The following is a 56,525-nucleotide window of genomic DNA, read 5'->3' on the forward strand; positions in this document are numbered from 1 at the left end:
TGGCGTCCGCGGCGGCGTTCCAGCCCTCCCGGGCGCTGCCGGCCTACAGCACGTCCAAGGCGGCGGTGCTGATGCTGAGCGAGTGCCTGCGCGCGGAGCTCACGGGACGCGGGATCGGCGTGACGGCGGTGTGCCCGGGGTTCGTGGACACCGCCATCACCTCCACCGCGCGCTTCGCGGGCGTGGACGCCGGGGAGGAGCGGCGGCTGCGGAAGCGGGCGGCGCGTCTGTACGGGCTGCGCGGCTACCCGCCGGAGAAGGTCGCGGCCGCGATCCTGCGGGCGGTGGTGCGCGACGAGGCGGTGGTGCCGGTCACCCCGGAGGCGCGGACGGCGTACGCGCTGGCACGGTGGATGCCGGGTGCGGTGCGGAGGATCGCGCGGATGAAGCCGCCGGTGTGAGACGCCCGGGAGGGGGCCCGTTGTCCACAACGGACACCAAGTACCCTGTGGATAACCGCACTTGGCTGTGGACCAAACCTTCTCGGCGAAATCGATCGCGTGATGCGCGTCTCTCCCGGCACTCTGGGCGGATGCACTCCGAGCAGATGGACGAAAGACGCACCGTCAAGGTGTCCAAGTACCTCTCCAGACACCTGCGGCACCAGCCGGAGCGGATCGGGCTCTCGCTCGACCAGGGCGGCTGGGTCGAGATCGAGGCGCTGATCGCCGCGGCGTCCGCGCACGGCTTCCGGTTCACCCGGGCGGAACTCGACCACGTCGTCGCCACCAACGACAAGCGGCGCTTCGCTGTGGAGGGCACCCGGATCCGCGCCCGTCAGGGACACACCGTCGAGGTCGATCTGGGACTGCCCGCGGCCACTCCGCCGCCGTACCTGTACCACGGCACGTTCGCCCGGAATCTGGAGGCGATCCGGACCGAGGGACTGCGCCCCATGGACCGGCACGCCGTGCACCTCTCCGCCGACCGGGAGACGGCGACCCGGGTGGGCGCCCGCAGGGGGCGGCCGGTCGTGCTGTCGGTGAACGCGGGCGCGATGCACCGGGACGGCCATGTCTTCCACCTGAGTGAGAACGGCGTGTGGCTGACCGGTGCCGTACCGAGCCGGTACCTGCGTTTCCCCGCCGGCCGCTGAGAGCGCGGCTCCCGCCTGCGGGGACGCGCGTGGGCCGACGTTTCACGTGAAACGTGGGGAGACGCATAGGCTCGGTGGCATGAGTCTGCGCCTGAGCACCGTGATCCTTCCCTACCGCCGCTGGCACGAGGGCAGTCGCGCCGCGTGGGCGCGCGCCGAGGAGCTCGGCTTCCATACGGGCTACACCTATGACCACCTCTCTTGGCGCAGCTTCCGGGACGGTCCGTGGTTCGGCGCCGTTCCCACCCTCACCGCCGCCGCGGCGGTCACCGACCGGATGAGGCTGGGCACCCTGGTGACCTCTCCGAACTTCCGGCACCCGGTCACCCTGGCCAAGGAGCTCGTCACCCTCGACGACATCTCCGGCGGGCGTGTCACGCTCGGCATAGGAGCGGGTGGCACCGGCTTCGACGCCACCGCGTTGGGCCAGGAGCCATGGACCCCGCGTGAGCGCGCCGACCGCTTCGCCGAATTCGTCCCGCTGCTCGACCGGCTCCTCTGCGAGGACTCGGTGTCGTACGAGGGCGATTTCTACGCGGCGCACGAGGCACGCAACATTCCGGGCTGTGTGCAGCGGCCCCGGCTGCCGTTCGCTGTGGCGGCGACCGGCCCGCGCGGGATGCGGCTCGCGGCCCGTCACGGGCAGGCCTGGGTGACCACGGGTGACCCCCGGCTGTTCGAGAACGGCACGCCCGAGCAGTCGGTTCAGGCCATTCGCGGCCAGGCGGAGAAGCTGGCCGACGCCTGCGCCGAGCTCGGCCGGGACGTGACCGAACTGAACAAGATCCTGCTCACCGGATTCACCCCGGACCGGAGCCGACCGCTGGAGTCCCTGAACGCCTTCGTCGACTTCGCGGGACGCCATGCCGAACTGGGATTCACCGAGATCGTGATCCACTGGCCCATCCCCGACTCGGACTTCGCCGTGGACCAGAAGGTGTTCGAACGGATCGCCATGGAGGCGCCGGCCCAACTGCGCTGACCACTCCGACGCCCGCAGTCCGAGGTCGCCCGGTGACGGCGGTAACCACTCAGATGTGCACGGTCCCGCACGGTCGTGCGGGCATATGCGCGACAATGGCCGGGTGATCTCAGCGACCCGACAGCCCGAGCCCCCGGCAGCCGCCGCTCCACCGCGGCTCATCGCCACCGACCTCGACGGCACCCTGCTGCGTGACGACAAGTCGGTGTCCCACCGCACCGTCGCCGCGCTGGCCGCCGCCGAGGAGGCCGGCATCGAGGTCTTCTTCGTCACCGGCCGGCCGGCCCGCTGGATGGACGTGGTCAGCGACCACGTCCACGGCCACGGCCTCGCCATCTGCGGAAACGGCGCCGCCGTCGTCGACCTGCACGGCGGCCCCGGCGCGCACCGCTTCGTGAAGGTACGGGAGCTGCCCCGCAAGAACGCGCTGGACGCGGTGCAGCTGCTGCGCGACGCCGCCCCCGGCACCGTGTACGCCGTCGAGCAGACCTACGGCTTCCACCAGGAGCCCGCCTACCCCAAGCTGCACATGGAGATCCCGGACGCCCTCGCGCCCGCCGAGGACCTGCTGCATCCCGAGTCCCACACCGCCGGCGAACCGGTGCTCAAGATCCTCGCCCACCACCCCACGCTCGATCCCGACGCCTTCCTCACCCTCGCCCGACTCGCCATCGGCGACCGCGCCAACGTCACCCGCTCCAGCCCCAGCGCCCTGCTGGAGATCAGCGGGCCCGAGGTGTCCAAGGCGAGCACGCTCGCCCTGTGCTGCGCCGAGCGGGGCATCTCGCACGAGGAGGTCGTCGCCTTCGGGGACATGCCGAACGACGTCGAGATGCTGAGCTGGGCGGGCCGTTCCTACGCGATGGGCAACGCGCACCCCGACGTCATCGCCGCCGCCTCGGGTCACACCGTCGCCAACAACGACGACGGGGTGGCCGTGGTGATCGAGCGGCTGCTGGACGGGCGGCTGTAGCCGCTCACAGCGGCACCCCGTGCCGGGCCAGCCACGACACGGGGTTCACCGCCGACCCCATCTCGGGCGTGACCCGCACCTCGAAGTGCAGGTGCGGTCCCGTGGAGTTGCCGCTGGTGCCGGACTGACCGATCCACTGACCGGGCGTGACCCGCTCGCCCTGGTCGACGGCGACGGCGGCGAGATGGGCGTACTGGGTGTAGTACCCGCCCGCGTGCTGGACCACGATCTCGACTCCGAAGGCCCCTCCGCAGGACACCTTCACCACTCTGCCCGCCCCCACGGCCCGCACCGGTGTGCCGATCGGCACCGCGAAGTCCTGCCCCGTGTGCCGGTTCGCCCACCGCGCCCCTCCGCTGCCGTAGGACGCGGACAGCTCGTACGTCTCCACCGGCGCCACCCAGCGGGTGGTGAAGCGCGTCTCAGGCTGCTCCAGCCGGACCGCGCCGCGGCAGGCACCGGCCGCGACCGAGGCATCGGCCTGCCCCTGCAGCTTCCACCGCGCGGATTCGAGCTTCGCCTCGATGGCCTTCTTCAGAGCGGCGAGTTCGGTGTTCCGCTTCTTCAGCTTCCGCCACGCCGTCGCGGCCCCGGCCTCGTCGCGGGCGAGCCGGGCCTCGGCCCGCTCGCTCCTGTCGATCGCCTGGTCCAGCGCCGTCTCCGCTTTCCGCACCACGCGCTGACCACGCATCAGCTCCTCCGGATCGTCCGCGAGCAGCATGTGCGCGGTGAGCGGCAGCCCGCCGCCGTCCCGGTACTGGGAGCTGGCGATCCGGCCCAGCTCCTCCCGCAGCACGGCCGCCTCCCGCCGCTCCCGGTCGAGCCGCCGCTCGAGTTCGTGCGCCCTGGCCCGCTGCCGGTCCGCCTCTCGGAGACCGGCCTCGTACCGCTCGGTCGCCGTGGCCGCTTCCTCGTACAGCCGCGCCACCTCCGCGCTGACCCCGGAGGCCGAGCCGTGCCCGGGGGTGGGGGAGCCGCCGCCGTCGGCGGGCCGGGCGGCGAGCACGGCGAGCGCGCACAGCGGCACGGCGACGAGCAGCGGATGACGGCGGGTGAGACGCATGACTGCGATCCTGGCCCCGCCCGCACGCCCGGGCCCGCTCACGTCGTGCACTTGGGGGAGCACTGCCCCCGGACGGACCACCGATACCGCCGAACAGGGGTATATGGGGACAGGTATGACGCGCTGTCATGTCCGGCGGCGACCACGCGTCGGGACCACTGACCTAACGCGTCGCCACCAGGAGCTCCGCCTCCTCCTCCCGCCGGGCCATCATCCGCAACGGCCCCTCGGCGGAGACGAGTTCGGTGTACGGACCACGCTGCACCACACGTCCCGCTTCCAGCACGACGACCTCGTCCACCGCGTCGAGACCGGCCAGCCGGTGGGTGATGAGCAGTGTGGTGCGCCCTTCCGTGGCGGCCAGCAGATCGGCGGTGAGCCGGTCGGCGGTCGCCAGATCGAGGTGCTCCGCCGGTTCGTCCAGCACCAGGACGGGGAAGTCCGCGAGCAGCGCCCGGGCGAGCGCCAGCCGCTGCCGCTGCCCGCCGGACAGCCGCGCCCCGTGCTCACCGACGAGCGTGTCCAGCCCGTCGGGCAGGCCGTCGACCCAGTCCAGCAGCCGGGCCCGGCCGAGCGCGTCGCGCAGTTCGTCCTCGGTGGCGTCCTTCCTGGCCAGGAGCAGGTTCTCCCGTATCGAGCTGTTGAAGAGGTGCGCGTCCTGCGCGCACAGTCCGACCAGCCGCCGCACGTCGTCGCCGTCCAGGGCGCGGGCGTCCACTCCGGCCAGCGTGTACGAGCCCGCGGCCGGGTCCAGGAATCGCAACAGCGTCTGGGCGAGTGTCGTCTTGCCCGATCCGGAAGGACCGACCACCGCGATGCGACGGCCCCGTTCCAGGGTCAGGTCCAGTCCCGCGAGCGCGTCCCGGTCCTGCCCGGCGTGCCGCGCGGTCAGCCCCTTGATCACGAGGGGGAACGGCGAGAGGGGTGCCTGGCGGGGCGTCTCGGGCTCCCGCACGGGCGCCGGGGCGTCCAGCACCTCGTACACGCGTTCCGCGCTGCGGCGGACCCTCTGCCGGTACCGCACGGCGAGCGGCATCCCCGCGACAGCCTCGAAGGCGGCGAGCGGGGTGAGGATCACGACGGCCAGCGCGACACCGTCCAGCCGGCCGGTGGCCACCGCCCCCGCACCGACGAGCGCGGCTGCCGCCACGGTCAGACCGGAGGTCAGCGCGGTCAGCCCGTCGCCGAGCGCGGTGGCGGTGGCGGCGCGCGCGTCGATCCGGGTGAGCGTGGCGTCGGCCCGCCGTGCCTCGGCGATCCGGGAGGGCAGGGCCCCGGCGACGGTCAGCTCGGCGGTGCCGGTGAGCAGGTCGGTCACCCGGGTCGCCAGCACGCCCCGGGCCGGCGCCAGCCTGCGCTCCGCCCTGCGGGCCACCGCACCGGTCAGCAGGGGCACACCCGCGCCGGCCGCCAGCAGCCCCGCGGCGAGGACGGCACCGGCCTCGGGCAGCAGCCATGCGGTGAAGCCGACGGACAGGGCGGAGACCGCGACGGCCGCGCCGGCCGGCAGCAGCCAGCGCAGCCAGTAGTCCTGGAGTGCGTCCACGTCGGAGACCAGCCGGGAGAGCAGGTCGCCCCGGCGGGCACCGCGCAGTCCGGCGGGCGCCAGCCGCTCGAGGCGGCGGTACACCGCGACCCGGGTGTCGGCCAGCATGCGCAGGACGGCGTCGTGCGAGACGAGCCGTTCGGCGTACCGGAACACGGCCCGGCCGATACCGAAGGCCCGGGTCGCCGTCACGGCCACCATCAGATACAGCACGGGAGGCTGCTGGGAGGCCCGGGAGATGAGCCACCCGGACGTCGCCATGAGCCCGACCGCGCTCCCCAGGGCGAGGGTCCCCAGCAGCAGCGCGAGGGTGATCCGCCCGCGGCGTGCGCCGGACAGGGCACGGACCCGGGTGAGTACGCCGCCCCGGACGGGTTCCGCGTCGTCGGGCCCGGAGGATCCGCCCTCCGGTACGAGGCCGGCGTCGACGGCCGGTACGGGACCGGCCGCCCGCTCCGCGGACTCCTCGGGACCGCCGGTGGGGGCCGGTTCCGCGATCCGGACCACCCGGTCCGCGACGGCCAGCAGAGCCGGCCGGTGCACCACGAGCAGCACGGTCCGGCCGTCCGCCAGCCGTCGCACCGTCTCCACGATCTCGGCCTCGGTGGCGCCGTCCAGCGCGGCCGTCGGTTCGTCGAGCAGGAGAACGGGCCGGTCGGCGAGGAACGCCCGGGCCAGCGCGAGCCGCTGTCGCTGCCCGGCCGACAGACCCGCTCCGTCCTCGCCCAGTACGGTGTCGGCGCCCTCCGGCAGCGCGTCCACGAACTCCAGCGCACCCGCGTCCCGCAGGGCGCGCCGCACGGCGTCGTCGTCCGCGCCGGGCCGGGCGAGCCGTACGTTCTCCGCGATCGTCCCGGCGTACAGGTGCGGGCGCTGGGGCACCCAGGCGACGTGGTCGTGCCACTCGGCGAGGTCGAGTCCGCCGAGGTCGGCTCCGCCGATCCGCACGGCGCCCGCCGTGGGGCGGACGAAGCCCAGCAGCACGTTCAGCAGGGTCGACTTTCCCGCCCCGCTCGGACCGACGAGCGCGACCGTCTCACCCGGGGCGATGGTGAGGGACACGTCCGCCACGGCATCCGTGGACCGGCCCGGATAGCGGACCGTCACGTCCTCGAGGGAGACGGCGCCCTTCGAAACGGTGCCCGTTCCGGGCGCGGGTACGGGCGTCTCCAGCACGGAGAAGATCTCCTCGGCCGCCCCGAGGCCCTCCGCGGCCGCGTGGTACTGGGCGCCGACCTGTCGCAGCGGCAGATAGGCCTCCGGCGCCAGGATCAGGATGAGCAGGCCGGTGTAGAGGTCCATGTGGCCGTACACGAGCCGCATGCCGATGGTCACGGCGACCAGCGCCACGGAAAGCGTGGCGAGCAGTTCCAGCGCGAAGGAGGAGATGAAGGCGATCCGCAGCGTCCGCATGGTCGCCCGCCGGTAGTCGGCGGTGATCCTCCGGATCGACTCCGCCTGCGCCTTGGCCCGCCCGAACACCTTGAGCGTGGGCAGCCCGGCGACGACGTCCAGGAAGTGTCCGGACAGCCGGGACAGCATCAGCCACTGGCGGTCCATCCGGGACTGGGTGACCCAGCCGATCAGCACCATGAAGACCGGGATGAGCGGCAGGGTGCCGACGATGATCGCCGCCGACACCCACTCCTCGGTGACGATCCTCGCCAGCACCGCCACCGGGACGACCACCGCGAGTCCCAGCTGGGGCAGGTAACGCGAGAAGTAGCCGTCGAGCGCGTCGACTCCTCGGGTGGCCAGGGCGACCAGGGATCCGGTGCGCTGTCCGCCCAGCCAGTCCGGGCCCAGCGCCGTCGCCCGCTCCAGGAGCCGGCCCCGCAGTTCCGACTTCACCGCGGCACTGGCCCGGTGTGCGGCCAGTTCCGTCAGCCAGCCCACCAGCCCGCGGCCCGCCGCCACGGCGGCGAGCAGCAGCAGGGGGGTGCCGAGTTCAGCGGCGGACAGGCCGTCCTCGAACGCACCCACCACGATCTCGGCGATGAGCATGGCCTGGGCGATGACCAGCACCGCGCCGACGACACCCAGGCCGACGACCGCCACCAGGAAGCCCCGGGTGGCACGGGCGTACCGGAGCAGTCGCGGATCGATTGGTTTCACGTGAAACACACCTCAGTGCACGGGGTCGGCGATGTGCTGGGTGCCGATGCGCTTGCGGAACACCCAGTAGGTCCAGCCCTGGTAGGCCAGCACCATCGGCGTGGCGATCACCGCGAGCCAGGTCATGATCTTCAGCGTGTAAGGGCTGGAGGAGGCGTTGGTGACGGTCAGGCTCCAGTCCGCGTCGAGCGTGGACGGCATGACGTTCGGGAACAGCGTCAGGAAGAGCATCGCCACGGCGGCCACGATGGTGACGCCGGACAGGGCGAACGACCATCCCTCACGCCCCACCCGGTTCGTCAGCAGCGCGGCGACCAGGGCGCCGACCGCCACGGCCAGCGCGACGAGGCTGGCGGCGTCCCCGTTGTCGGCCTGCGTCCAGAGCAGGAAGACCAGCGCCAGTACGGCGGTGACCAGACCCACGCGCTGGGCGAGCACCCGGGCGCGTTCCCGGATCTCACCGACCGTCTTGAGGGCGGTGAACACCGCGCCGTGGAAGGTGAACAGTGTCAGGGTGACCAGGCCGCCCAGTACGGCGTACGGGTTGAGCAGGTCCCAGACCGTGCCCACGTACTCGAAGTCGGCGTCGATCTTCACGCCGCGCACGATGTTCCCGAAGGCCACGCCCCACAGGAACGCCGGGAGCAGCGAGGTCCAGAAGATCGCCGTTTCCCAGTTGCGCTGCCAGGTCTCCTCCGGCCGCTTCGCCCGGTACTCGAAGGCGACGCCGCGGATGATCAGACAGACCAGGATGAGCAGCAGGGGCAGGTAGAAGCCGGAGAAGAGGGTGGCGTACCACTCCGGGAAGGCGGCGAAGGTCGCGCCGCCGGCCGTGAGCAGCCACACCTCGTTGCCGTCCCAGACGGGGCCGATGGTGTTGATCAGCACCCGCTTCTCGGCACGGTCGCGGGCGAGCAGCCGGGTGAGGATGCCGACCCCGAAATCGAAGCCCTCCAGGAAGAAGTAGCCGATCCACAGGACGGCGATCAGAACGAACCAGACGTTGTGCAGTTCCATGACAGTGGGGCTCCCTCGGCCTAGTACGAGAAGGCCATCGGCTTGTCGGCGTCACGGAGGTCGCCGCCGAGCTTCGTGGGCGGATTGAGGTCGGACTCGCTGAGCTCCGGCGGGCCGGCCTTGACGTACTTGGCGAGCAGCCTGACCTCGATGACGGCCAGGACGGCGTAGAGCAGGGTGAAAACGGACATCGAGGTGATGACCTCGGCCGTGGACACGCCGGGGGAGACGGCGTCCTCGGTCCGCATCACGCCGTAGACCACCCAGGGCTGCCGCCCCATCTCGGTGAAGATCCAGCCCCAGGCGTTGGCGATCAGCGGGAAGGCCATGGTCCACAGCGCCAGGAGCCAGTAGAGCCGGCTGAGCCGGGAGCCGAGCGGCTTCTTCAGCAGCACCAGGCGCGGGACCTCGTCCTCCCCGGTGCGGTGGGCGGCCGGCAGCAGGAACCTCTTGCGGGTGAGCCACAGGCCGAGCAGGCCGAGCGAGAAGGAGGCCATGCCGAAGCCGATCATCCAGCGGAAGCCCCAGTAGGCGACGGGCACGATGGGCTTGTAGTCACCGGGCCCGTACTTCTCCTGCAGGGCCTCGTTGGTGTCGTTGATGCCGGGCACGTACGACTCGAAGTCGCTGTGGGCGAGGAAGGAGAGCAGTCCGGGAATCTCCAGGGCGACCTTGTTGTGCCCCTCGTCGACGTCCCCGTAGGCGAACACGGAGAAGGGTGCGGGCTCCTCGCCGTCCCACAGGGCCTCGGCGGCGGCCATCTTCATCGGCTGCTGCTCGTACATGACCTTGCCGAGGGTGTCGCCGCTGACCGCGGTGAACAGGCCGCCGACCGCGAGGGTGACCAGGCCGAGGCGGAGGGAGGTCCGCATCACGGGGATGTGCTTCTTGCGCATGAGGTGGAAGGCGGCGATGCCCACCATGAAGGCGCCACCGGTCAGGAAGGCCGCGGAGAAGCTGTGGAAGACCTGGTTGAGCGTGGTGTTCTGGGTGAGCACCAGCCAGAAGTCGGTGAGCTCGGCGCGGCCCTTCTCCTCGTTGATCCGGTAGCCGACCGGGTGCTGCATCCAGGAGTTGGCGGCGAGGATGAAGTACGCCGACAGCAGGGTGCCGATCGAGACCATCCATATGCAGGCCAGGTGGACCTTCTGGGGCAGCTTGTCCCAGCCGAAGATCCACAGGCCGATGAAGGTGGACTCGAAGAAGAAGGCGATCAGAGCCTCGAAGGCGAGCGGAGCGCCGAAGACGTCACCGACGAACCGTGAGTAGTCGGACCAGTTCATGCCGAACTGGAACTCCTGCACGATGCCGGTGACCACGCCCATCGCGATGTTGATCAGGAAGAGCTTGCCCCAGAACTTCGTCGCCCCGAGGTACTTCTCCTTACCGGTGCGCACCCAGGCGGTCTGCAGCCCGGCAACGAGGGCGGCCAGCGAGATCGTCAGGGGAACGAAGAGGAAGTGGTAGACGGTGGTGATGCCGAACTGCCATCGCGCCAGGGTCTCCGGCGCCAGAGCCAGATCCACGTCGTCGCTCCTTACTCAGCGGTGGTCACAGCGACCGCTTGATCCCGTTCGTCCCGCCACATCTCGGTACAACGGGTCGCGCTTGTGAACGCGTTCACATTCACAAGCAATTATGACCTACTGCTTTTCAGACTCGGAAGGGGGGTCCCCTGTGACGTCAACCCCTTCGCACACCCTTCCGGGCACACGGGGAGGCGGCCGGCGGATGCCCGCCGGCCGCCCGGAAGCGCGCGCTGTTCGAAACTCCTGCTCGCCGATCACGGTGTTCTTCCCGATCACAACGTCCGTGCCGGTCAGGCCTCCTTGCGGAAGCCCTCTGTCACCTTGAGGAAGATGTCGTTCGCCTCGGTCTCCCCGATCGTGACCCGTACGCCCTCCCCCGGGAACGGCCGGACGACCACGCCTGCCTGCTCGCACGCCTGCGCGAAGGCAACCGTGCTCTCCCCCAGCCGCAGCCACACGAAGTTGGCCTGCGTCTCGGGTACCGTCCAGCCCTGGGCCCGCAGCGCGTCCATCACCCGGTTGCGCTCGCACACCAGCGAACCGACCCGGCCGATCAGCTCGTCCTCGGCCCGCAGCGAGGCGATCGCCGCGTCCTGGGCGATCTGGCTCACCCCGAACGGCACCGCCGTCTTGCGCAGCGCCGCGGCCACCGGCTCGTGCGCGATGGCGAAGCCGACCCGCAGCCCCGCCAGGCCGTACGCCTTGGAGAAGGTCCGCAGGACGCAGACGTTGGGCCGCTCCCGGTAGATCTCGACCCCGTCCGGCACCTCGGTGTCCCGGATGAACTCGCGGTAGGCCTCGTCGAGGACCACCAGGACGTCGCCGGGCACCCGGTCGAGGAAGCGCTCCAGCTCGGCCCGTCGCACCACCGTGCCGGTGGGGTTGTTCGGGTTGCAGACGAAGATCAGCCGGGTCCGGTCGGTGATCGCGTCGGCCATCGCGTCCAGGTCGTGCACATCACCCGGGGTCAGCGGCACCTGGACCGACGTGGCACCGCTGATCTGGGTGATGATCGGGTACGCCTCGAAGGACCGCCAGGCGTAGATCACCTCGTCGCCGGGCCCGGCGGTCGCCTGCAGCAGCTGCTGGGCCACTCCGACCGAGCCGGTACCGGTGGCCACGTGGGAGGCGGGAACGCCGAACCGGTCGGACAGCTCGGCCATCAGGGCCGTACAGGCCATGTCCGGGTACCGGTTGAAGGTGGCGGCGGAAGCCGCCACGGTCTCCATCACGCCCGGCAGCGGCGGATACGGGTTCTCGTTGGAGGACAGTTTGTACGCCACCGGGCCGCCGGCCGCCGCCGGCTTGCCCGGCTTGTACGTGGGGATCCCCTCCAGCTCGGCGCGCAGCTTGGGGCTCGTCTCGCTCACCGCAGTCCTCCTCGCGAAGACCGGCGGCCCATGACCGCCGCCGACATCCAATACTGCTCACCTTATGAGGATTCGGCGCCGCTGCGTATAGGGGCGGTGGAGGCACACACACGACGGACCCGGACCCCCATCCGCACCGCCGGACACAGCGGTAACGGGGGCAACATCACTCGAAGGGGTACGAACGGCGCGAGGTAGAGGGGCGCGCCGCACATATATCTACGCGCCGGTGGTTCGCGCCGTGGCGCGCATCCCTCGTGCAGGTGAGTTGAGACCTCTTCGCAACATCGGACCCTCGACAGGCCCGCATGCGTCGACACGTCAGGTCCTGTCATTGGAACGTTCAACACCCTTTACTTCCAAGGGATTTATCCGCTAATGATCTTGCAGAAACGTGCCTGTCAACGCGTGCATATGCGTCCGCCCTACCCCACCGCAAGAGCCCTACTATCGGCTCGCCATGACAGCAGCAGGGAAGCACCAGGTGAGCCGCGCGGAAACCTCACGCCGAGGCAGCCGGCCGGGTCGGGCGGGCATCAGGGACGTGGCCGCCGCCGCCGGAGTCTCCATCACGACCGTCTCCGACGCCCTCAACGGCAAGGGCCGGCTCCCGGACGCCACCCGGCGCCACGTCCGCGAGGTGGCCGACAGACTGGGGTACCGCCCCTCGGCCGCCGCCCGTACGCTCCGCACCGGGAAGTCCGGACTCATCGGCCTGACCGTGACGACCTACGGGGATGAACCTTTCACCTTCACCGAGTTCGCGTACTTCGCCGAGATGGCGCGCGCCGCCACCTCCGCCGCGCTCGCCCGCGGCTACGCCCTCGTCATCCTCCCCGCGACCTCCCGCCACGACGTGTGGTCCAACGTCGCCCTGGACGGCACGGTCGTCATCGACCCCTCCGACCAGGACCCGGTGGTCAGCGAACTGGTCCGCCAGGGCTTACCGGTCGTCTCCGACGGCCGTCCGGCAGGATCACTGCCGGTCACGGCGTGGGTCGACAACGACCACGAGGCCGCCGTCCTCGGCATCCTGGACCACCTCGCCGACGCGGGCGCCCGCCGGATCGGCCTGCTCACCGGCACGACCACCGACACCTACACCCATCTGTCGACCACCGCCTACCTGCGCTGGTGCGAGCGCGTGGGCCAGGATCCGGTCTACGAGGCCTACCCGGCGCACGATCCGTGCGCGGGCGCCGTCGCCGCCGACCGGCTGCTCGCCCGCCCCGACCGCCCCGACGCCGTCTACGGCCTGTTCGACCCCAACGGAACGGACCTGCTCGCCGCCGCCCGCCGCTACGGCCTGCGCGTCCCGGACGACCTGCTGCTCGTGTGCTGCAGCGAGTCGACCGTCTACGCCGGCACCGAACCGCCCGTCACGACGCTCTCCCTGAAACCGCGCCGCATCGGCACAGCGGTGGTCCAGCTGTTGATCGACGCCATCGAAGGGGTCGACTCCGACCGCCCGGTCGAGCAGGTCATACCGACCGAGCTGATCGTGCGCACCTCCTCGCAGCGCCGCCCGCCCCGCACCACGGTCAGCCCTCCGAGATCACCGAAGGGGTCGTGAGGCACGAGGGCCCGAGGAGGGCCCGGGGCACGGTCCCCCCGCTTCCAAAGGGGGGAAGCGGGAACGGCCCCACCCCGGCCCTCCGCCGCTGCGGACGGCCCCCGGAAGGGGCGGGCAGGGCGCCGGCGGCGGGAAGGGCCACGCGGGAAGATCTCCGCAGGAAGACACGCGGCAGGAACGGTCACGGCGGGGAACGCACGGCGAGGTCGATCACGGAGCGACCGCGAAACGATGCAAAAAGGGCGAAATGCACGGCGAACCGGGAGTCTCGCTCCGATTCACCACCCCTGGGTCATCACACAGAGCGATCCGCATTCCTATGATGGGCCCACGACACCGCGGGCCGCTGCGACCAGGCAGTCCGACGCGGTGCAGAAGCGGCGCGATGGTGGAGGGGTCGATGACTCAGGGGGCCGGTCAGGGACCCGAGGTGGAGCGGACGGCGACGTTGCGCGACTTCCGGGTACCCGCTTACGTCCACGAGACCGGCCCGTACGCCCAGAGCACGCACCCCGGTGACATCGCGCCACCCTCCGAGGAGACCCTCCCGGAGGGGTACACCCCCACCCAGCGGGACCTCCCCGTCATCAATCGGGGTGACACCGTCCAGGTGACCGTCGATCCCGCGCCCGCCCCGCAGTCCGCCACCGGCCAAGGACCGCTCTACGTGGTCGGCGACGTCCACGGCTACCTCGACGAGCTGCTGTCCGCCCTCCGGGAGCAGGGCCTCGTCGACTCGGCGGGCCAGTGGTGCGCCGGGACCGCTCGGCTGTGGTTCCTCGGCGACTTCACCGACCGCGGCCCGGACGGCATCGGCGTCATCGACCTCGTGATGCGCCTGTCCGCCGAGGCCGCCGCGGCCGGCGGCTACTGCAAGGCCCTCATGGGCAACCACGAGCTGCTGCTGCTCGGCGCCAAGCGGTTCGGCGACACCCCGGTCAACTCCGGGGCCGGCACCGCCACCTTCCAGGCCGCCTGGCTCCTCAACGGCGGCCAGAAGACCGACATGGACCGCCTCCAGGACCACCACCTGCAGTGGATGGCCCGCCTCGACGCCGTCGAGGAGGTCGACGGCCACCTGCTGCTCCACTCCGACACCACCGCCTACCTCGACTACGGCCGCTCCATCGAAGAGGTCAACGACACCGTCCGCGAGACGCTCACCCGCAACGACGCCGACGAGGTCTGGGACCTGTTCCGCAAGCTGACCAAGCGGTTCTCCTTCCGCGACGAGGGCGGCGCCGACGCGGTGCGCTCCCTGCTGGACACGTACGGCGGCACCCGGGTCGTCCACGGCCACAGCCCCATTCCGTATCTGCTGGGCGAAGTCGGCTCCGAGGACGGCGAGGACGACAGCGGTCCGGTGATCGCCGCACCTCACGTCTACGCCGACGGACTCGCCATCGCGATGGACGGCGGGGTCACCATGGCCGGAAAACTGCTGGTCCAGCAACTGCCCCTGGACGTCTGAGCGTTCCGCGGGCCGTGTCCGGGGCGGCCCGCCGACGCACCGCGCGGACGCCAATTTCGGTAAACCCCCTGTCACCACGCACCGTCGCCGCTCTACCATCGGCTTATCCGTAGCAGGCTCCCCTCCGTTTCTGCCCGACGGCTCGTCAGCATGCCGAGCCCCAAGCCCTACGGAGCATCGGGGGATGCACATGAACAGCGTTCCGCAGCACCTGCTGAACGAGGACCGCCAGGAATACGAGCGGATCCTCGATGAGGCGCTGCGCTCCGCACCACACAATCCGGAACTGGCCGCCGTCGGACAGCGGCTCAACCCGGAACAACTGCGCACGATGGCACTCGGCGCCACCGCGCTCATCACCGCGGCCGCGGCAACCGAGTACCAGCACTACGTGAAGGTCCGCGAGGAACTGCGCCGGCCACCGGCGCCGCCCTCCCCGGCCGCCCACGACTCCGGCTCCACCGAGCCGGGCACGGGCGCGTCGGGTCTCGCCGCCACCATGGGCGAGGTCGCCGAGACGGCCGGGGCCGGTGCCGTGGCCGTGGTCGCCGTCCTGGCCCCCGTCCTGGCCGGCACGGCCGCCGCGATCTTCCTGCTCGTCGGCTACATCCTGCGGATGCTCGACCCCGAGGCAGCGTTCACCCGGACCATGCTCACCACGGGGTGGGTGTTCGGCGCGGTGACGGCCGTCGCCATCCTCGTGGCCGCCGTGGGACTGCTGCTCACCGCGCTGCGCAACAAGCCCTCGGCGCCGGGCGGCGCGTACCGCGAACTCGACGAGGAGGTGACCCGGGCCAGGGACGTCTGGCGGGACGCCCTGCTGGAGCGGGGGATCGTCCCGTTCCTGCGAGACGCCCTCACCGACCCGGCGACGGCCGCCACGCTCCAGCACACGGCACCGTCGGCGCGGGCCGGCCGTATGCCGCACCTCGGATACGACCGTCCGGGCTTCTCCAGTCCCGACAAGGGCTCGACCCGCGGTACGCGGCCGAGCTACTCCAGTCCGGACTACTCGAGCCCGGACTTCGGGGGCCCGGAGCACCAGCCGGAGTGACCCGGACGGCCGGTGACCCGTCCCGGCTCGCGCTCCCCGCTCCGGGAGCGCGAGCCGGGACGGGCCGGACACCGGTGGGCCCCGGTCGCGTCCGCCTTCCGACGAACCGGCTCTCAGAGGATGCCCGCACGCCCCGCGGCAGTGATCCACAGCGGGAACTCGGACAGGAGACGGTCGTACAGCTCCGGGTCCGGCACGGTGCTGATGTCGTCGACGGCGAAGAAGCCGACATTGTCGACACGGCGTCCGGGCAGCGTGTCGAACCGCTCCAGCACGCCGTAGTCGGACTTGCCCAGGCCCACGAACTGCCAGAAGACGGGCTCCTCCACCGCCTCACGCAGCTCCCGCTCGATCTCCTTGTTCCGGTAGACCCCACCGTCCGAGAAGAACAGCACGAGCGTCGGAGCGGACGCCGGATGGTCGCGCACGAACGCGCGCACCTCGGCGATGACCTTCTGCTCCTCGTTCTGGATTCCGACGTCCCGCATGTCGACCTGGCTGGGCTCCAGCCCCTTCTTCCGCCCGCGGCGGAAGAGGCCCACCTCCCCCACCCGCACATGCAGCCGCAGCCACTCGGGAAGCTCACCGAGCCGCAGATCCGGCAGCCGGGCCGGATGCGAGGCGAACGTCCAGGCCTGCATCTCCCCGTCGTCGTCCAGTTGCGCCGCGACCGCGGCCATCCGCTCGACGACGTCGGACACGACGCCCTTGGAGTACAGGAAGGACATGGACCCGGAGGCGTCCAGCACGAGGACGACGCGAGCGGTGACATGGGCGGCACCGTGCTTGCGCAGACTGACCGCCACCTGTTCCTTGCGCAGCGACAACCGCTTGCGCATGTCGACGGGCAGACGCTCCTCGCCCTTGGACAGCCGGGCGCCGGCTGCCGGGGCGAGGGGCGTCGGCGCCGGGGCGACGGGTGGGGGAGGCGGGGCCGCGGTCACGGCAGGCGCCGGGGCGGCCGTCGGGGCGGGCTCGTCGACGGTGATGCCGAAGTCCGTGGCCAGCCCGGCCAGCCCGGCGGCGTACCCCTGCCCCACCGCACGGAACTTCCACTTCCCCTGCCGGCGGTACAACTCGCCGCCGATGAAGGCGGTCTCGGTCCCCGCGGCCATGTCGAACCGCGCGATCTCGCTCCCCGCCCCCGCCTCGAGCAGCCTGAGCACGAGCCCCGGCACCTGGCCGAACGTCCCGCCGTCGGCCGAGGCGCACAGTGCGATCCGTTCGACGGCCGGATCGACCGTGCCCAGGTTCACCTCCAGGGTGTCCGTCGAGGCACCGGCCGCACTCCGCTTGCCCAGGTGCGTCACGGCACCGGACGTGTGCCGCGGCTGGTTGTAGAAGACGAAGTCGCCGTCGTCCCGCACCCGCCCCGTCTCGGTGAGCAGCACCGCCGAGGCGTCGATGTCCGGCACGCCGGCCCCGGCCCTCCAGGCGAGCTCGGCCCGCACCACGGAGGCGTCGACGGGAAGATTGGACCCCTTGCTCATCGGACTCGCTGTCATGAGCTCAGTCTGCCCACCCGTCCCGCCGAACACGAGAAGGCCCTCCACGGGAGCGGCATCCACCACGAACACCGCTCCCGCGACGGACGCCCTCAGTCCGCGATCGGCAGGTACACCCTGTTCCCGCTCGCCGCGAACTCCTTCGACTTCTGGAGCATCCCCTCGGCGATCTCCTCGGGAGACGCCCCGTCGGCCGCCGCACCGCCGAACCGCTCGCTGATGTCGTGGCTGATCTTCATCGAGCAGAACTTCGGGCCGCACATCGAGCAGAAGTGGGCGGTCTTGGCAGGCTCCGCCGGGAGGGTCTCGTCGTGGAACTCCCGGGCCGTGTCCGGGTCGAGGGCGAGGTTGAACTGGTCCTCCCACCGGAACTCGAAGCGGGCGTCGGACAGTGCGTCGTCCCACTCCTGCGCGCCGGGGTGCCCCTTGGCGAGGTCCGCCGCGTGCGCGGCGATCTTGTACGTGATCACGCCGGTCTTGACGTCGTCCCGGTCGGGCAGGCCCAGGTGCTCCTTGGGCGTGACGTAGCAGAGCATGGCGGTGCCCCACCAGGCGATCATCGCGGCGCCGATGCCGGAGGTGATGTGGTCGTACGCGGGCGCGACGTCGGTGGTCAGCGGGCCGAGCGTGTAGAACGGGGCTTCGTCGCAGATCTCCTGCTGGAGGTCGATGTTCTCCTTGATCTTGTGCATCGGGACATGGCCCGGGCCCTCGATCATGGTCTGGACGTGGAAGCGCTTCGCGACCCTGTTGAGTTCCCCGAGCGTGCGCAACTCCGCGAACTGAGCCGCGTCGTTGGCGTCCGCGATGGAACCGGGCCGCAGGCCGTCGCCCAGCGAGTAGGTGACGTCGTACGCGGCGAGGATCTCGCAGAGCTCCTCGAAGTGCTCGTACAGGAACGACTCCTTGTGGTGCGCCAGGCACCACGCGGCCATGATCGAACCGCCGCGGGAGACGATGCCGGTCTTGCGGTTCGCGGTGAGCGGTACGTGGGCGAGGCGCACACCCGCGTGGACCGTCATGTAGTCCACGCCCTGCTCGGCCTGTTCGATGACGGTGTCCTTGTAGATCTCCCAGGTCAGCTCCTCGGCCCGGCCGTCGACCTTCTCCAGGGCCTGGTAGAGCGGCACGGTGCCGATGGGGACGGGGGAGTTGCGCAGCACCCACTCGCGGGTGGTGTGGATATTGCGGCCCGTGGAGAGGTCCATGACGGTGTCGGCGCCCCAGCGGGTCGCCCAGGTCATCTTCTCCACTTCCTCCTCGATGGAGGACGTCACGGCCGAGTTGCCGATGTTGGCGTTGACCTTCACCAGGAACCGCTTGCCGATGATCATCGGCTCGATCTCCGGGTGGTTGACGTTGGCCGGCAACACCGCCCGGCCCGCCGCGATCTCCTCGCGGACCACCTCGGGAGAGACGTTCTCCCGGATCGCCACGAACTCCATCTCGGGCGTGACCTCACCACGGCGCGCGTACGCCAGCTGGGTGACCGCCCCGCCCGCACGACCCCGCCGTGGCATGCGCGGCCGGCCGGGGAAGACGGCGTCCAGGTTGCGCAGGCCGCCGCGCGGAGCCGTGTGCTTGATCCCGTCGTCCTCGGGACGGACGGGACGGCCGGCGTACTCCTCGGTGTCACCACGGGCGACGATCCAGTTCTCCCGCAGCGGGGCGAGCCCCCGGCGGACATCCGTCTCGACGAGCGGATCGGTGTACGGGCCCGATGTGTCGTACAGCGTGACCGACCGCCCGTTGGTGAGGTGCACCTGGCGGACCGGCACCCGCAGGTCGGGGCGGGTGCCACCGCCGACGTACGCCTTGTGCCAGCCGATGGACTTCCCGGCCTCCCCGTCGGCCGACGTCTCCGTCGGGTCCTGTGTGGAGGCAGGCGTGCGTGCGTCCTTGTTGGTCATGAGACCTACTCCCTACGCCGGCATTACCCGGTAACAGGTTCGGCGGTCGACGCAGCGGCTTCCGTCTGGCGACGTTCCGTGGGAAACATCACTGGACTTGGGTGATGTTTCATGTGAAACGTCGCTGGGACGGAGGTCAGCGCCCTCTCAGCCCGGTGCTCCGAGCTCCCGCGTGTACAAAAGGTGCCACCACGCTAGCGTCCTTTCTGGCGCGGTGAACAGAGGGCCCCCGGCGTTCTTGCGATGATCGAGCCGTGACCCCGACTCAGCCTCCTCCCTATCCACCACCCGAACCACCGCACGGCGCCGGCGCCGGACACGGGCACGGTCCCGGACAGGGGCACGCGCACGGCCATGGGCACAGCCACAGCCACGGCCCGGCGGCGCCCGTCTCCCGGCATCTGCGCAAGATCATCGCGGCGATCCTCATCCCGTTCGCCGCGGCGGTACTGATCGCCCTCGCCGTGCTGTGGCCGGGCGGTGCACCGGCTCACGAACGCACCGGCGTCGGCTTCGACCGGCAGACGGAGCACGCCACGGTCACCAAGGTGGTCGAGGTGAGCTGTCAGTCCGTGAACGCCTCCGGAGGCGTCCCGACCGGTGACACCTCCACCGCCGAGGGCTCCTCCGCCCAGCAGCAGGCCGAGGGCACCTGCAAGAAGGCGACCATCCGGGTCGACACCGGCAACGACAAGGGCCGTACGTTCAACGAGATCGTGCAGCCGGACCAGTCCCGCCAGCTGGAACAGGGTCAGGAGGTCGTGGTCGCCTACGAGCCCTCGGCACCCGCGGACCTGCAGTACTCGGTCACCGACGTGAACCGGCGCTTCCCGCTGGCGCTGCTCGCCGGCGTCTTCGCGCTCGCCGTCGTGGCCGTGGGACGGATGCGCGGTGTCATGGCCCTCGTCGCCCTCGCGGTCAGCTTCCTGGTGCTGAACTTCTTCATCCTGCCGGCCATCCTTCAGGGCTCGAACCCCCTGGTCGTGGCGGTGGTGGGAGCGAGCGTGATCATGCTGCTCGCCCTGTATCTCTGTCACGGGTTCTCGGCACGCACCTCGGTGGCGGTGCTCGGCACGCTCATCTCGTTGCTGCTGATCGGCATCCTGGGGTCGGTGTTCATCGACTGGGCCGCGCTCACCGGCAACACCGACGACAACACCGGCCTGATCCACGGCCTGTTCCCGGGGATCGACATGAGCGGTCTGCTGCTGGCCGGCGTCATCATCGGGTCTCTCGGCGTCCTCGACGACGTGACGGTCACGCAGACGTCCGCGGTCTGGGAACTGCACGAAGCCAATCCCTCGCTGGGGCGGCGCGGGCTGTACCGCGCGGGCATCCGTATCGGCCGCGATCACATCGCATCCGTGGTCAACACCCTGGTCCTCGCCTACGCGGGTGCCGCCCTGCCCCTGCTGTTGCTGTTCTCGATCGCGCAGAGCAGCGTGGGGACGGTCGCCAACAGCGAACTGGTGGCGGAGGAGATCGTGCGCACCCTGATCGGCTCGATCGGTCTGGTCGCCTCGGTGCCGGTCACCACGGCACTGGCCGCGCTGGTGGTCGCGGCCGACCGCCCGGCGGCACGGACACCCGCGCAGCCGCAGGGTCAGGAGCCCGCGCAGGTCAGCGGTCCGGTTCCGGATGCCCGGTCGGCCGCGGGACGCGGTGGCAGGGGCAGGCGCCGTAAGCGCTGAGACCCACGAGCCGGGGGCGGAACGGCGCTGAAGCGTTCCGCCCCCGGCTCACCGGTGGAACGCTTCAGCCGGCGCTCTGCTCCGCCAGGATCCGGTCCAGCGCGTCGTCGAGATGGGCGTCGAAGTCGGCGAGCGCCCCTTCCTGGCCCAGCGGTACCAGCTTGTCGGTGCGGTCGAGGAAGGCCACGAGCGGCGCGGTCGACGAGCGGAACAGTGCCTGGTCGCTGCCGACCTGAAGCCGGATCAGCACCTCGCCCAGCATGTCGGGATCGACCGGCGAGACCCGCACATCCCCCTCACCGCACGGTCGGCCCACGCCGTCGATGAGCAGCTCGCGGCCGAAGGCCCAGGTCACCGGCGCGTCCCCGGGCAGGTGGAAGGTCAGACGCACGGCGTAGGGATCACAGGTGTCATAACGCAGCTCCACCGGGATGCGGAAGGACAGCTCCTCCGACACGAGAAAGCTCATCATGACCTCTGCCTGTACGGATTCGCGCATCGCCTACCCCGTCATTCGCCGCGGACTGGCCGGGCATGGACTCTGACACCACATGAAATCTTGCTGAACGTACACGTGAGATCACAAGGAGTGAGTTTTCAGATACTGATAGACAGCGCGAACGATCCCAGCATGCGGCCCAGTTCGGCCTGCAGACGCTGGGCCGCCGGGAGGAGCCGGTCGGCCTGGTGTGCGGGCAGGGAGATGGCCAGCGACGCCGCCGTGGCGCCGACGGTGATCGGGATGGCCGCGCACACCGTCCCCGGCGCGTACTCCTGGCGTTCCGTCACCAGGTCCATGCGCCGGGTCCGGTCCAGACGTCTGAGCAGGTCGTGGTCATCACGCACGGTGTACGGCGTGACGGGCCGCACGGGATAGCGGCTCAGGTGGTCACGGCGGGCCGCCCCGTCGAGCTGGGCGAGCAGGCACTGCCCGATGGCGTGGGCGTGGCCCGTCTCGCGGAAGTCGGCCCACTCCTCGACCGCGGGGTTGCCCGGGGTGTCGGAGACGCAGAGGACCTCGATCTCACCCTCGCGGTACACCGCGTAGTACACGGGAACGCCGATGGCGTCCCGCCAGCGGGCGAGGGTGTCGACGACCTTGCTGCGACGTTTCTGCCGGTCTCCGCTGCCGCTCAGCCGCTCGGCCGCCTCCCCCAGGAAGAACAGCCCTTTGTCGCGGCGCAGATAGCCCTCGTGAACGAGGGTGCGCAGCAGGTGGTACGTGGTGGGGAGGGCGAGCCCTGTCTCCCGGGCCAGCTGTTTGGCGGGGGCCCCGTACGTGTGGCCGGCGACGGTCTCCAGCAGGCGCACGGCGCGCTGCACGGAGCCGATGAGGGTCGCGGTGGGCGGGGGCGGCGGTGGCGCCGGGGAGCGGGGCTGCGGGGGGACCGCGGTCAGATGGGCGGAGGTGCCAGTCGTGGCCAAGGTCACTCCCGAAACGCGAGGGGGCACCCCGTGGGGGAACACGGGGTGGGGGTCGCCGCTCGCGGGGACCGTCCCCGCGTCGAGTTCCGGACTCTAACGGGCTGTCACCTTCCGCATACGTCCCGTAGGGGAAACTTCCCCCGCCCGAGGGAACCGGCGATTCCCGTTACCGCCCCACCGGTCGCCCTCGGCTCACCAGTCGCTGCGCGACGAGGCACTCGACATGAACTTGCGCACGACATAGATCAGTCCGCCGACCAGCGCCACGAACACCAGCAGCTTGAAGAGCAGACCGATCACGAAACCGACCACGCTCGCTATCAGTCCGCCGAACACCACCAGGGCGATGACCGGCACCGCGATCCACTTCACCCACCACGGCAGTCCCGTGAAGATCTCTCGCATCGCCATCGTCCTCGTCTCTCCGCCGGTCGGGTGCCGGATCGCGTCCATGATGTCCTGCACTCGATGCTAGGGCGGCGCGTGGTCCTGCGGGGGCTCCGGACCCCTTGTCCTCCCCTGACCGATCCCCTAGGGAACCCGCGGTGCCTGCTCAGCTCTCGGGGGGAGAGAACACCACCAGAACCCGCAGGTCCTCACTGATGTGGTGGAACTTGTGGGCCACCCCCGCCGGTACGTAGACCACGCTGCCGCGTGCCACCTGCGTGGTCTCCATGCCCACGGTGATCGACGCCCGGCCGCTGACGACGAAGTACACCTCGTCCTGGTTGTGCGGCTGCTGCGGATCCGGGACACCGGCGTCCAGGGCGTAGAGGCCGACCGACATGTTCCGCTCCCGAAGGAACTGCAGGTACGCCCCGTCGTTGGCGGCGCGTTCCGCCTCCAGTTCGTCCAGCCGGAATGCCTTCATCTCCTGGTCCCCGCCCCTGCCTCGAGCCCGATCGTGTCTGTCACGATCAGACACATGATGAATTTCCTAGTCAAGACGATCGCCAACGCGGGTGCGCTGGCCGTAGCGGTGTGGCTGCTCGACAAGATCACCCTCACCGGCGACAGCACGGGCAAGGAGATCGGCACCCTGCTCCTGGTCGCTCTGCTCTTCGGCCTGGTGAACGTCCTGGTCAAGCCGGTCGTGCAGCTGCTGAGCCTCCCTCTTCTCGTACTGACGCTCGGACTGTTCACCCTGGTGGTGAACGCCCTGATGCTGCTGCTCACCTCCTGGCTCGCCGACCTGCTCGACCTGAGTTTCCACGTGGAGGGATTCTGGACGGCCGTGCTGGGCGGTCTGATCATCTCCGTCGTCTCCTGGGCGCTCAACGTCGTGCTGCCCGACGGGGACCGAGGGCGATGACCTACCGCGTCTGTTTCGTCTGCACCGGCAACATCTGCCGCTCCCCGATGGCCGAGTCCGTCTTCCGCGCGCGTGTGGCGGAGGCGGGGCTCGACAAGGTGGTCGAGGTGGACAGCGCCGGCACGGGCGGCTGGCACGAGGGCGAGGGCGCCGACCCCCGCACGGAGACCGTGCTGCTCGAGCACGGCTACGGCGCCGACCACACGGCCCGGACATTCGATCCCGTCTGGTTCGCCCGCCTGGACCTCGTCGTCGCTCTCGACGAGAGCCACCGCGCGGCGCTGCGGCGCCTGGCCCCCACGGAACGGGACGCGGACAAGGTGCGTCTGCTGCGTTCGTACGATCCCGCCTCCGGTGATGACCTCGACGTACCGGATCCCTACTACGGCGGTCCGGACGGTTTCGACGCATGTCTTGAGATGGTGGAGGCGGCGAGCACCGGGCTGCTCGCCGCGGTACGCAAGCACGTGGAAGGACAAGCTCCATGAACGATTCGACGTCGACGGGCGAGGGTCACGGCCCCGTCGTGCCCGGAGGGGCCGGTGACGGCACCCGCGCGGTGCGGGCCGGGCTGCCCGAGCCGGTCAAGCACGAGCCCACCCTGCCCGGGCCCGTGTTCGCGGCCCACTTCCACCTGCCGGGCGACCCCACCGGCCCGTACACGTACGGCAGGGACGAGAATCCGACCTGGACGCTGCTCGAGCGGGCCATCACCGAGCTGGAGGCGCCCGGGCGGGACGACGTCGAGACGCTGGTGTTCGCCTCGGGCATGGCCGCGATCTCCTCGGTGCTCTTCTCCCAGCTGCGCGCCGGAGACGCGGTGGTCCTGCCGGACGATGGCTACCAGGCACTGCCCCTGGTGCGCGCCCAGCTGGAGGCGTACGGCATCGAGGTACGCACCGCGCCCACGGGCGGTGACGCCCAGCTCGAGGTCCTCGACGGCGCGAAACTGCTGTGGATCGAGACACCCTCCAATCCGGGGCTGGACGTGTGCGACATCCGGCGGCTCGCCGAGGCGGCGCACGACCAGGGCGCCCTGGTCGCCGTGGACAACACCCTCGCCACACCGCTCGGCCAGCTCCCGCTGGGGCTCGGCGCCGACTTCGCGGTGGCCAGCGGTACCAAGCAGCTCACCGGCCACGGCGATGTGCTCCTGGGGTACGTCACGGGCCGCGAGGGTGAGGCCATGGACGCCGTCCGCCGCTGGCGCAAGATCGCCGGGGCGATCCCCGGGCCGATGGAGGCCTGGCTGGCGCACCGCTCGATCGCCACGCTGCAGCTGCGGGTCGAGCGCCAGAACGCCACCGCTCTGACGCTCGCCCGGGCGCTGCGGGAGCGGCCGGAGGTGACGGACCTGCGCTACCCGGGGCTGCCCGAGGATCCCTCGCACAAGACCGCCTCGCTGCAGATGCGGCGCTACGGGTGCGTGGTGTCCTTCACACTGCCCACGCGCGCGCGAGCGGACCGCTTCCTCGACGCGCTACGGCTGGTGGACGACGCGACGAGTTTCGGCGGCGTACGGTCCACGGCCGAGCGGCGCGGACGCTGGGGCGGGGACGCGGTGCCGGAGGGTTTCGTCCGCTTCTCGGTGGGCGCCGAGGATCCGGCGGACCTGGTGGCGGACGTGCTGCGCGCCCTGGACGCGTCAGCCGCCTGACGGCCCCGGCGGTCGGGCGCCGGTCATCCGGCGCGCCGCGGCGGACGGTCCGAGCCTCCCCCCTCGTGGCTCGGACCGTCCTCGGTTCTGCGCGCGAAGAACCGCGCGGTCTAGGCTAGTTGACTCAGTGTCAGTGTCCAATCACAGTAACGACAGCGACCTATCGACTTATTTATCGTTGGCCTGGACCGGGCCTGCGGCGAGGGCTGAACCGAGGAGAGGGTTTTTCGTGGATCTGGCCTTGCTGCGGACCTTCGTGACCGTGCACCGGGCCGGTTCCTTCACCCGTGCAGCCGCCCTGCTCGGTCTTTCCCAGCCGGCCGTCACCTCCCAGATACGGACGCTGGAGCGCCAGCTGGGACGGCCCTTGTTCCTGCGCCAGGCGCGCGGTGTGACACCGACGACCATCGGGGACGAACTCGCCCACAAGGCGGCTCCCCATCTGGACGCCCTCGTGGAGATAGCCGAGTCCGGGGTGGAGGAGGACTCCTCTTTACGGACGCTGCATCTGGCCGGCCCTCCGGAGTTCACCGCCGAGCGGGCGCTGCCCGCGCTGATGGAGCTGAGCGGGCAGGACGGCCGGGGTTTCGCCCTGCGTGCCTCTTTCGGAACCGCGGAGGAAACACTGGAAGGGCTTGCCGCCGGACATCACGATCTGGCCATCAGCACGGCGCGTCCACGCGGGGCCCTGCTCTCGGCGACCGCGCTCTGCGACGAGGAACACGTTCTGATCGCCGCTCCGCGCTGGGCCGCACGGATCGGCTCGGGCACACTCCGCGAGACCGGCCCGGGGGCCCTGGAACGGGTCCCGGTGGTCGAGGTCCACGAGTCACTGCCGTTCGTCTCCCGCTACTGGGCATCCGTCTTCGACTCCCGCCCGGCCGCCCCCGGCACCGTCGTCGTCCCGGATCTACGCGCGGTGCTGGCCTGCGCCACCGCGGGAGCGGGCCTCGCGGTGCTGCCCCGCTACCTGTGCACCGCCGCGCTCGCGCGGGGGGAGGTGGTCGCCCTGCACGAACCAGCGGTCCCCCCGCTGCGCACCTATTTCCTCGTGGTCCGCACCGGCACGCTGGCGATGCCGCACATCGCGCGGGCTCGCGCATGGCTGGAGCAGGCGGCCGGCGACTGGTCCTGAGCCGTCGGGACAGACTCCCCTCACGGGAAACCGGACCCGGGCCACCACGGGATGTTTCACGTGGAACAAGCCGGGCCACATTCTCCCCATGACCGTCCGACCCGTGGTCAAGCGCACCGCCCGAGCTGTTCTGCTGGACGGCGAGTACCTGATCCTGATCAAGCGCACCAAACCCGGCATGGACCCGTACTGGGTCACCCCGGGCGGCGGGGTGGAACCCGGGGACTCGACCGTGGTGGACGCCCTGCACCGCGAGGTGTACGAGGAACTCGGCGCGAAGATCGCCGACGTGGTGCCCTGTTTCGTCGACACCGTGGAGCACATCGGCGAGGACGGCGGTGCCGCCGGCGTCAAGGTGCAGCACTTCTTCGTGTGCCGCCTGGAATCCATGGACCCGTCGCTGCGGCACGGTCCGGAGATCGACGAACCCATTGGGGAGTACGAGATCGTCCACGTGCCGTTCACCCGTGTCGGCATCGCCTCCGTCCATCTCGTACCGCTGTCGCTGCGGCACTACCTGGACGGCAACATCGAGGGCGTGCGCGCCATGCACGCACCCGATCTGGGCTGACCCGCTTGGCCGAAAGCCCGCCCGAGTCTGCCCAATCGGGTGGACGCCGGAGCCTCCCGTCGGACAGCCTGACCTGCGTGTCGACACCTTCCCTTGACTCCTTGCCCATCCGCCGTCTGACGCTCCGCGATGTCGCCGTCTGCGCCGACTTGTCCGAGGACCGGGGGTGGCCACGGGAGGAACACAAGTGGGGTCTGCTCCTCGCGGCCGGGAAGGGCTACGGCATCGACGACCCCGGCGGTGGTCTGGTGGCCGCCTGTGTCGTCACCGAATACGGACCGCACGGGCACCCCTCTCTCGCGGCCATCGGCATGGTGCTGGTCGCCGGGCGCCACGCACGCCGGGGCGTGGGACGCCGGTTGATGCGCCACGTCGTCGCGGCGGCGGGCACCACTCCTCTCACCCTGCACGCCACCGAGTCCGGCCGGCCGCTCTACGAGGAGCTCGGGTTCAAGACCATCGGCCGCGCCGAGATGCTGCGCGGCCACTTCGTCCCCTCGGACGGCCCGCCGGGGGCCGCCACCCGTGCCGCCACCGCGGAGGACCTCCCGGCGATCCTCCGGCTCGACGAAGAGGTGTTCGGAGCGGATCGGACGCACATCGTCACCCGGTTGCCCGCCTTCGCCGATCACCTGCGCGTCGCCGAGGCGGGCGGGCGGCTCATCGGTTACGCGGCCGCCTGGCCCAACATGGACACCCACGTGGTGGGACCGCTGATCGCCCCTGACACCGAGACGGCCAAGGCCCTCGTCGCGTCCCTCGCCGCGCACACCGAGCGGCCGCTGCGCACCGACATCGACGTGCGGCACGAGGAGCTGCTGAGCTGGGCGAGGAAGCACGGCCTGGCGTCCGTGGCGTCCAACGCCGTGATGGCGTACGGGATCACGAAGCTGCCCGGAGACGGCAGCCGGCGGTTCGCCCCGGTGACGGTCGCCGCGGGCTGACCCCCGCGGACTGACGCCGGCTCCGCTGTCCGGGGCCGGCGTCGCCGCGCGAGTTCCTCGTCGGACGAGCCCCTCCGCCGCGGCCGTGGCGAAGGCGTGGTCCTGCTCCGGGGCACCGCCGCCGACACCGATCGCGCCGATCGGCCGGCCGTCGTGCCGGACCGGCACGCCACCGGCGATGAACAGGCGGTGCGGATGACGTCGGTCGTGCCGGAGGCAACCGGAAGTGCGGGGACTGCCCTGGCTTCGCGCGTGCCGGTGCCGGGGTTCAGTGCGCGATCGCGGTCGGCCGTTCGGTGGACACGGGATCGCCGGGCGGCGTTCCGGGCCCTCCCGCGCGGCGTTCGAGAGCGGCCGAGACGACGGCGAGCACCAGGGCGGCCGCGGCGAGGACGGCACCGACCCAGTTGGGTGCCGTGTAGCCGAGTCCGGCCGCGATCACGAGCCCGCCGAGCCAGGCGGACAGCGCGTTGCCGAGGTTGAAGGCGCCGATGTTGAGGGCCGAGGCGAGGGTGGGGGCACCGTGCGCCTGGTCCAGGACCCGCTTCTGCAGCGGCGGCACCGTGGCGAACCCCAGGGCGCCGACGAGGGTGATGGTGACGGCGGCGGCGAGCTTGTCGTGGGCGCTCACGGTGAACAGCGCGAGGACGACCGCGAGAGCGCCCAGGGACACGTACAGCAGGGGCATCAGGGCGCGGTCGGCGTACCGGCCGCCGACGATGTTGCCGCCGACCATGCCGAGGCCGAAGAGGACGAGCAGCCAGGTGACGGAACCGTCGGCGAAGCCGGCGACCCGCGTCATCATCGGCGCGATGTACGTGATGGTCGCGAAGACGCCGCCGAAACCGAGGACCGTCATCGCCATGGCGAGCAGCACCTGCACGTTCTTCAGGGCGGCCAGCTCATGGCGCAGCCGTACGCCCTCGGGTTTCGGCATGTCGGGGACGAGCTGGGCGACACCGGCCAGACCGACGACGCCGAGGGCGGCGACGATGCCGAAGGTGACGCGCCAGCCGGCGGACTGGCCGACGAGCGTGCCCATCGGGACACCGACGACGTTGGCGACGGTCAGTCCGGTGAACATCGACGCGATGGCTCCGGCCCGTTTGTCCGGGGCGACCAGATCGGCCGCGACGACCGAGCCGATGCCGAAGAAGGCGCCGTGCGCCAGGGAGGCGACCACCCGTCCGGTCAGCATGAGGCCGAAGGAGGGGGCCAGCGCCGAGAGGAGGTTCCCGACGACGAACAGTCCCATCAGCAGCATCAGCATCCGCCTGCGGGAGACACGGGTGCCGAGCGCGGTCATCACCGGCGCGCCGAGCACGACGCCCAGCGCGTAGCCGGTGACCAGATGGCCGGCCGTGGGGATGGAGACACCGAAGTCGGCCGCGACCTCGGGCAGCAAGCCCATGATCACGAACTCCGTGGTTCCGATGCCGAAGGCCCCGATCGCGAGGGCCATGAGCGCGAGAGGCATGGGGAGAACAGACCTTCCGAGACAATTGCGTGAGCGTTTTACCTGACTCGACAATAGTTGCATACGCGGGCTACTGGCAAACGACGACTATTGCGAAGGTGTTCTACCCTGGTCCTCAGGAGCCCCTGGACGGAGGAAACGCCCATGACAGCCACGGACCCCGCGCTCACCGCCCTCGCTCAGGGGTGGTGCGCGCTCTCCCTGCTGCACGGGAGGATCGAGGCGCACATCGAACGCGCTCTACAGGCCCGGCACGACCTGAGCGTGCGGGAGTACTCCCTGCTCGACGTGCTGAGCCGCCAGCACGACGACGAGGGCGGCCATCTGCAGATGAAGCAGGTCGCGGACGCAGTCGTGCTCAGCCAGAGCGCCACCACTCGCCTGGTCACCCGGCTCGAGGACCGCGGGCTCCTCGAGCGCTATCTGTGCCCCACCGACCGGCGGGGCATCTACACCAACGTCACCGAGGCCGGTCTCGAGCTGCTGGAGCAGGCCCGGCCGACCAATGACACCGCCCTGCGCGAGGCCCTCGACGAGGCCGCGAAGAACCCGGAACTGGCCCCTCTGGTCCGGACGGTGGAAACCCTGAAGGTTCCCGTGTCCGCCTAGAGTTCACCCATGGGAGATCTTGAGATACGAGCCGCCGTCGCAGGCGACCTTCCCGCGATCGTCGGCATGCTCGCGGACGACCCCCTGGGCGCGCGGCGCGAGTCGCCGGACGACCTCGACCCCTATGTGACCGCTCTGGAGCGGCTCAGCACCGATCCGAACCAGCACCTGGTCGTCGCGGTCCGCGAGGGACGCGTCGTCGGCACGCTGCAACTCACGGTCGTTCCGGGACTGTCCCGCCGCGGCTCCACGAGGTCGATCATCGAAGGGGTCCGCGTCCACACGGACGAGCGCGGCAGCGGTCTGGGCACCCGGCTCATCGAGTGGGCGATCGACACGTCCCGTCAGGAGGGATGCCACCTCGTCCAGTTGACGTCCGACACCACCCGCACCGACGCCCACCGCTTCTACGAGCGGCTCGGCTTCACGGCTTCACACGTGGGTTTCAAGCTGCCGCTGTGACGCGGCGAGGGAGCCGTGTTCCACGTGAAACACGGCTCTCGGATGTGCGGTGACGGAGTACTAGCCGATACCCCGCCACCCATCGGAGTCCACTCCGCCCGGCACCGGCGCCCCCTCCTCGTACGGCTGACGCGTGAACACGAACGAGCCGAGGTCGAGATGGCTCACCGCCCCGTCCGCCCGTCGTACGGGCTCCAGGAGCTCGCCGGCGTAGTACCCCTCCAGGCCCGTCCACGTCCCGTCTCCGTTCGCACGGAAACGCGAGCGCCGGCCCCTCCCCGACAGCGGCTCCAGGGAGACGAGACCGTCGGCGGTGAGCCGCAGAGCGAAGGCGTACGTGCCCCAGTACCACTGGCCCACCAGCTCCAGCGACGCGGGATCCGCCTCCCGCACCGGCTTCCAGGGGGCAGGAATGCGCGGTTCCGCCTCGGCGACGATCCCGACCAGGTCGGCGGCGACCGTGAACGGTGCGGGACCGGACGTGCAGTTGGCGAGCACGACCGCGCTCACATCGTCCGCCAGGCTGATCGTGAGGCAGGCGAGGAAGCCCGGGAGTGATCCGGTGTGCCCGACCAGAGCCCGTCCGTTCTGGTGACGGAGCTCCAGGCCCAGGCAGTACGCGTAGCCGTCAGCCACGTCCGCCGCCTCCGCCGGAGCCGTCGGCGTCCTCATCTCCCGCAGCGACTCCGCGCTCAGCACCTTCTCGTCCCCCCGGATCAGGAAGGCCGCGAAGCGCGCCAAGTCTCCTGTTGTGGACCACAGTTGACCGGCCGGGGCCATCAGCCCGAGGTCCTCCAGAGGCTCGGGCAGCATCACATCCGCCCAGGGATGCACCGCCCAGCCACCCGCGTGCGGCGCCACCGGACCCGTGCTCGTACGGTCCAGGCCCAGCGGTTCGAGCACCTCCCGCCGCAGAACGTCCTCCCAGCGGGCGCCCCGGAGCTTCTCGACCAGGGCGCCGAGCAACGCGTAGCCGGGGTTCGAGTAGTGGAAGCGCCGGCCCTTGGGGTGCACCAGCGGCCGCGACCCCAGCACCTCGTCGAGGCCAGCCCGCAGCGACCCGGGGGTCCGCTCCCACCAAGGACCCGGCGTTTCCGCGGCCAGCCCGCCGCTGTGCGAAAGCAGCTCGGCGACGGTCGCCTCGCCCACACCCGTCCCCGGCAGGTGCTTCTCCAACGGGTCGGCCAGATCCAGCACGCCCTCGTCGCGCAGCCGCAGCACCAGAACGGCCGTGAACGTCTTGGTGATCGATCCGATCCGGTACTGCACGTCGTCCGGGGCATGCCCCTCCACCGAGGTCCGTGCCCCGGTCCACACCGTCCTCCCGCCCCGCACCACGGCCGCGACCAGCGAAGGCGTCCGCCCTTCACTCTGCGCCACGGCGATCCGGTGCAGCAGCGCACGCCGTGTTCCGGGCAGCAGTTCTTCGTCAGAGATCGTCATGCCTCCAGTCCAGCACGGCCGGTGGTCGGGACACGGTGACATCGGGGGGTCTCACCGCTCGTGACCTGTCGATCCCGGGTGACTCCAGCGAGGGCACGGCCGCTAGCCCGTGTCGGCCGCATACACCGCGCTGAGTCTGAGCGCACGAGAACCACCGGCGGGCCGAGACCGCGCACCGATGAGTTTCCCGCACCACGCTGGTCTACACGCCGGACACCTACGGACAGAAGGCTGACCATGCGGAAACTGATCTACGGCATGAACCTGAGTCTGGACGGCTACATCGCCGCGGCCGGCGACGACATCGGCTGGAGCGGACCCCCGAGCGACGAGCTGTTCCAGTGGTGGCTCGACCACGAGCGGGCGTGTGGCCTGTCGCTGTACGGGCGCAAGCTGTGGGAGACGATGAGCTCCTACTGGCCGACCGGCGACCAGCAGCCCGACGCCACCCCGGCGCAGATCGAGTACGCGCGGAACTGGCGGGACACGCCGAAGGTGGTGTTCTCCTCGACGATCGACACGGTCGACTGGAACACCCGCCTGGTCACCGGCGACGCGATCGCCGAGATCACCCGGCTCAAGGCCGAGGACGGCGGCCCCCTGCACATCGGCGGCGCGACGCTCGCCGGGGCAGCCATGCGCGCCGGACTGATCGACGAGTACGTCATCGCCACCCATCCGGTCCTGGTGGGCGGCGGCACGCCGTTCTTCACCGCGGTGGACAGCTGGGTGAACCTGCACCTGGTGGAGACGCGGACGTTTCCCGGCGACGTGGCCCTGACCAGGTACGAGACGAGGCGCTGAGCGGCTTCCCGAGCCCTGACGACGGCCGGTCAGGTCTGCGCCATGTCCACGAAGCGTGAGTAGTGCCCCTGGAAGGCGACCGTGATCGTCGCCGTCGGACCGTTTCGGTGCTTCGCCACGATCAGGTCCGCCTCGCCGGCGCGCGGGGACTCCTTCTCATAGGCGTCCTCACGGTGCAGCAGGATGACCATGTCGGCGTCCTGCTCGATGGAACCGGACTCACGCAGGTCGGAGACCATCGGCTTCTTGTCGGTGCGCTGCTCCGGACCACGGTTGAGCTGGGAGAGCGCGATCACCGGGATCTCCAGCTCCTTGGCGAGCAGCTTGAGGTTACGGGACATGTCCGAGACCTCCTGCTGACGGCTCTCGGACCGCTTGGAACCGCCGGCCTGCATCAGCTGGAGGTAGTCGATGACGACGAGCTTCAGGTCGTTGCGCTGCTTCAGGCGACGGCACTTGGCACGGATCTCCATCATCGACAGGTTCGGCGAGTCGTCGATGTAGAGCGGCGCCGCGGACACATCCGGCATGCGGCGCGCCAGGCGCGTCCAGTCCTCGTCGGTCATCGTGCCGGAACGCATGTGGTGCAGCGCGACGCGTGCCTCGGCCGAGAGCAGGCGCATCGCGATCTCGTTGCGCCCCATCTCCAGCGAGAAGATGACGCTGGGCAGGTTGTTCTTGATGGACGCGGCCCGGGCGAAGTCCAGGGCGAGGGTCGACTTGCCCATCGCGGGACGCGCGGCGATGACGATCATCTGCCCGGGGTGCAGGCCGTTGGTGAGCGAGTCGAAGTCGGTGAACCCGGTGGGTACCCCGGTCATCTCACCGCTGCGCGAGCCGATCGCCTCGATCTCGTCGAGTGCGCCCTCCATGATGTCACCGAGCGGCAGGTAGTCCTCGCTGGTGCGCTGCTCGGTGACGGCGTAGATCTCCGCCTGGGCACGGTTGACGATCTCGTCCACGTCGTCGTCGGCGGCGTATCCCATCTGGGTGATGCGCGTCCCCGCCTCGACCAGACGGCGCAGTACAGCGCGCTCGTGCACGATCTCCGCGTAGTACGCCGCGTTCGCCGCCGTGGGGACGGTCTGGACGAGGGTGTGCAGGTACGACGCCCCGCCGACCTTGTTGATCTCGCCGCGCTTGGTCAGCTCCGCGGCGATGGTGATGGGGTCGGCCGGCTCGCCCTTGGCGTAGACGTCCAGGATGGCCGAGTAGACGGTCTCGTGAGCCGGCTTGTAGAAGTCGTGGCCCTTGAGGATCTCGACCACGTCGGCGATGGCGTCCTTGGACAGCAGCATGCCGCCGAGAACGGACTGCTCGGCCACGAGGTCCTGTGGCGGCACCCTCTCGAACGCGGAGCCACCGCCGTCCCATTCACCGGTGTCCCGGCCCCGCTCATGCTGTTCGTTGCGGCCCCTGCCGCGGTCGTCCCGACGGCGGGAGGCGGGCAGACGATCACTGGGACCAGTGTCGGCCCACGGGTCGTCCAAGGGCTCGGAAATGCTCACCGAGCCACCTCCTCCCGTCCGCCGAGCGGACCTCGCCGTGCCTCTCAGTTCTACGGCACGGCACTGACAAATAAGAGGCCCAACTCCGGTTGACGCGCGCCGGTTTTGTGGCGTTTGTGAAACCGGCGGACGGAGCGGGCGCCGGATAACCGTAGGCCCGTCGGCACCGTCAGCCAATCTGGTTATCCACAGGCCATGTGGACGACCGGCCCAGAGCTGTGGAGAACTCCTCGAAACCTGTGCACGAGCCGGTGGACAGCCCTGTGAACAAGCTCGGCGCCGACCTCCACACACGCCTGTGACCTGCTCTTCTGCCGTCCACGGGCTGTGCAGAAGAAAAACTTCCCCGGTCGGATCAAGATCGGTCCCCGGGGTGTACGCAAGCCCACACCCTGAGCCACGAGGTAAGGGTCTGACAAGCTTTGCATCTCTTACCTGTGGACGATTAGATTGGTGCACATGACACAGGCCCCCGCGCGCCCGAAAGCCGTACGCCGTCAGCACGACCGAGAGATCGTCATGCTGGCCGTCCCGGCCTTCGGCGCCCTCGTCGCCGAGCCTCTGTTCGTCATGGCCGACAGCGCGATCGTCGGCCATCTCGGCGCCGCGCAGCTCGCCGGTCTCGGCATCGCCTCGGCCCTCCTCATGACTGCCGTCAGCGTCTTCGTCTTCCTGGCCTACGCCACCACGGCCGCCGTCGCCCGGCGCGTCGGAGCCGGCGACCTGCCCTCGGCCATCCGCCAAGGCATGGACGGCATCTGGCTGGCACTGCTGCTCGGCGCCGCCGTCGTGGCCGTCGTCCTGCCCACGGCGCCTGCCATCGTGGACCTCTTCGGCGCCTCCGAGACAGCGGCACCCTACGCGATCACGTATCTGCGGATCTCCACCCTCGGCATACCGGCGATGCTCGTCGTCCTCGCCGCGACCGGCGTCCTGCGTGGGCTGCAGGACACCAAGACTCCCCTCTACGTCGCCATCGGCGGCTTTGTGGCCAACGGCGTCCTCAATGTCGTACTCGTCTACGGAGCCGGACTCGGCATCGCGGGATCCGCCTGGGGCACGGTCATCGCACAGTGCGGCATGGCCGCGGTCTACCTTGTCGTGGTGGTCCGTGGAGCACGCAGACATGGGGCCTCGCTGCGCCCCGACGCCGCCGGGATCCGTGCCTCCGCCCAGGCGGGCGTCCCGCTGCTGGTACGCACTCTTTCCCTCCGGGCCATCCTGATGATCGCGACAGCCGTCGCCGCCCGTCTGGGCGACTCGGACATCGCGGCTCACCAGATCATCCTCTCCCTGTGGAGTTTGCTCGCCTTCGCCCTGGACGCCATCGCCATCGCCGGACAGGCCATCATCGGCCGCTACCTGGGGGCCGGTGACGCCCAGGGCGCCCGTGATGTGTGCCGACGCATGGTCCAGTGGGGCATCGCCGCCGGTGTCGTTCTCGGCGTACTGGTGATACTCGCCCGGCCGGTGTTCCTGCCCCTGTTCACCAGCGACGCCACGGTCAAGGACGCGGCACTGCCCGCCCTGGTACTGGTGGCTCTGTCCCAGCCGGTCTGCGGCATCGTCTTCGTCCTGGACGGGGTGCTGATGGGTGCGGGCGACGGGCCGTATCTCGCCTGGGCCATGCTGGTGACCCTCGCCGTGTTCACTCCGGCGGCGCTTCTGGTCCCCGCACTCGGGGGCGGGCTCACCGCTCTGTGGGCCACGATGACCCTCATGATGACCGTGCGCTTGCTGACCCTGTGGTTCCGCACCCGTTCGGGCCGCTGGATCGTCACGGGCGCGGCCCGCTGACCGTTTCACGTGAAACACAGCCATGGGGGCCGCACCCCGAAGGGTGCGGCCCCCATGGGCTCACTGTGTCAGCGAGCTCGGCACTCAGCCGGCGACGACCTCGATGTTGACCTTGGCGTCAACCTCGGGGTGCAGACGCACGGACGTCTCGTGGGCGCCCAGCGTCTTGATCGGCGCGCCCAGCTCGATGCGGCGCTTGTCGACCTCGGGACCACCGGCAGCCTTGATCGCCGAAGCGACGTCGGCCGGCGTGACGGAACCGAAGAGACGACCGGCGTCGCCGGAGCGGACGGCCAGGCGGACCTTGACGCCCTCGAGCTGGGCCTTCACCTGGTTGGCCTGCTCGATGGTCTGGATCTCGTGGATCTTGCGAGCACGACGGATCTGCTCGACGTCCTTCTCGCCACCCTTGGTCCAGCGGATCGCGAGCTTCCGCGGAACCAGGTAGTTGCGAGCGTAGCCGTCCTTGACGTCGACGACGTCGCCCGCGGCACCGAGGCCGGAGACCTCGTGGGTGAGGATGATCTTCATGAGTCGGTCACCCTTCCCTTATCGCGCGGTGGAGGTGTAGGGCAGCAGCGCCATCTCACGGCTGTTCTTGACGGCCGTGGCGACGTCACGCTGGTGCTGCGTGCAGTTGCCGGTCACGCGGCGGGCACGGATCTTGCCGCGGTCGGAAATGAACTTCCGCAGCATGTTCGTGTCCTTGTAGTCCACGTACGTGACCTTGTCCTTGCAGAATGCGCAGACCTTCTTCTTAGGCTTGCGCACAGGCGGCTTCGCCATGGTGTTTCTCCTGTGTGATCAAGAAGTGTGGGTACGGCCCGCCTAGAAGGGGGGCTCGTCCGAGTAGCCGCCGCCCTGCTGGCCGCCGCCGGAGCCACCGCCCCAGCCGCCGCCACCGCCCTGCTGGCCACCGGCGGGAGCGCCGGTCGCCCACGGGTCGTCGGCCGGAGCGCCGCCGCCCTGCTGGCCGCCGCCGGGGCCGCTGCCCCAGCCGCCGCCACCCTGGCCGCCACCGCCGCCCTGGCCACCGCCGTACCCGCCCTGGCCACCGCGGCCGGTGGTCTTGGTGACCTTGGCCGTGGCGTTGCGCAGGCTGGCGCCGACTTCCTCGACGTCCAGCTCGTAGACCGTGCGCTTGACGCCCTCACGGTCCTCGTAGGACCGCTGCTTCAGCCGGCCCTGCACGATGACGCGCATGCCTCGCTGGAGCGACTCGGCGACGTTCTCCGCCGCCTGACGCCAGACCGAGCAGGTCAGGAACAGGCTCTCGCCGTCCTTCCACTCGTTCGTCTGGCGGTCGAAGGTGCGGGGGGTCGACGCGACACGGAACTTCGCGACGGCCGCACCGGAAGGGGTGAAGCGCAGCTCGGGGTCGTCGACAAGATTGCCGACGACCGTGATGACGGTCTCGCCTGCCATGGGGGAACCTCTCGGCGGGTTTGCTGCTTGGCTGCTTGTGCTGCTACTCGGATCCCGGGATCAGCTGAGCGGAAGGCTCAGTGGGTCTCGGGACGGAGGACCTTGGTCCGGAGGACCGACTCGTTCAGGTTCATCTGGCGGTCGAGCTCCTTGACGACCGCAGGCTCGGCCTGCAGGTCGATGACCGAGTAGATGCCCTCGGGCTTCTTCTTGATCTCGTACGAGAGACGACGACGGCCCCAGGTGTCGACCTTCTCGACCTTTCCGCCGCCGTCACGGACGACAGAGAGGAAGTTCTCGATCAGCGGGGAGACAGAACGCTCCTCGAGATCGGGGTCGAGGATGACCATCACCTCGTAGTGACGCATGTGGAACCCACCTCCTTTGGACTCAGCGGCCACGGTCGTTCCGTGGCAGGAGGGTCGTGATGCGTTGCGCAACGATGCCTGTCAGTAGAACAGTCGCCACTGACAATCGAGCCGGGCGGCGGTTTCCGGACCGGCCGGGAGGAGCGTGGCCCTTCCCAGCCGCCGTCCGGACCTGTCCGGACAGACACCGGTGCAGACGCTACAGAGTACCCGCACAGCGCCTTCCGGTTGAAATCCGGGCGCGAGGACCGTCAATCTGTACACATCGGGTGTGTACGGCGCTACGATCCGCCGCCTTTCGCAGGAGGTGCCCCATGGCACAGGTATTGCGACCCAACACCGCCGGAGGCCTTTTCGCCACCGACGGCAAGCCCCACCCCCTCCAGGACACCCTGCTCGCGGTGACCCTGGTGCTGGGGATCACGTCCTTCATCACGGCGATGTTCCACCACCTGCACCTGGTCAGTTCCTGGACCGGCCTGGTGGGCATCCTCACCGGCGCGTACGGCCAGTGGATCTCGGTGACGACGCGAGGGCGCTTCGGCCTCATCCTGGGCCTGGGTGCCTCGGCTGTCGGGTTCTTCCTGGGCATGGCACACGGTGGTCTCTTCGGCGGCGTCGTCGACTGACACCGGGCACCACCCCTCGTGAACACCGCCGACCGCCCCGGCCGGCCACGGGCCGGGGCGAAGGTGCCGTGCGCCCAACCGGGGCCCCGAGGCGCAGTAGGCTTCGCGCGAGAGCCGGAGCCCCTGAACCCATGGGGACACACCAGCCCGAGGAGCGCCCCGAATGAGCCTGACCCTGAGGACCATCAGCCGAGAGCAGCATCTGGCGTACATCCAGAGCCTGCCGTCGGCGAGTCACATGCAGGTCCCGGCCTGGGCCGATGTCAAGGCGGAGTGGCGCTCGGAGAACCTCGGCTGGTTCGACGACCGGACCGGTGAGATGGTCGGCGCCGGCCTCGTCCTCTACCGCCAGCTCCCCAAGATCAAGCGCTACCTCGCCTACCTGCCCGAGGGCCCGGTCATCAACTGGTTCGCGCCGAACCTCCAGGAGTGGATGGAGCCGATGCTCGCGCACCTGAAGCAGCAGGGCGCGTTCTCGGTGAAGATGGGTCCGCCGGTGATCATTCGCCGCTGGGAGGCCCCGACGATCAAGAAGGGCATCCAGGACCAGGACGTGAAGCGTCTGCGCGACCTGGAGGCCGACTTCATCGAGCCGCGTGCTTTCGAGGTCGCCGACAAGCTGCGCCGCATGGGCTGGCAGCAGGGCGAGGACGGCGGTGCCGGCTTCGGTGACGTCCAGCCCCGCTACGTCTACCAGGTACCGCTGGCCAACCGGTCCCTGGAAGAGGTCCACAAGAACTTCAACCAGCTGTGGCGCCGCAACATCAAGAAGGCGGAGAAGGCCGGCGTCGAGGTCGTCCAGGGCGGCTACGACGACCTGCCCGAGTGGCAACGGCTGTACGAGATCACGGCGGTGCGCGATCACTTCCGGCCCCGCCCGCTGTCGTACTTCCAGCGCATGTGGACGGCCCTCAACACCGAGGACCCCAACCGCATGCGGCTGTACTTCGCCCGCCACAACGGCGTGAACCTCTCCGCGGCGACGATGCTGATCGTCGGCGGGCACGTCTGGTACTCCTACGGTGCCTCCGACAACATCGGCCGTGAGGTCCGGCCTTCGAACGCGATGCAGTGGCGGATGCTGCGCGACGCCTACGCGCTCGGCGCCACCGTCTACGACCTGCGCGGCATCTCCGACTCGCTGGACGAGACCGACCACCTCTTCGGGCTGATCCAGTTCAAGGTGGGCACCGGCGGCCAGGCCGCCGAGTACCTCGGCGAGTGGGACTTCCCCCTGAACAAGCTGCTCCACAAGGCGCTCGACATCTACATGTCGCGCCGCTGACCGGCTCTTCGTCACGGTCTTCGTCTTCGTGGCCCCGACGGCTGCGTTGGCTCCCCTACTTTTGATACACCGCAGCCACGAGAAAGGTTCCAGGTCCGGCCATGGCGCTCACGCTCTACGTCGACACCGCGCGCTGGCGGGCGCATCACAAGCACGTGCAGGAGCAGTTCCCGGGACTGGTCCCGGTCTGCAAGGGCAACGGCTACGGCTTCGGCCACGAGCGCCTCGCCGAGGAGGCCACCCGGCTGGGCTCGGACGTCCTCGCCGTCGGCACGACGTACGAGGCGGCCCGGATCAAGGACTGGTTCGGCGGTGACCTGCTGGTGCTGACGCCGTACCGGCGGGGTGAGGAGCCGGTGCCGCTGCCGGACCGGGTCATCCGCTCGGTGTCCTCGGTCGACGGCGTGTACGGCCTGGTCGGTGCCCGTGTCGTCATCGAGGTGATGTCCTCGATGAAGCGGCACGGCATCAGCGAGCAGGACCTGCCCCAGCTGCACTCCGCGATAGAGAACGTGCGGCTGGAGGGCTTCGCCATCCACCTGCCGCTGGACCGCACGGACGGTTCGGACGCCGTCGAGGAGGTCATCGGCTGGATGGACCGCCTGCGGGCGGCCCGCCTCCCCCTGCACACGATGTTCGTGAGCCACCTCAAGGCCGACGAACTCGCCCGGTTGCAGCAGCAGTTCCCGCAGACCCGCTTCCGCGCCCGGATCGGTACCCGGCTGTGGCTGGGCGACCACGAGGCGACCGAGTACCGGGGTGCGGTCCTGGACGTCACGCGCGTCGCCAAGGGGGACCGGTTCGGGTACCGGCAGCAGAAGGCCGCCTCCGACGGCTACCTGGTGGTCGTGGCGGGTGGTACGTCGCACGGCGTGGGCCTGGAGGCCCCCAAGGCACTGCACGGCGTCATGCCGCGCGCCAAGGGCGTCGCCCGGGCCGGCCTCGCCACGGTCAACCGGAACCTCTCGCCGTTCGTCTGGGGCGGCAAGCAGCGTTGGTTCGCCGAGCCGCCGCACATGCAGGTGTCGATCCTGTTCGTGCCGTCCGACGCACCGGAACCGACGGTGGGTGAGGAGCTGGTGGCTCATCTCCGGCACACCACCACGCAGTTCGACCGGCTCGTCGACCGCTGACTGCGAGAAGGCCGGGCACGGATCCTCCGTGCCCGGCCTTCGTCGTGCTCTGCCCGGACACACCCTCGAGCTGTTCGCTCAGAGCGAACCTCCGGTGGCTCCCGTCCTGCCCCATTCCACCCGGGGCCCTTCGAAGTGGGCCGCGTGCCGCGCGGGACGGTGCGCTGGGCCGAACACGAAGACGTCCTCGGCACCGTCGAGCACACCGCCCGAAGGATCGTCGTCACCGGACCGGCGCACCGGATCCTTCTCCGGCATCAGGATGTCGCGCACGACCATGACACACAGGTAGAGCGTCCCGAGCAGGTGGATACCGATGGCCCAGTGGTAGCCGTCGGCGGGCAGGCCCTTGTGGCTGTCGCCGCTGGTCGTGTACGCGAGGTACATCCAGATGCCCAGGAAGTACGCCACCTCGCAGGCCTGCCAGACGAGGAAGTCACGCCACTTCGGCCGGGCGAGAGCCGCCAGCGGCACCAGCCACAGGACGTACTGCGGCGAGTACACCTTGTTGGTGAGGATGAACGCCGCGACGATCAGGAAAGCCAGCTGCGCGAAGCGTGGCCGGCGGGGTGCCATGAGGGCGAGGGCCGCGACACCTCCGCAGCACAGCAGCATCAGCAGTGTGGCCAGCGTGTTGACCGTCTCCGTGCTCAGTGGATCGTCCGAGTTCTGCGCCATGATCAGCCAGAAGGACCCGAAGTCGACACCTCGTTCCTGGCTGAAGGTGTAGAACTTCGACCACCCGTCGAAGGCGAAGAGCATCACGGGCCCGTTCACGACGAGCCAGGCGACCGCAGCGCCGGCGAGGGCCGTGCCGTACTGCCGCCATCGGCCCGCGCGCCAGCACAGCACCAGCAGCGGCCCGAGCAACAGCACGGGGTAGAGCTTGGCGGCCGTGGCGAGCCCCAGGAGGAGGCCGAACGCGAGGGACCGCCCTCGCGACCACATCAGCATCGCGGCGGCGGTCAGCGCGACCGCCAGGAGGTCCCAGTTGATGGTCGCGGTCAGCGCGAAGGCAGGAGCCAGTGCGACCAGCAGACCGTCCCACGGGCGCCGGGCGTGCGTGCGGGTGACGCAGACGGCGATGACGGCCGCGCAGGCCATGAGCATTCCGGCATTGACCATCCAGTACCACTGCTCCTGGACCTGGATACTGCCGCTGCCGGGGGTGAGCCAGGCTGCGACCTCCATGAACACGCCGGTCAGCACCGGGTACTCGAGGTACTGCATGTCGCCCGGGAGCCGGTCGAAGTACGGCACCAGTCCGTCGGCGAAGCCGCGCCCCTGGTAGAGGTGGGGGATGTCCGAGTAGCAGGCATGCGTGTACTGGGAGCTGGCACCGAAGAACCAACCGCCGTTGTAGCAGGGCGCTTTCTGCACGAGGCCGAGGGCGAACATGCCGATCGCCACGAGCGCGATCACCCGTACCGGGGTCCACCAGGACCCGCCGGGCAGGACGCGTCGGCCGAGCGGCCCGCCGATCAGCTCACTGCCTGCCGCGGCGACCCGGTCCTCCTCGGTCGGCCGCACGGGCTCCGGCTCGTGGACGCTCGCTCGCGTCGATTCTCCACTGGGCATGCCGCACATCCTGCCGTACCCGGAGGGGGATACGCCGAGGGCCGCCGTACCCGGTGGGTCCGGCGGCCCGTGTTTCACGTGAAACACCCAAGCCGGGCGATAGCGGAACTAGCCGAAGAGACCGCCGCCTCCGTTGCCGCCTCCTCTGCTGCTACCGGGCTCACCACTCTCCGTGGGCTCCGGTGAGGAGGAGGCCCCTCCGTCCGTGCCACCGGTGTCCGTGCCGCCCGGGCCGGTTCCGCCGGTCTCCTCTTCGTCGTCCCTGCAACGGAAGTCGAAGGGGCCGCACGTCTCCGTCTGCGTGGGCTGCGGCGGAGCGGTGGTCTCGGACTTCGTGGGCGACGGAGACGCCGAAGGAGACGCCTCCTCGGTCTGCGTGGCGCTCGGGGTCGGAGTCGGCGCGCCGAGCCCGTCCGCGATCTCCCCGATCTTCTCCGCCGCGGGGAAGCCGGGGTCGGGTTCGCCCTTCAGCGCGACCTTCATGAACTCGGTCCACACCTCCGTGGGGATGTCACCACCGTGGATCGAGTCCTTGCCCGCCGTGCCGTTCATGGAGAGGAGCTTGTGGCTCTTGGGATCCTCACGGAACATCGCCACGGAGGTCGAGAGCTGCTTGGTGTACCCCACGAACCAGGCCGACTTGTTCTCGTCGGTCGTACCGGTCTTGCCCGCTGCCGCCCGGCCCAGCTCCTTGGCGTGCTGCGCGGTGCCGTTCTCGATCACGTTCTCGAGCATGTCGGTGATGTTGTTCGCCACGTTCTCGGGCATGGCCTGCTTGATCCGCGGCTTCTCGAAGCCGGGCAGTTCCGTCCCCTTGTGTTTGACGGCGGTCACCGAGTACGGATCGGCCTGCTTCCCCGACGCCGCGAAGGTCGCGTAGGAATCGGCCATGCGGATCGCGCTGGGAGTCGAGGTACCGAGCGCGAACGACGCGTTCAGCCCGGCGAAGCTGTCCTTGAGGATGCCGGACCTCTCGGCGACGTCCGCCACGTTCTTCATCCCCACGTCCATGCCGAGCTGCACGAACGGGGTGTTGACGGACTGCTCCATCGCCTTGCGCAAGGTGATGTAGCCCCACGGGTAAGGGCCCTCGTTCTTCTGGCGGAAGGGCGTGTTGTCCTTCTTGAGAACGAGCGAGCCGTCGTTGTTGCGGACCTCCAGGTTGTCGTCGCCGTTGTACTTGCTCAGCGGCGAGACACCCTCCCCGTCGGTCTTGTAGGTGCCGTGCTGCATCGCGGCGGCCATCACGTACGGCTTCCACGTCGAACCGACGGGGACGCCGGAGGTGTCCGCGTTGTTGTTGAAGTGGCCGTTCTCGAAGCCGGCGCCACCGTAGAGAGCGACGATCGCACCGTCGTTGGGCTTTACGGTCGCCGCACCGAACTGGACGTGCTGGTCCAGTTCGCGCTTCGGGTCGATGTTCTCCTTCTCGACCTTCTTGACGGCCGCGGCCAGCGCTTCGACCTTGTCCCTCTCGAACGTGGTCGAGATCTGGTAGCCGCCCTGGTCGAACTGCGCCTCCGTGATGTCGGAGTTCTTCAGGACGTACCGCTTCGCCGTGTCGACGAGGTAACTGATCTGGCCGGTCATGCCCTTGATCGCCTTGCGGTCCTGAGGCACGGGGTACTTCTTGGTCGCCTCCTGGTACTCGGCGTCCGTGAGGCGCTTGTCGTTGTGCATCTGCTCGAGGATCCAGCTCCAGCGCTCCTCGGAGCGCTTGCGGTTGGCCTCGGCGGTGGCGGACGAGTCGAGGTTCTGGTTGCCGGCGGGGTCGTAGTACGTCGGGCCCTTGAGCAGAGCGGCGAGGAAGGCGCACTCGCTCGGGGTGAGCTCGACGGCGTCCTTGCCGTAGTAGGTCTGGGCGGCTGCCTGGATGCCGTAGGCGCCGCGGCCGTAGTACGAGGTGTTGAGGTACCCCTGGAGGATCTCGCTCTTGGAGAGCTTGGTGCCCACCTTGATCGAGATGAACATCTCCTTGAACTTCCGGGAGACCGTCTGCTCCTGGCTCAGATAGGTGTTCTTCACGAACTGCTGGGTGATCGTCGAACCACCCTGCGTGTCACCGCCCCGCACCATGTTGCCCAGGGCGCGGGCGATGCCCATCGGGTCGACGCCCGAGTCGTCGTAGAAGGTCTTGTTCTCGGCCGAGATCACCGCCCACTGCATGGCCTCGGGGATGCGGTCGATCGTGACGTTCTGCCGGTTCTGGCCGCTGCCCGTGGCCACCATCTGGGTACCGTCGGCCCAGTAGTAGACGTTGTTCTCGGACGTCGCCGCGGCGTGTCCCTCGTCCGGCACGCTCACCATCGCGTACCCGATGCCCGCGACGGCCACCAGGCTTCCGAGGAACGCGATGCACAGGCCGGACACGAGCCTCCAGGACGGCGTCCAGCGGCGCCAGCCGTCCTTGTCGTGGCGCGGATAGTCGATGATCCGCTTCTTGGCGGGAGGGGCCGCACGGCCTCTGCCACGACCGGGGCCGGCGGGGGCCGCTCTCCGGGCCCCGCCACGCTGTGCCGCGCGTCGTGCCTCGACGCGGCTGCCGTGCGTGCGGTCCTCTCCCCCCGAGCCACGGGAACCCGGCCCATAGGAATCGGACGGAGATCCGGTGGCGCCTCGCGGTGCCGCGCGGCGGCCGGAGGACGAGCCGGACTGGCCGCGTCGGGCCGCGGCACGTCCGCCTCCCTGCGGCTGCGGCGGTTTGCGACGGTGCTCGCTCATCGAACGACTACTCCTCGGGCAGGCGCACCTCTGCGCGCCTGGCAACAGCGGCTGGTTTCCGGTCCCCCCGAAGTACGGATGCGGTGCTGTGCGCATTCACCCGTACCGCACCGGGGACCAAGACGCCCCCAGGCGTCACTCGGTTCCCGGCGGTATGCATGGCGCACAGACTACGCACCGCCAAAACCCGCCGAGCACAGAAGTTCACCTCAAATCAGGCAACTTGCTCGCAATGATTCGGTGATGTGATCCCGTTCACCCTCCCTCCTCTTGTCGCATACCGAAGGCCGTTCTATCGTCGTGATGTATCGAGTCGATACATCAGCTCGGCATAAGGACGGTGACGAACCGTCCTCGAGGCCGTCACGGCACGACCGCGGGAGTAGGGAGGCGACGATGAGCCGGCGTTCCGGCATCCTCGAGTTCGCCGTACTCGGCCTGCTCCGCGAATCCCCCATGCACGGCTACGAGCTGCGCAAACGACTCAATACGTCACTGGGTGTGTTCCGTGCGTTCAGCTACGGGACGCTCTACCCCTGCCTCAAGACGCTGGTCGCCAACGGCTGGTTGATCGAGGAACCGGGGCACACCACCGAGGACGCCCTCGCCGCCCCGCTCGCGGGGCGCCGCGCCAAGATCGTCTACCGGTTGACGGCGGAGGGTAAGGAGCACTTCGAGCAGCTGCTCTCCCAGACGGGACCGGACGCGTACGAGGACGAGACCTTCGCCGCGCGGTTCGCCTTCTTCGGGCAGACGTCGCGCGACGTCCGGATGCGCGTGCTCGAGGGCCGCCGCAGCCGGCTGGAGGAACGCCTCGAGAAGATGCGCGCCTCCCTGTCGCGGACCCGGGAGCGCCTCGACGACTACACGCTCGAGCTCCAGCGCCACGGAATGGAGTCCGTGGAGCGCGAAGTGCGCTGGCTGAACGAGCTCATCGAGAGCGAGCGGGCGGGACGGGACCTGAAGGGTTCCGCCACCGGGGGGCCCGCTCAGCAGGACACCACATCTGGAGCGACGGGCGGCCTGCCCCGGCCGGGGGACGACCCCCGGCCGGATCCGCCCGCCGACACCGCCACGTGAGACCCGTTCAGGGCCTCACTCGTACACACAGGGAGCAACCGGAATGGGTTCGGTTCGCGTAGCCATCGTCGGCGTGGGCAACTGCGCCGCATCGCTGGTGCAGGGAGTCGAGTACTACAAGGACGCCGACCCGGCGTCCAAGGTGCCGGGCCTGATGCACGTCCAGTTCGGCGAGTACCACGTCCGCGACGTCGAGTTCGTCGCCGCGTTCGACGTGGACGCCAAGAAGGTCGGCCTCGACCTCGCGGACGCCATCGGCGCCTCCGAGAACAACACCATCAAGATCTGCGACGTCCCCCACACCGGCGTGACGGTGCAGCGCGGCCACACCCTCGACGGTCTCGGTAAGTACTACCGCGAGACCATCGAGGAGTCCGCCGAGGAGCCGGCCGAAGTCGTGCAGGTCCTCAGGGACAAGCAGGTCGATGTCCTCGTCTGCTACCTGCCCGTCGGCTCCGAGGACGCGGCGAAGTTCTACGCCCAGTGCGCCATCGACGCCAAGGTCGCCTTCGTCAACGCCCTTCCCGTCTTCATCGCCGGGACCAAGGAGTGGGCGGACAAGTTCACCGAGGCGGGCGTCCCGATCGTCGGTGACGACATCAAGTCCCAGGTCGGCGCCACCATCACGCACCGCGTCATGGCGAAGCTGTTCGAGGACCGCGGAGTCGTCCTGGACCGCACGATGCAGCTGAACGTCGGCGGCAACATGGACTTCAAGAACATGCTCGAGCGCGACCGCCTCGAGTCCAAGAAGATCTCCAAGACGCAGGCCGTCACCTCGCAGATTCCCGACCGGGAGCTCGGCGAGAAGAACGTCCACATCGGCCCGTCCGACTACGTCGCCTGGCTGGACGACCGCAAGTGGGCCTACGTCCGCCTCGAGGGCCGCGCCTTCGGCGATGTCCCGCTGAACCTGGAGTACAAGCTCGAGGTCTGGGACTCCCCGAACTCCGCCGGTGTCATCATCGACGCCCTGCGCGCCGCGAAGATCGCCAAGGACCGGGGCGTGGGCGGCCCGATCCTGTCGGCGTCCTCGTACTTCATGAAGTCCCCGCCGGTGCAGTACTTCGACGACCAGGCCCGCGAGAACGTCGAGAAGTTCATCAAGGGCGAGGTCGAGCGCTAGGACCTCCCCACTGTGGGCAGTTGAGGGTCTCCGGGTCGTATGGCCCGGAGACCCTCTTCATATGTGAGGCTGTGCCCCATGGCCGTCGTCCGTGACCTGCGCGTTCTGCTGCGTTTCCAGGGCTTCAGGCGCCTGCTCACCGTCCGGCTGCTCTCCCAGGGCGCCGACGGCGTCTTCCAGGTCGCGCTCGCCGCCTATGTGGTCTTCTCGCCGGAGAGACAGACGTCCGCCGCGTCTATCGCCTCGGCGATGGCCGTCCTGCTCCTCCCGTACTCCGTGGTCGGTCCCTTCGCCGGGGTCCTCCTGGACCGCTGGCGTCGCCGCCAGGTGCTTCTGCACGGCAACCTGCTGCGCGCCCTGATGGCGTCGGTGACCGCCCTTCTGGTTCTCGGCGGGGTGCCCGACTGGCTCCTCTTCGCCTCCGCCCTGTGCGTCACCGCCGTCAACCGCTTCGTCCTCGCGGGACTGTCGGCGGCGCTGCCGCGCGTCGTGGACGCCGACCGGCTGGTCGTCGCCAACTCCCTGTCCCCGACCGCCGGCACGCTGGCCGCCACCGCGGGCGGCGGCCTGGCCTTCGTCGTCCGCCTCGTCGTCGCCGACTCCGACGCGGTGGTGGTGCTCGTGGGTGCCGCGCTGTACCTGTGCGCGGCCGGGGCCACCCTGCGCATGGCAAAGGAACTGCTCGGCCCCGAGCGGGCGTGGGCACACCCCCGGCTGACCGCGGCTCTCAGCGGCACCGCCCGTGGGCTGAAGGAGGGCGTCCTCCACCTCACCGCGCCTCCGCGCAGGGAGGCCGCCTGGGCACTCGCGGCGATGTCCCTGATGCGGTTCTGCTACGGCGCCATGCTCGTCCTGCTGCTCATGCTCTGCCGGTACGCCCTGAGCTCGACCACCGACGAGGGACTCGCCCTGCTGGGCCTGGCGTTGGGGGCTTCGGGTGCCGGTTTCTTCGCGGCGGCCGTCATGACACCCTGGGCCGCCGGGCGGCTGGGTCCGGGCCGCTGGATCGTGGTGTGCGCCGCTTCGGCGGCGGTGCTGGTACCCGCGCTGGGGCTGCCGTTCGCCACCGGTCCGCTACTCGCCGGGGCGTTCGTGCTGGGGCTGACCACGCAGGGCGCGAAGATCGCCACTGACACCGTCGTCCAGTCCACGGTCGAGGACGACTACCGCGGCCGGATCTTCTCCCTGTACGACGTCCTGTTCAACGTGGCCTTCGTAGGCGCCGCCGGCGTGGCTGCTCTGATGCTGCCGCCGGACGGCCGATCGGTTCCGCTGGTGGTAACGATCGCCGTGATATACGGAGCAGTAGCTGGCGCTATGGCCCGTTTTGAGCGCCAGTAAGTGTCACATCAGTGCCACATTGCCGTATCCGACTGCCGTGTTGTCAGTGTGGGCCGGTAGCTTACGTGCGTCTTATCAACGCATCTTTTGCGTCACGCACCTATGTTCCAGGGGGACCCCAGTGACTACTCCGCCGCCTCAGGGCAACCCGTTCGCGCAGGGCCAGCAGCAGCCCTACGGCCAGCCCCAGGGGCAGGCTCCCGACCCTGCCCAGGGCGGCTTCCCTCAGCAGGCCGGCCAGCCCGGTTTCCCCCCGCCGGGCGCTCCCGTGCCGCCGGCGCAGCAGGGCCGGAAACTCAGCTTCAAGATGATCAAAAACATCGTCATCGTCCTGGCCATCGCTGGTGCGGCCATCGGCGCCTACATCACCAGCCAGGACGACGCCAACACCGCCGCGGTTGGCGACTGCATGCACCGGGGCAACACCGACGACAACAACCCGGACCTCGAGGTCGTCGACTGCGGTGACGCCAAGGCCCAGTACGAGGTGCTCGCCAAGGTCGAGGGCAACTTCTCCGGCATCATGGCGCAGACCAAGTGCGAGGCAGAGGCCAAGGACTTCCAGTATTCCTACACGGAGACCAATGGCAGCAAGAGCTTCCTCCTTTGCCTGAAGGACAAGTAGGACAGACGACCAAGGGCGGTGTTTCACGTGAAACACCGCCCTTGGTCGTAGAGGAGGGGTCCTGTTTCACGTGAAACAGGACCCCTTTCCCCGTCCTCAGCCCTGCTGCTCGGCCCACCACTCCCTGAGCGCCTCGACCGCGGCGTCACGCTCCATCGGACCGTTCTCCAGGCGGAGCTCCAGCAGATGCTTGTACGCCTGCCCGACCGCCGGCCCCGGCTCGACCCCGAGGATTTCCATGATCTCGTTGCCGTCGAGGTCCGGGCGGATCGCGTCCAGCTCCTCCTGCTCCTGAAGCTGCGCGATCCGCTCCTCCAGACCGTCGTAAGCGCGGGAGAGCGCGGCGGCCTTGCGCCGGTTGCGCGTGGTGCAGTCCGAACGGGTCAGCTTGTGCAGCCGGCCGAGGAGCGGCCCCGCGTCGCGGACGTAGCGGCGAACAGCGGAGTCGGTCCACTCTCCCGTGCCGTAGCCGTGGAAGCGCAGATGCAGCTCGACGAGCCGCGAGACATCCTTCACCAGCTCGTTGGAGTACTTGAGCGCCGTCATGCGCTTCTTGGTCATCTTGGCCCCGACCACTTCGTGGTGGTGGAACGAGACACGGCCGTCGTTCTCGAAACGGCGAGTGCGGGGCTTGCCGATGTCGTGCAGGAGGGCCGCGAGGCGCAGGGTCAGATCGGGCCCCTCCTCCTCCAACGCCATGGCCTGCTCCAGGACGATCAGCGTGTGCTCGTAGACGTCCTTGTGCCGGTGGTGCTCGTCCCTCTCCAGGTGCAGAGCCGGCAGCTCCGGCAGCACATACTCGGCGAGCCCCGTGTCCACCAGCAGCGACAGCCCCTTGCGGGGGTGCGTGGACAGGATCAGCTTGTTCAGCTCGTCCCGCACCCGCTCCGCGGAGACGATCCCGATGCGCCCGGCCATCTCCTTCATCGCCACGACCACCTCGGGCGCCACCTCGAAGTCCAGCTGAGCGGCGAAACGGGCGGCCCGCATCATGCGCAGGGGGTCGTCGGAGAAGGACTCCTCGGGCGTACCAGGGGTGCGCAGCACCCGCTCGGCCAGGTCGGGAAGCCCACCGTGGGGGTCGATGAACCGCTTCTCCGGGAGCGCGACGGCCATCGCGTTCACCGTGAAGTCCCGGCGCACCAGATCTTCCTCGATGGAGTCGCCGTACGACACCTCCGGCTTGCGCGAGGTGCGGTCGTACGCCTCCGAACGGTACGTGGTCACCTCGATCTGGAAGCGCCGGTCGATCTCCCCGACGCGGGCGTCCTTCTGCGCGCCGACCGTACCGAAGGCGATCCCGACGTCCCAGACGGCGTCCGCCCAGGGCCGCACGATCTTCAGGACGTCCTGCGGACGGGCATCCGTCGTGAAGTCCAGGTCGTTGCCGAGGCGGCCGAGCAGTGCGTCCCGCACCGAGCCGCCGACCAGGGCGAGTGAGAACCCGGCCTCCTGGAAACGGCGGGCGAGATCATCGGCGACGGGAGCGACCCGGAGCAGTTCACTCACGGCGCGGTCCTGCACCTGACTCAGGGCACTGACTTCTTCATTGGCGTTCGGCACAACAGAAGAGGGTACGTGGCCCGAACGACCGGAAGCTCCCTCATTCCTGTGCTCGCGGACACCCCCGCTGATACACGGACAAGGCCCGCGCCCGCCGATCTTGTGAGTCGGTCCGCGGCACTTCCCCTCAGCGGGCATCGTTACCATGCGTGGACGCACATTCCGACGACCACTGACGACGACGAGGGACGGGCGAGCGCGTGGCCGAGGCGGCAGACTTCCAGGGGACGAGTCCCTCACCTGCCCACCGCTGGCTGCGGCGTACCGGAGCCCTGCTCGCCGGAGCGCCCCTGCTGGCGGGACTTCTCCAGCTGCCGGCCCCGCCGCCCGCCGTCGCGGCCGCACCGGACGCCCCGCAGGCCCCTTCGGGGGCGGGCTCGGTCGCCGTGTCGGTGGACTCCCTGACACCGGGTGCTCCCACCGAGGGCGACACCGTGACCGTGTCGGGGACGGTGACCAACAAGGGCAAGCAGCCCGTCACCGACGCTCACGTCGGCCTGCGCGTGGGGCCGCTGCTGGACACGCGCTCGGGCATCGAATCCGTCGCCAGGAACAGCGACGACGTCCGGAGCACCGTCGGCCCGGAGGTCGACGACAAGTACTCCGAGAAGTTCTCCGAGCTCACCCCGGGGGTCTCGCAGCCCTTCAGCCTCTCCGTGCCGGTGAACGAGCTGGACCTCGGACGGGACGGCGTCTACCAGCTGGCCGTCTCCCTGGCCGGGGAGACCTCCGCGCAGCCGTGGGAGCAGACCCTCGGCGTCCAGCGGACGTTCCTGCCCTGGAAGCCCGAGGCATCCGGCACCAAGACGAAGACGACGTTCATGTGGCCCCTGATCTCGACGGTCCACATGACGGCGGAGACCGGTTCGGACGAGCAGCAGACGCCGGTCTTCCATGACGACGAACTGGCCAAGGAGATCTCCCCGGGCGGCCGGCTGGACCGGATGGTGGCGCTGGGCAAGGAGCTCGACGTCACCTGGGTGATCGATCCGGACCTGCTGGCGTCGGTCGAGGCGATGACCGACCGTTACGAGATCCCCGGCGAAGGTGACGAGAACAGCCTCGGCAGCCACCAGGCCGTCGCCAAACGATGGCTCACCGAGGTGCAGCGGGCGGTGGCGGACAAGGAGGTCGTCGCGCTGCCGTTCGGCGACCCCGACCTGGCGTCCCTCGCCCACAACGGCACATCGGTCACCGGCTCGCTGAGCCACCTCAAGGAGGCCACCGATGTCGCCTCCGGCACCGTGGAGTCGATCCTCCACGTGACACCCACCACGGACTTCGCCTGGCCCGTCAACGGCGCCATCGACCCCTCCGTCGTCCGGGTCGCCACGTCCGCCGGAGCCGACAAGGTGATCGCCCGCAGCGACACCTTCGAGGAGACCGGTCTGACGTACACGACCTCCGCGCCGCGCCCCATCGGGGGCGGGACCACGGCCGTCGTCGCGGACGCACGGCTGTCCACGGCGTTCCAGGGCGATCTGACCAGGGCCTCGGCATCGGCGCTCGCCGTGCAGCGGTTCCTGGCCCAGAGTCTGACCCTCGATCTGCAGACGGACCGGCAGCGCAGCGTCGTCGTGGCGCCGCAGCGCGCACCGTCGGCGAGTCAGGCCCAGACAATGGCCGAGGCCATCAAGATCCTCCAGGGGAGTACCTGGTCGGAGTCCCAGAGCCTCACGGCCGCCGCCGGAGCCAAGCCCGACCCCGCCGCCACCACCAAGGTCCCCTCGGCTTCCTCGTACCCTGCCTCACTGCGCAAGCGGGAACTGCCGAAAGCGACGTTCGAGCAGATCATCAGGACACAGGCCAAGCTCGACAAGTTCAAGGTGATCCTGTTCGACCAGTCCCGGGTGGTGACCCCCTTCGGACGCGCCCTGAACCGGGGCATGTCCGTGTCCTGGCGTGGCCGGCCGGCCGACGCGGCGATCTACCGGAGCGGTGTCGAGTCGTATCTGGACGGGCTCATCGGCCGGGTGAGGCTGATCGACAAGTCGGAGACGAAACTCTCCGGCCGCAGTGCCACGATCCCCGTGACGGTCCAGAACAACCTGGTGCAGGGCGTCGAGCACCTAGTACTGCGGCTCACGTCGACCAATCCGACCCGGCTGGAGATCGGCGGGGCGGCCTATGAGGAACAGCCCGTCACCGTCTCCGGGGGCCACAGCCAGTCGGTGAAGTTCACCACGTCCGCCAATGCCAACGGCAGGGCCACCGTGGTCGCCCAGCTGTACACGCAGGACGGCCGGAAGTACGGCGACCCCGTCACGTTCGACGTGAAGGTCACCGAGATCACCGCCACGGTGATGCTGGTCATCGGTGGCGGCGTGCTGCTGCTCGTCCTCGCCGGCTTCCGGATGTACACCCAGCGCAAGCGAGCCGCGGCCCGCGAGACGGCCGAGCACGAAGAGGGCCGCGAGGCGGGCGAGGACGTCGACGGGCCGCAGAACCCCGGAGCTCCGGCGGAGCGTCTCCCTCAGGGGCCCGCGACACGCGCCGGGGAGGACGAACCCGAGCAGCCGAGTGACCCGGCACCGGACACCGCACCGGAAAACGCAGGCCCGTCGGGCACGGGTGAGAGAGTGGACCGTTGAGATGTCGTGGCCGGTGGGCCCGGGACGATGAGGTGGGGTAACCATGAACGCGCCGTACGACGGTGACCGCGGCCATGCCGCGGGCAACTCGGGCCACCCCGAGTCGGACCCCGCCGAGGGTCCGCCGCCCGGACACGGCCAGGTGCCGCCACCCCCCGCGGACCCGTACCTCCGGGACGCCTACGACCAGGACCCCTACCGGGCGCAGGACATCGCCGCCCAGGACCCGGTCGCCGAGGCCCTCTACGACCGCGCCGCGCACCCACCGCCCCCTCCGGGCAGCTACCCCCCTCAGCAGCCGCTGTACGGGCAGCCACCGCAGTCTCCGTACGCCCCCGATCCGCGCGTGTGGGCCCGGCCCCCCGCGCCGGAGCCGGACGGTCCGACACAGCACCTGCCCTACGGCGACGACCCGCGCACCACACAGTTCGTCGGCGTCGACGACCTGGTCGGCCGGGCCGGGGACCAGCGTCACGAGCCGGACGCCTTCGCCCACCTCTTCCGCGACCAGCAGCAGGGCGGTGTCTTCCCGGACCAGCAGCAGTACGGGGGGCACCCCGGGCACGCCCCGGCCGGCGGACCACAGCAGTACGCGTCCGCACCCGTACCGGGCCCCGCCTCCCCGACGCCAGGTCACTACGCCGGAGCCACTCCGCCACCCGCCGCCGAGGCCCCGGTGCCGGAACCCGCCCCCGCGCCCGCCCCGAAGAAGGGCGGCCGGGCCGGGGGACTGCTGAAGTCGAGCGCCGTGATGGCGGCGGGCACGATGGTGTCACGCCTCACGGGGTTCATCCGGTCCGCGATGATCGTCTCGGCGCTCGGCCTCGCGCTGCTGGGCGAGTCCTTCCAGATCGCGTACCAGCTGCCCACGATGATCTACATCCTCACCGTCGGCGGTGGCCTCAACTCGGTTTTCGTGCCCCAGCTGGTGCGGGCGATGAAGGAGGACGAGGACGGTGGCGAGGCGTACGCCAACCGCCTGCTGACCCTGGTGATGGTGGCCCTGGCCGCACTCACCGCCCTCGCGTGGCTGGCGGCCCCGCTCCTCGTGCGTGCCCTGTCCGTACCGGTGGCCAGCGACCCGCACGCCAACGACGTCGCCGTCACCTTCACCCGCTTCTTCCTGCCCTCCATCTTCTTCATGGGCGTGCACGTGGTGATGGGTCAGATCCTCAACGCCCGCGGCCGGTTCGGCGCGATGATGTGGACGCCCGTCCTGAACAACATCGTCATCATCGTCACGCTGGGCACGTTCATCTGGGTCTACGGCACCGCCGCCGACTCGAAGATGGAGGTCACGAACATCCCGCCGGAGGGTCTGCGGCTCCTCGGCGTGGGTGTCCTGCTCGGCCTCGTCGTCCAGGCCCTGGCGATGATCCCGTACCTGCGGGAGACCGGTTTCCGTCTCCGTCTGCGCTTCGACTGGAGGGGCCACGGGCTCGGCAAGGCGGCGAAGCTCGCCAAGTGGACCATCCTGTTCGTCCTCGCCAACCAGGCGGGCGCACTGGTGGTCACCCAGCTGGCCACCGCGTCGGTCAAGGACACCAGCATCGACGGTACGGGCTTCAGCGCCTACTCCAACGCCCAGTTGATCTGGGGCCTGCCCCAGGCCATCATCACCGTCTCCCTGATGGCCGCGCTCCTGCCCCGCATCTCCCGTTCGGCGGCCGACGACGACGCCGGTGCCGTCCGCGACGACATCTCCCAGGGTCTTCGCACGACAGCCGTGGCGATCGTGCCGGTCGCCTTCGGTTTCCTGGCGCTCGGCATTCCGATGTGCACGCTGATGTTCGGTGCCTCGGGCACGGACGCGGCGACCAACATGGGCTACATGCTGATGGCCTTCGGCCTCGGTCTGATCCCCTATTCCGTGCAGTACGTCGTGCTGCGGGCCTTCTACGCGTACGAGGACACCCGAACCCCCTTCTACAACACGGTCATCGTGGCGGCGGGCAACGCGATCGCCGCGGTCCTCTGCTACGTCCTGCTCCCGGCCCGCTGGGCCGTGGTCGGCATGGCGGCCTCGTACGGTCTGGCCTACGTGATCGGCGTCGGCGTCGCCTGGCGCCGGCTTCGTACCCGGCTGGGCGGGGACCTGGACGGCGCCCGGGTGCTGCGGACCTACGCCCGGCTGTGCATCGCCTCGATCCCGGCCGCACTGCTCAGCGGCGCGGCCTGCTACGGGATCAGCCAGGCGCTGGGCCAGGGGGTAGTCGGCTCGTTCGCCGCACTGGTGGGCGGCGGTGCCGTTCTGTTCGGGACCTTCTTCGTGGCGGCCCGGCGGATGCGCATCGACGAAGTCAACTCGCTGGTCGGTATGGTGCGCGGACGCCTGGGACGCTGAGGCAGGGGGTAGGCGCACAACCATCAACAGCCCCCGTGTGTCGTGCATGGCGGCGGACTGTGGGCACAATTGGTCTCGGCGTCGTACGGCGCGACGGACGTCGGCCGACGCGCAATGGATGGGGAGGCAGGGAACGACGGTGGCAGAACGGAGCACAGCTGCCGTCGACGTGGCAGACAACAGCGGCGAGCAGCCGCTGACCGCACAGGCGGACCAGTCCACGGCCGACGGGGTGGCCAAGAACCGGGAGCAGGACACGGACAGCGACGAGGCACAGGAGAGCACCGCAACCGACGGTGCCGGGAAGACCTCGCCGCCCGAACTGCACAGCGGTCACAAGCTGGCCAGACGCTACCGCCTCGAGGAGTGCGTCACCCGTCTGGACGGGTTCAGCAGTTGGCGTGCCGTGGACGAGATGCTCCGCCGTGCCGTCGGCGTGCACATCCTGCCCGCCGAACACACGCGTGCCCGGTCCGTGCTGGCCGCCGCCCGCTCCTCCGCCCTCCTGGGCGACCCCCGTTTCGTCCAGGTACTGGACGCCGTCGAGGAGAACGACGTCGTCTACGTCGTCCACGAGTGGCTCCCCGACGCCACCGAGCTGACCACGCTCCTGGCGACGGGACCGCTGGAGGTGTACGACGCCTACCAGATGGTCAGTCAGATCTCGGCCGCCATGG

Annotated in this window: 49 protein-coding genes and 1 pseudogene (2 of these 50 running past the window's edge); 28 read left to right on the forward strand and 22 right to left on the reverse strand. The window is 69.9% G+C overall.

Going from position 1 to position 56,525, the window contains the following annotated elements; translation table 11 throughout:
• From ACZ6A9_RS08955 to ACZ6A9_RS08970, 4 genes are all read left to right on the forward strand, one after another.
• Positions 1-401 carry the 3' end of an SDR family oxidoreductase gene (locus tag ACZ6A9_RS08955; RefSeq protein WP_468982874.1) on the forward strand. Its footprint begins 1,348 nt before the window's first position, so the window shows 401 of its 1,749 coding nt (coding positions 1,349-1,749); its start codon lies beyond the left edge, outside the window; it ends in the stop codon at positions 399-401.
• A 146-nt stretch (positions 402-547) separates the two neighbouring features.
• A complete protein-coding gene (locus ACZ6A9_RS08960; RefSeq protein ID WP_468982877.1) occupies positions 548-1,096 on the forward strand; it encodes an RNA 2'-phosphotransferase in 549 nt (182 codons plus the stop codon).
• Positions 1,097-1,175: 79 nt separating this feature from the next.
• Positions 1,176-2,078 carry an LLM class flavin-dependent oxidoreductase gene (locus ACZ6A9_RS08965; RefSeq protein ID WP_468981121.1) on the forward strand — a complete coding sequence of 301 codons (903 nt, stop codon included), beginning with the start codon at positions 1,176-1,178 and terminating at the stop codon, positions 2,076-2,078.
• Between the two features lie 85 nt (positions 2,079-2,163).
• Positions 2,164-3,051 (forward strand): Cof-type HAD-IIB family hydrolase, encoded by an 888-nt coding sequence (locus ACZ6A9_RS08970; protein ID WP_468981123.1) that lies wholly within the window; start codon positions 2,164-2,166, stop codon positions 3,049-3,051.
• A gap of 4 nt (positions 3,052-3,055) precedes the next feature.
• Here ACZ6A9_RS08970 and ACZ6A9_RS08975 read toward each other — a convergent pair whose 3' ends face one another.
• From ACZ6A9_RS08975 to hisC, 5 genes are all read right to left on the reverse strand, one after another.
• A complete protein-coding gene (locus ACZ6A9_RS08975) occupies positions 3,056-4,114 on the reverse strand; it encodes a M23 family metallopeptidase (protein WP_468981125.1) in 1,059 nt (352 codons plus the stop codon).
• Positions 4,115-4,277: 163 nt separating this feature from the next.
• The gene (gene cydD, locus ACZ6A9_RS08980) at positions 4,278-7,775 is read right to left on the reverse strand and encodes a thiol reductant ABC exporter subunit CydD (protein WP_468981128.1); all 3,498 of its coding nucleotides are present in this window, start codon (positions 7,773-7,775) and stop codon (positions 4,278-4,280) included.
• 12 nt (positions 7,776-7,787) lie between these two features.
• Positions 7,788-8,792, reverse strand: a complete 1,005-nt coding sequence (gene cydB / locus ACZ6A9_RS08985) for a cytochrome d ubiquinol oxidase subunit II (RefSeq protein WP_468981130.1) — start codon at positions 8,790-8,792, stop codon at positions 7,788-7,790.
• Between the two features lie 20 nt (positions 8,793-8,812).
• Positions 8,813-10,318, reverse strand: a complete 1,506-nt coding sequence (locus ACZ6A9_RS08990) for a cytochrome ubiquinol oxidase subunit I (protein WP_468981133.1) — start codon at positions 10,316-10,318, stop codon at positions 8,813-8,815.
• Positions 10,319-10,611: 293 nt separating this feature from the next.
• Positions 10,612-11,691, reverse strand: coding sequence for a histidinol-phosphate transaminase (gene hisC, locus ACZ6A9_RS08995; RefSeq protein ID WP_468981135.1), 1,080 nt, complete (start codon positions 11,689-11,691; stop codon positions 10,612-10,614).
• Between the two features lie 460 nt (positions 11,692-12,151).
• On the opposite strand from hisC, the gene ACZ6A9_RS09000 reads away from it, so the two are divergent.
• The 3 genes from ACZ6A9_RS09000 (at position 12,152) to ACZ6A9_RS09010 (ending at position 15,789) form a co-directional block, all read left to right on the forward strand.
• Entirely contained in the window at positions 12,152-13,264 is a 1,113-nt protein-coding gene (locus ACZ6A9_RS09000) for a LacI family DNA-binding transcriptional regulator (RefSeq protein WP_468981138.1), read from the forward strand.
• Between the two features lie 385 nt (positions 13,265-13,649).
• Positions 13,650-14,735, forward strand: coding sequence for a metallophosphoesterase (locus ACZ6A9_RS09005; RefSeq protein ID WP_468981142.1), 1,086 nt, complete (start codon positions 13,650-13,652; stop codon positions 14,733-14,735).
• A gap of 184 nt (positions 14,736-14,919) precedes the next feature.
• Positions 14,920-15,789 carry a hypothetical protein gene (locus ACZ6A9_RS09010; RefSeq protein ID WP_468981148.1) on the forward strand — a complete coding sequence of 290 codons (870 nt, stop codon included), beginning with the start codon at positions 14,920-14,922 and terminating at the stop codon, positions 15,787-15,789.
• A 113-nt stretch (positions 15,790-15,902) separates the two neighbouring features.
• On the opposite strand, the gene ACZ6A9_RS09015 is transcribed toward ACZ6A9_RS09010, so the two are convergent.
• Together ACZ6A9_RS09015 and thiC are read right to left on the reverse strand one after the other, a co-directional pair.
• Positions 15,903-17,294: a VWA domain-containing protein gene (locus ACZ6A9_RS09015; protein WP_468981151.1), complete on the reverse strand. Its 1,392-nt coding sequence runs from the start codon at positions 17,292-17,294 to the stop codon at positions 15,903-15,905.
• Positions 17,295-17,386: 92 nt separating this feature from the next.
• On the reverse strand, positions 17,387-19,204 hold the full coding sequence (gene thiC, locus ACZ6A9_RS09020) for a phosphomethylpyrimidine synthase ThiC (protein WP_468981154.1): 1,818 nt from the start codon (positions 19,202-19,204) through the stop codon (positions 17,387-17,389).
• 254 nt (positions 19,205-19,458) lie between these two features.
• Between thiC and ACZ6A9_RS09025 the strand changes: the two genes are divergently transcribed.
• Positions 19,459-20,895, forward strand: coding sequence for a YibE/F family protein (locus ACZ6A9_RS09025; RefSeq protein ID WP_468981159.1), 1,437 nt, complete (start codon positions 19,459-19,461; stop codon positions 20,893-20,895).
• Positions 20,896-20,959: 64 nt separating this feature from the next.
• On the opposite strand, the gene ACZ6A9_RS09030 is transcribed toward ACZ6A9_RS09025, so the two are convergent.
• The 4 genes from ACZ6A9_RS09030 to ACZ6A9_RS09045 form a co-directional block, all read right to left on the reverse strand.
• Positions 20,960-21,394, reverse strand: coding sequence for an SsgA family sporulation/cell division regulator (locus ACZ6A9_RS09030; protein ID WP_189557243.1), 435 nt, complete (start codon positions 21,392-21,394; stop codon positions 20,960-20,962).
• Between the two features lie 98 nt (positions 21,395-21,492).
• Positions 21,493-22,320: an IclR family transcriptional regulator gene (locus ACZ6A9_RS09035; RefSeq protein ID WP_468981168.1), complete on the reverse strand. Its 828-nt coding sequence runs from the start codon at positions 22,318-22,320 to the stop codon at positions 21,493-21,495.
• Positions 22,321-22,512: 192 nt separating this feature from the next.
• The gene (locus tag ACZ6A9_RS09040; protein ID WP_468981173.1) at positions 22,513-22,725 is read right to left on the reverse strand and encodes a DUF5326 family protein; all 213 of its coding nucleotides are present in this window, start codon (positions 22,723-22,725) and stop codon (positions 22,513-22,515) included.
• A 148-nt stretch (positions 22,726-22,873) separates the two neighbouring features.
• Positions 22,874-23,191 carry a cupin domain-containing protein gene (locus tag ACZ6A9_RS09045; protein ID WP_228966353.1) on the reverse strand — a complete coding sequence of 106 codons (318 nt, stop codon included), beginning with the start codon at positions 23,189-23,191 and terminating at the stop codon, positions 22,874-22,876.
• A 54-nt stretch (positions 23,192-23,245) separates the two neighbouring features.
• On the opposite strand from ACZ6A9_RS09045, the gene ACZ6A9_RS09050 reads away from it, so the two are divergent.
• From ACZ6A9_RS09050 to ACZ6A9_RS09075, 6 genes are all read left to right on the forward strand, one after another.
• Positions 23,246-23,632: a phage holin family protein gene (locus ACZ6A9_RS09050; RefSeq protein ID WP_468981178.1), complete on the forward strand. Its 387-nt coding sequence runs from the start codon at positions 23,246-23,248 to the stop codon at positions 23,630-23,632.
• A complete protein-coding gene (locus ACZ6A9_RS09055) occupies positions 23,629-24,120 on the forward strand; it encodes a low molecular weight protein-tyrosine-phosphatase (RefSeq protein ID WP_468981183.1) in 492 nt (163 codons plus the stop codon). The genes ACZ6A9_RS09050 and ACZ6A9_RS09055 overlap by 4 nt, the downstream gene beginning before the upstream one ends.
• Positions 24,117-25,289 (forward strand): cystathionine gamma-lyase, encoded by a 1,173-nt coding sequence (locus tag ACZ6A9_RS09060; RefSeq protein WP_468981188.1) that lies wholly within the window; start codon positions 24,117-24,119, stop codon positions 25,287-25,289. The genes ACZ6A9_RS09055 and ACZ6A9_RS09060 overlap by 4 nt, the downstream gene beginning before the upstream one ends.
• Before the next feature lie 229 nt (positions 25,290-25,518).
• Positions 25,519-26,424: a LysR family transcriptional regulator gene (locus ACZ6A9_RS09065; protein WP_468981194.1), complete on the forward strand. Its 906-nt coding sequence runs from the start codon at positions 25,519-25,521 to the stop codon at positions 26,422-26,424.
• An 88-nt stretch (positions 26,425-26,512) separates the two neighbouring features.
• Complete coding sequence (locus tag ACZ6A9_RS09070; protein WP_468981200.1) at positions 26,513-26,995, forward strand: NUDIX domain-containing protein; 483 nt, start codon at positions 26,513-26,515, stop codon at positions 26,993-26,995.
• Between the two features lie 77 nt (positions 26,996-27,072).
• Positions 27,073-27,939 carry a GNAT family N-acetyltransferase gene (locus ACZ6A9_RS09075; RefSeq protein WP_468981206.1) on the forward strand — a complete coding sequence of 289 codons (867 nt, stop codon included), beginning with the start codon at positions 27,073-27,075 and terminating at the stop codon, positions 27,937-27,939.
• Positions 27,940-28,002: 63 nt separating this feature from the next.
• Here ACZ6A9_RS09075 and ACZ6A9_RS09080 read toward each other — a convergent pair.
• Positions 28,003-28,248 (reverse strand): annotated as a pseudogene (locus ACZ6A9_RS09080) (heme-binding protein); the annotation flags it as partial.
• Entirely contained in the window at positions 28,208-29,416 is a 1,209-nt protein-coding gene (locus ACZ6A9_RS09085) for an MFS transporter (RefSeq protein WP_468981212.1), read from the reverse strand. The gene ACZ6A9_RS09085 and the pseudogene ACZ6A9_RS09080, both read right to left, overlap by 41 nt.
• A 144-nt stretch (positions 29,417-29,560) precedes the next feature.
• On the opposite strand from ACZ6A9_RS09085, the gene ACZ6A9_RS09090 reads away from it, so the two are divergent.
• Both ACZ6A9_RS09090 and ACZ6A9_RS09095 read left to right on the forward strand, forming a co-directional pair.
• Positions 29,561-30,025: a MarR family winged helix-turn-helix transcriptional regulator gene (locus ACZ6A9_RS09090; RefSeq protein ID WP_468981217.1), complete on the forward strand. Its 465-nt coding sequence runs from the start codon at positions 29,561-29,563 to the stop codon at positions 30,023-30,025.
• Positions 30,026-30,034: 9 nt separating this feature from the next.
• Complete coding sequence (locus ACZ6A9_RS09095) at positions 30,035-30,487, forward strand: GNAT family N-acetyltransferase (protein ID WP_468981224.1); 453 nt, start codon at positions 30,035-30,037, stop codon at positions 30,485-30,487.
• A 60-nt stretch (positions 30,488-30,547) separates the two neighbouring features.
• On the opposite strand, the gene ACZ6A9_RS09100 is transcribed toward ACZ6A9_RS09095, so the two are convergent.
• The gene (locus ACZ6A9_RS09100; RefSeq protein WP_468981229.1) at positions 30,548-31,930 is read right to left on the reverse strand and encodes a serine hydrolase domain-containing protein; all 1,383 of its coding nucleotides are present in this window, start codon (positions 31,928-31,930) and stop codon (positions 30,548-30,550) included.
• Between the two features lie 237 nt (positions 31,931-32,167).
• Between ACZ6A9_RS09100 and ACZ6A9_RS09105 the strand changes: the two genes are divergently transcribed.
• Complete coding sequence (locus ACZ6A9_RS09105; protein WP_468981233.1) at positions 32,168-32,734, forward strand: dihydrofolate reductase family protein; 567 nt, start codon at positions 32,168-32,170, stop codon at positions 32,732-32,734.
• Between the two features lie 29 nt (positions 32,735-32,763).
• Here the strand turns inward: ACZ6A9_RS09105 and dnaB are convergent, their stop codons facing one another.
• On the reverse strand, positions 32,764-34,242 hold the full coding sequence (dnaB, locus tag ACZ6A9_RS09110) for a replicative DNA helicase (protein WP_468981238.1): 1,479 nt from the start codon (positions 34,240-34,242) through the stop codon (positions 32,764-32,766).
• A 459-nt stretch (positions 34,243-34,701) separates the two neighbouring features.
• Here dnaB and ACZ6A9_RS09115 point away from each other — a divergent pair, with 459 nt between their 5' ends.
• Entirely contained in the window at positions 34,702-36,039 is a 1,338-nt protein-coding gene (locus ACZ6A9_RS09115) for an MATE family efflux transporter (RefSeq protein ID WP_468981244.1), read from the forward strand.
• A gap of 84 nt (positions 36,040-36,123) precedes the next feature.
• Here the strand turns inward: ACZ6A9_RS09115 and rplI are convergent, their stop codons facing one another.
• The 4 genes from rplI to rpsF all read right to left on the reverse strand — a co-directional run bounded on the left by rplI (position 36,124) and on the right by rpsF (position 37,832).
• Complete coding sequence (gene rplI, locus ACZ6A9_RS09120) at positions 36,124-36,570, reverse strand: 50S ribosomal protein L9 (RefSeq protein WP_468981249.1); 447 nt, start codon at positions 36,568-36,570, stop codon at positions 36,124-36,126.
• A gap of 18 nt (positions 36,571-36,588) precedes the next feature.
• On the reverse strand, positions 36,589-36,825 hold the full coding sequence (rpsR, locus tag ACZ6A9_RS09125; protein WP_003949403.1) for a 30S ribosomal protein S18: 237 nt from the start codon (positions 36,823-36,825) through the stop codon (positions 36,589-36,591).
• 42 nt (positions 36,826-36,867) lie between these two features.
• On the reverse strand, positions 36,868-37,464 hold the full coding sequence (locus ACZ6A9_RS09130) for a single-stranded DNA-binding protein (RefSeq protein WP_468981256.1): 597 nt from the start codon (positions 37,462-37,464) through the stop codon (positions 36,868-36,870).
• A gap of 77 nt (positions 37,465-37,541) precedes the next feature.
• Positions 37,542-37,832 carry a 30S ribosomal protein S6 gene (gene rpsF / locus ACZ6A9_RS09135; RefSeq protein ID WP_019324683.1) on the reverse strand — a complete coding sequence of 97 codons (291 nt, stop codon included), beginning with the start codon at positions 37,830-37,832 and terminating at the stop codon, positions 37,542-37,544.
• Positions 37,833-38,146: 314 nt separating this feature from the next.
• Here rpsF and ACZ6A9_RS09140 point away from each other — a divergent pair, with 314 nt between their 5' ends.
• The 3 genes from ACZ6A9_RS09140 (at position 38,147) to ACZ6A9_RS09150 (ending at position 40,879) form a co-directional block, all read left to right on the forward strand.
• The gene (locus tag ACZ6A9_RS09140) at positions 38,147-38,461 is read left to right on the forward strand and encodes a hypothetical protein (protein WP_468981261.1); all 315 of its coding nucleotides are present in this window, start codon (positions 38,147-38,149) and stop codon (positions 38,459-38,461) included.
• 163 nt (positions 38,462-38,624) lie between these two features.
• Positions 38,625-39,746 carry a peptidoglycan bridge formation glycyltransferase FemX gene (gene femX, locus ACZ6A9_RS09145; RefSeq protein WP_190096168.1) on the forward strand — a complete coding sequence of 374 codons (1,122 nt, stop codon included), beginning with the start codon at positions 38,625-38,627 and terminating at the stop codon, positions 39,744-39,746.
• 101 nt (positions 39,747-39,847) lie between these two features.
• Positions 39,848-40,879, forward strand: coding sequence for an alanine racemase (locus ACZ6A9_RS09150; protein WP_190096169.1), 1,032 nt, complete (start codon positions 39,848-39,850; stop codon positions 40,877-40,879).
• Between the two features lie 78 nt (positions 40,880-40,957).
• Here ACZ6A9_RS09150 and ACZ6A9_RS09155 read toward each other — a convergent pair whose 3' ends face one another.
• On the reverse strand, positions 40,958-42,466 hold the full coding sequence (locus tag ACZ6A9_RS09155; RefSeq protein ID WP_468982880.1) for a glycosyltransferase family 87 protein: 1,509 nt from the start codon (positions 42,464-42,466) through the stop codon (positions 40,958-40,960).
• Between the two features lie 99 nt (positions 42,467-42,565).
• Complete coding sequence (locus ACZ6A9_RS09160; protein WP_468981273.1) at positions 42,566-45,178, reverse strand: transglycosylase domain-containing protein; 2,613 nt, start codon at positions 45,176-45,178, stop codon at positions 42,566-42,568.
• A 396-nt stretch (positions 45,179-45,574) separates the two neighbouring features.
• Between ACZ6A9_RS09160 and ACZ6A9_RS09165 the strand changes: the two genes are divergently transcribed.
• The 4 genes from ACZ6A9_RS09165 to ACZ6A9_RS09180 all read left to right on the forward strand — a co-directional run bounded on the left by ACZ6A9_RS09165 (position 45,575) and on the right by ACZ6A9_RS09180 (position 49,350).
• Complete coding sequence (locus ACZ6A9_RS09165; protein WP_228966319.1) at positions 45,575-46,258, forward strand: PadR family transcriptional regulator; 684 nt, start codon at positions 45,575-45,577, stop codon at positions 46,256-46,258.
• Positions 46,259-46,301: 43 nt separating this feature from the next.
• Positions 46,302-47,384: an inositol-3-phosphate synthase gene (locus ACZ6A9_RS09170; protein WP_468981279.1), complete on the forward strand. Its 1,083-nt coding sequence runs from the start codon at positions 46,302-46,304 to the stop codon at positions 47,382-47,384.
• A gap of 78 nt (positions 47,385-47,462) precedes the next feature.
• The gene (locus tag ACZ6A9_RS09175; RefSeq protein WP_468981281.1) at positions 47,463-48,725 is read left to right on the forward strand and encodes an MFS transporter; all 1,263 of its coding nucleotides are present in this window, start codon (positions 47,463-47,465) and stop codon (positions 48,723-48,725) included.
• Between the two features lie 121 nt (positions 48,726-48,846).
• Positions 48,847-49,350, forward strand: coding sequence for an LppU/SCO3897 family protein (locus ACZ6A9_RS09180; RefSeq protein WP_468981283.1), 504 nt, complete (start codon positions 48,847-48,849; stop codon positions 49,348-49,350).
• Between the two features lie 96 nt (positions 49,351-49,446).
• Here ACZ6A9_RS09180 and ACZ6A9_RS09185 read toward each other — a convergent pair whose 3' ends face one another.
• Positions 49,447-50,913: a CCA tRNA nucleotidyltransferase gene (locus tag ACZ6A9_RS09185; protein WP_468981285.1), complete on the reverse strand. Its 1,467-nt coding sequence runs from the start codon at positions 50,911-50,913 to the stop codon at positions 49,447-49,449.
• Between the two features lie 200 nt (positions 50,914-51,113).
• Between ACZ6A9_RS09185 and ACZ6A9_RS09190 the strand changes: the two genes are divergently transcribed.
• From ACZ6A9_RS09190 to ACZ6A9_RS09200, 3 genes are all read left to right on the forward strand, one after another.
• Positions 51,114-53,504 carry a DUF6049 family protein gene (locus ACZ6A9_RS09190; RefSeq protein ID WP_468981287.1) on the forward strand — a complete coding sequence of 797 codons (2,391 nt, stop codon included), beginning with the start codon at positions 51,114-51,116 and terminating at the stop codon, positions 53,502-53,504.
• A gap of 43 nt (positions 53,505-53,547) precedes the next feature.
• Positions 53,548-55,848 (forward strand): murein biosynthesis integral membrane protein MurJ, encoded by a 2,301-nt coding sequence (murJ, locus tag ACZ6A9_RS09195; protein WP_468981289.1) that lies wholly within the window; start codon positions 53,548-53,550, stop codon positions 55,846-55,848.
• A 139-nt stretch (positions 55,849-55,987) separates the two neighbouring features.
• A protein-coding gene (locus ACZ6A9_RS09200) for a protein kinase family protein (RefSeq protein WP_468981292.1) crosses the window boundary here: on the forward strand, positions 55,988-56,525 show its 5' portion. 1,184 nt of this gene lie beyond the right edge of the window; the window shows 538 of its 1,722 coding nt (coding positions 1-538); its start codon is at positions 55,988-55,990; its stop codon lies off the right edge, out of view.

It is taken from the genome of Streptomyces sp. NPDC041124 (assembly GCF_055592385.1).

What these genes read in the sequence shown, in the direction of transcription:
- ACZ6A9_RS08965 (WP_468981121.1), top strand. Translation starts at nt 1,176, where the DNA reads ATGAGTCTGCGCCTGAGCACCGTGATCCTTCCCTACCGCCGCTGGCAC.
- ACZ6A9_RS09090 (WP_468981217.1), top strand. Translation starts at nt 29,561, where the DNA reads ATGACAGCCACGGACCCCGCGCTCACCGCCCTCGCTCAGGGGTGGTGC.
- ACZ6A9_RS08960 (WP_468982877.1), top strand. Translation starts at nt 548, where the DNA reads ATGGACGAAAGACGCACCGTCAAGGTGTCCAAGTACCTCTCCAGACAC.
- ACZ6A9_RS09155 (WP_468982880.1), bottom strand. Translation starts at nt 42,466, where the DNA reads ATGTGCGGCATGCCCAGTGGAGAATCGACGCGAGCGAGCGTCCACGAG.
- ACZ6A9_RS09070 (WP_468981200.1), top strand. Translation starts at nt 26,513, where the DNA reads ATGACCGTCCGACCCGTGGTCAAGCGCACCGCCCGAGCTGTTCTGCTG.
- murJ (WP_468981289.1), top strand. Translation starts at nt 53,548, where the DNA reads ATGAACGCGCCGTACGACGGTGACCGCGGCCATGCCGCGGGCAACTCG.
- ACZ6A9_RS09040 (WP_468981173.1), bottom strand. Translation starts at nt 22,725, where the DNA reads ATGCGAGAGATCTTCACGGGACTGCCGTGGTGGGTGAAGTGGATCGCG.
- ACZ6A9_RS09055 (WP_468981183.1), top strand. Translation starts at nt 23,629, where the DNA reads ATGACCTACCGCGTCTGTTTCGTCTGCACCGGCAACATCTGCCGCTCC.
- ACZ6A9_RS09005 (WP_468981142.1), top strand. Translation starts at nt 13,650, where the DNA reads ATGGTGGAGGGGTCGATGACTCAGGGGGCCGGTCAGGGACCCGAGGTG.
- rpsR (WP_003949403.1), bottom strand. Translation starts at nt 36,825, where the DNA reads ATGGCGAAGCCGCCTGTGCGCAAGCCTAAGAAGAAGGTCTGCGCATTC.
- ACZ6A9_RS09030 (WP_189557243.1), bottom strand. Translation starts at nt 21,394, where the DNA reads ATGCGCGAATCCGTACAGGCAGAGGTCATGATGAGCTTTCTCGTGTCG.
- cydB (WP_468981130.1), bottom strand. Translation starts at nt 8,792, where the DNA reads ATGGAACTGCACAACGTCTGGTTCGTTCTGATCGCCGTCCTGTGGATC.
- rpsF (WP_019324683.1), bottom strand. Translation starts at nt 37,832, where the DNA reads ATGCGTCACTACGAGGTGATGGTCATCCTCGACCCCGATCTCGAGGAG.
- ACZ6A9_RS09010 (WP_468981148.1), top strand. Translation starts at nt 14,920, where the DNA reads ATGCACATGAACAGCGTTCCGCAGCACCTGCTGAACGAGGACCGCCAG.
- ACZ6A9_RS09130 (WP_468981256.1), bottom strand. Translation starts at nt 37,464, where the DNA reads ATGGCAGGCGAGACCGTCATCACGGTCGTCGGCAATCTTGTCGACGAC.
- ACZ6A9_RS09085 (WP_468981212.1), bottom strand. Translation starts at nt 29,416, where the DNA reads ATGCCTCTCGCGCTCATGGCCCTCGCGATCGGGGCCTTCGGCATCGGA.
- ACZ6A9_RS09175 (WP_468981281.1), top strand. Translation starts at nt 47,463, where the DNA reads ATGGCCGTCGTCCGTGACCTGCGCGTTCTGCTGCGTTTCCAGGGCTTC.
- ACZ6A9_RS09015 (WP_468981151.1), bottom strand. Translation starts at nt 17,294, where the DNA reads ATGACAGCGAGTCCGATGAGCAAGGGGTCCAATCTTCCCGTCGACGCC.
- ACZ6A9_RS09165 (WP_228966319.1), top strand. Translation starts at nt 45,575, where the DNA reads ATGAGCCGGCGTTCCGGCATCCTCGAGTTCGCCGTACTCGGCCTGCTC.
- rplI (WP_468981249.1), bottom strand. Translation starts at nt 36,570, where the DNA reads ATGAAGATCATCCTCACCCACGAGGTCTCCGGCCTCGGTGCCGCGGGC.
- ACZ6A9_RS09115 (WP_468981244.1), top strand. Translation starts at nt 34,702, where the DNA reads ATGACACAGGCCCCCGCGCGCCCGAAAGCCGTACGCCGTCAGCACGAC.
- ACZ6A9_RS09150 (WP_190096169.1), top strand. Translation starts at nt 39,848, where the DNA reads ATGGCGCTCACGCTCTACGTCGACACCGCGCGCTGGCGGGCGCATCAC.
- ACZ6A9_RS09105 (WP_468981233.1), top strand. Translation starts at nt 32,168, where the DNA reads ATGCGGAAACTGATCTACGGCATGAACCTGAGTCTGGACGGCTACATC.
- ACZ6A9_RS09170 (WP_468981279.1), top strand. Translation starts at nt 46,302, where the DNA reads ATGGGTTCGGTTCGCGTAGCCATCGTCGGCGTGGGCAACTGCGCCGCA.
- ACZ6A9_RS09045 (WP_228966353.1), bottom strand. Translation starts at nt 23,191, where the DNA reads ATGAAGGCATTCCGGCTGGACGAACTGGAGGCGGAACGCGCCGCCAAC.
- femX (WP_190096168.1), top strand. Translation starts at nt 38,625, where the DNA reads ATGAGCCTGACCCTGAGGACCATCAGCCGAGAGCAGCATCTGGCGTAC.
- ACZ6A9_RS09050 (WP_468981178.1), top strand. Translation starts at nt 23,246, where the DNA reads ATGATGAATTTCCTAGTCAAGACGATCGCCAACGCGGGTGCGCTGGCC.
- ACZ6A9_RS08970 (WP_468981123.1), top strand. Translation starts at nt 2,164, where the DNA reads ATGCGCGACAATGGCCGGGTGATCTCAGCGACCCGACAGCCCGAGCCC.
- ACZ6A9_RS09060 (WP_468981188.1), top strand. Translation starts at nt 24,117, where the DNA reads ATGAACGATTCGACGTCGACGGGCGAGGGTCACGGCCCCGTCGTGCCC.
- ACZ6A9_RS09160 (WP_468981273.1), bottom strand. Translation starts at nt 45,178, where the DNA reads ATGAGCGAGCACCGTCGCAAACCGCCGCAGCCGCAGGGAGGCGGACGT.
- ACZ6A9_RS09100 (WP_468981229.1), bottom strand. Translation starts at nt 31,930, where the DNA reads ATGACGATCTCTGACGAAGAACTGCTGCCCGGAACACGGCGTGCGCTG.
- ACZ6A9_RS09140 (WP_468981261.1), top strand. Translation starts at nt 38,147, where the DNA reads ATGGCACAGGTATTGCGACCCAACACCGCCGGAGGCCTTTTCGCCACC.
- ACZ6A9_RS09000 (WP_468981138.1), top strand. Translation starts at nt 12,152, where the DNA reads ATGACAGCAGCAGGGAAGCACCAGGTGAGCCGCGCGGAAACCTCACGC.
- ACZ6A9_RS09095 (WP_468981224.1), top strand. Translation starts at nt 30,035, where the DNA reads ATGGGAGATCTTGAGATACGAGCCGCCGTCGCAGGCGACCTTCCCGCG.
- thiC (WP_468981154.1), bottom strand. Translation starts at nt 19,204, where the DNA reads ATGACCAACAAGGACGCACGCACGCCTGCCTCCACACAGGACCCGACG.
- ACZ6A9_RS08975 (WP_468981125.1), bottom strand. Translation starts at nt 4,114, where the DNA reads ATGCGTCTCACCCGCCGTCATCCGCTGCTCGTCGCCGTGCCGCTGTGC.